Origin of the sequence: Nocardia macrotermitis, assembly GCF_009604405.1 — a bacterium.
GTDB classification, from domain to species: Bacteria; Actinomycetota; Actinomycetes; order Mycobacteriales; family Mycobacteriaceae; genus Nocardia; species Nocardia macrotermitis.
This window is the reverse complement of sequence record NZ_WEGK01000004.1, coordinates 346,029-403,699: the sequence shown is the minus strand read 5'-3', so window position 1 is coordinate 403,699 and position 57,671 is coordinate 346,029. Positions and strand designations below refer to the sequence as shown.

Genomic DNA, 57,671 nt, shown 5'->3' with positions numbered 1-57,671 from the left:
CGCCGCTGGCCTTGGCGGCCTTGTAGGCGTCCATGGCCTGCTGCGGCAGCTGGATGCCGTGCTGTTGCGCCATGGTGATGCCCTTGTCGACGGTCTGGAAGACCTGCTGGCTGCCATCCGCGGACTGCTGCGCGGGAGCCTGCGCCTGGGGCGCGAGGTTCGGCTGAGCCTGGGTGTGCGGCGCGGCCTGGACGTGCGGAGCGGCCTGCTCGGTGGTGTTGGAGGCCGGAGCGGTGCGCTGCGTCGGCGAGCTGTGCAGGCCGAGGTGCGAGGAGCAGGAGGGCCAAGCGCCCCAACCCTGGGTCGCGAGGACCTTCTCGGCGACCGCGATCTGCTGGTCCTTGCTGGCGTGCTCGGGGCTGGAGGCGTACTGCGTGCCGCCGTAGGAGTTCCAGGTGCTGGGGGAGAACTGGAGACCGCCGTGGAATCCGTTACCGGTGTTGATGCCCCAGTTACCGCCGGACTCACACTGCGCCAGCTTGTCCCAGTCGGAGTCGGGAGCCGCAGCGGCGTGACCGGCGAGGGCGACGCCCGCACCACCCATCATCGCGCTCGTGACGGCAACCTTCGCGACGGTACGGCCGGTGTTGGTCGGCTTGCGATGGCGTCCACTCATATCGGGTGTCTTCCTCTCGTACGCGCCTGCGAGGTGAGCTGTCGGGTTCGGACTGAGAGGCCGTCCGGCCCTGGCACACCGGGTGGTGCACCGGGGCTTCACCCCAAGGAATCGGTCGTTTCCGGCCGGTTCCGCTTCCCTGCCTGTAAGGGAACGTGGGTTCCCCGCCCTCGCCCCTGTGTTCCTCGGGGTCCGGTACCCGCGGGGCGAGGTTCGGTGCGGCGGGCCGGTGGTGTCGGGACTGCTCCCGACAGGGATAGACGGTACGACGATCGCCGCGAAAAATCACTATTTGGTAACCGGCGTGTGCGAGCGGGTCACGCACGCGCCCAACGTCTTCGGGATGGCTTCTGCGCAGGTGAGTGCGTTGTCACGTATGCAAGTACGGTCCGTGACCGCGCCGTGATCTCCCCGTGATGTGACGAACGTCACATGTGTAGTCGGGTAACGAACAGGGCATACCTGGTGTCGCCGAACGAGTTCGTCGCACGCGGGGCCGCGCCGGATTCAGCGCGCCCGGCGGCCGGACCACAGCGCGAACCCGATCGCCAGCAGCAGCCCGCCCGGCGTCGCCACCATCGCCACGAGATACAGCCACAGTCCCGGATGCGCGTCGGAGACCATCGGGATGAGGAATATGGCGATCACGGCCAGCACGCCGATCGCGAACAGGCCCACGGCGAGGGGCAGCAGCCGATCCGCGGCGCGGCGCGGGGAACGGTCAGAAGAGGTATCCGGCATTGCTGCACCGTAAAACTGATGTGCTTCGGGAAACGTCACCGGGGTAGACTCGACCACAATCGCGTCCTGCACAGCTGTGGGGCGCGTTCTTTTCGCGAACGCAAGGGCCCCGGACGTATTCCGGTGCCGATGACTGTGTCCGGTCGTCCGGGCATTCGAAGATGAACAGGTGAGCGCAGTGCCGACCGGCAAGGTGAAGTGGTACGACGTCGAAAAGGGCTTCGGTTTCCTTTCCCAGGATGAGGGGGAGGACGTCTATGTTCGGTCGTCTGCGTTGCCCAAGGGTGTCGAGGGGTTGAAGCCCGGGCAACGGGTTGAATTCGGGATGGCCGCCGGGCGTCGCGGGCCGCAGGCGCTGAGCCTCAAACTGCTCGAGCCGCCGCAGTCGGTGCGCGGCGGAGAGCGGCAGGGGCACAAGGAATCCGCGCCGCAGCAGCCCCGCAAGAACCCGGACGACCTGCACGGGATGATCGAGGACATGATCACCCTGCTGGAGGCGACGGTGCAGCCGGATCTGCGCAAGGGCAAGTATCCGGACCGCAAGATGTCCCAGCGCATCGCCGAGGTGGTACGGGGCGTCGCGCGCGAATTGGATCACTGAGCGGATCGTTCTCCGCGGCCCCGGCACATCCGATGTGCCGGGGCCGCGGTGTATTCGGGGTCGGTCGCCGCGAAAGTTGTCGGTGGGTGCGGATATAACTCATCTGTCGATCGGACTCACCTGTCGGCACGGGCATTCGAACCGGATACGGGCATTCGAACCAGAAGGGCGAGCAGCTATGACGACCATCCACGACCACCTGGAGGAGTTCTACGGCCTGCCCGCTCACGATTTCCCGAAAGCTCCGGCCGCGGGCGAGGCGCTACCGGAACTGCCCGCGGCGGATGCGGTCGCGTGGCGGGTGCGCGTGGACTACTACGGCGATGACGACGGGGAGTCCTGGACGGACAGATTCGCCCGGCTCCTGGATTCGGTGGCCGCCGAGCGGGTGCGCGCGTTGATCGTCGGCGACTGGGGAGGGGCCTCGCAAGACACGTCGGAGGAGGTCGTCGGCGCACTGGTCGCCGCGAGCGGTCGGCTGCCGGGGCTGCGCGCGCTGTTCCTGGGTGACATCACCATGGAGGAGGCCGAGATCTCCTGGATTCTGCAGAGTCAGGTGAGTCCGATCCTGGTGGCGTTCCCCGCGCTGGAGGAATTCGCTGTGCGCGGTGGACAGGATCTGGCATTCGCCTCCGTGCGGCACGAGCGGCTGACCCAGTTGACCGTCCAGTCCGGCGGGCTTCCGGCCGAGGTGGTGCGTGGTATCGCGGGGTGTGATCTGCCCGCGCTCACCCATCTGGATCTGTGGCTGGGCACCGAGGAGTACGGCGGCGATTGCGAGCTGTCGGATCTGGAGCCGATCCTGACCGGTACGAAATTCCCGAACCTGCGCGATCTGGCCTTGCGCAACAGCGATATTCAGGACCGGATCTGCGGGGCGCTGGCCACCGCGCCGGTCGTCACGCAGCTTCATGCCCTGGACGTTTCGATGGGGATACTCACCGACGAGGGGGCCGCGGCCCTGGTCACCGGCCAGTCGCTGACCCACCTGACCTCGCTGGACATGCACTACAACTTCATGTCCGACGCGATGCGGGGCGCGGTGCGCGCGCAGCTCGAACCGGCGGGCGTCGAGGTGAATGTGGACCCCGACAGCGCCGACAACTCCGACGAGGACTACCGATTCGTCGCCGTCGGTGAGTGAACGGCCATGTCGGAGAACGATTTACCGGTGAGCCGCGAGGCTCCGCCGCGCTGGGTGGTGGTCGGTAACGGCGCGAATCGGCGGGTGCGGATGTTCGCCGAGGCCGCGCGGGCGGCCGGGCTGCGTCCGCCGCGAGTGGTCGAGTGGCGCGAGGTGTTGAGCGGTGCGGGGCACGATTTCGCCCCGGACGAGCTGGTGCGCCTGGACTCCCCGGGCGAGGATCCGGTGCTGGACGAGATGCTGCGCGGGGTGCGGGAGCCTGCGCGGGTGGAGGGTTCAGCGCGCTGGTATTCCGGCTGGTTGCGGGCGGTGCGGTCGCTGCGGGGCGGGATTCGGCTCGACGATCCGGACGAGTTGGGGGTGCTGTTCGACAAGCGGCTGTGTCATGCGCGATTGGCGGGTAGCGGTGTGCCGGTTCCCGATTCGCCGACTTCGGGTGCGGGGAGTGCGGTGCGGGACTGGTCCGAGGTGCGGGCGCTGATGCGTGCGGGCGGTCTGCCGCGTGTGTTCGTGAAGATCGCGCACGGGTCCTCGGCGTCCGGGGTGCTCGCGGTGGAGACTGCCGGGGGCGGGTGTGTGCAGGCGACCACGTCGGTCGAACTCACCGGCGATGGCAGGCTGTACAACTCGTTGCGGGTGCGTAAGTACACCGATGAACGTGAGATCGCCGCGATCGTTGATCGGCTCGCACCCGATGGGCTGCACATCGAGCGGTGGCTTCCCAAGGCGGCGTTGGGCGGGCGTGTGGCCGATCTGCGGGTCGTGGTGATCGCGGGCCGCGCGACCCATGCCGTCGTGCGCACCGCTCGCGCGCCGATGACGAATCTGCATCTCGGCGGTACCCGTGGTGATCTCGACGAGGTGCGCGGCCGGGCCGGTGAGCACTGGGTGCGGGCGCTGTCGATCTGTGAGGAGGCCGCTGCGTGTTTTCCCGGGACACTCTGTGTCGGAGTCGATCTGCTTCCCGCGATCGGTTGGCGGCGTTTCGCGGTGGGTGAGGTCAATGCCTTCGGTGACCTGCTGCCGGGCTCGACCGGGTTGCCGGAGGGACCGGCCGCCGGGCTGGACACCTACACCGCGCAGATCCTTGCGGCACACCGGAAGTACGGACCGGAGACATCGGGCGATCGCGAACTCGTCTCGGCCGGAAGCCAGCTGTGATGAGTACTGCCCCCGAACTCTCCGACGGTGTCTCTGTGGATGGTGCTCATCTCGCATTGGATCTCGTAAGTGATGGTGTGTGTTCCTCGGGCCATGACGATCGCGTTCCCGACCATGTCGGCCCTCGGTCGGGTCGGAGTGGCTCTGCTCCGAGGTGCGAAGGTCCCGCCGCTGCCCAGGTGGGTCCCGCGTCGGCTGCCGATCTCGATCCCGATATGAACGAGGTCGTCGGTCGGGATGATCTGCTGCTGCTCACCCTGGATACGTTGCGGTACGACGTGGCGGCCGAGTTGGCTGCTGCGGGGGAGTTGCCGACGTTGGCCGCTCATCTGCCGGGTGGGCGGTGGGAGCGTCGGCATGCGCCGGGCAATTTCACCTATGCCTCGCATCAGGCGATATTCGCGGGATTTCTGCCGACGCCCGCTACTCCGGGGCCGCATCCGAGGTTGTTCGCGGCGCAGTTCGCGGGTAGTGAGACCACCGCGGAGCGCACGTTCGTATTCGACGCACCCGATCTGGTGACCGCGCTGGGGGCGGTGGGGTATCACACGGTGTGTATCGGCGGGGTGGGCTTCTTCAACAAGCAGGGGGCGTTGGGGAATGCGTTGCCGGGGCTGTTCGCGGAGAGTCATTGGGAGCGGGAATTCTCGGTGACCTCGCCGACCTCGTTCGAGGCGCAGATCGCGTGTGCGGAGCGGATCGTCGCGGAACTGCCGAGGGAGAGGCGAATTCTGTTGTTCCTCAATGCTTCCGCGCTGCATCAACCGAACTGGTTCCATCTGCCGGGTGCGACTCGTGCGGCCGGTGACACGCGGGAGACGCACGCTGCGGCGTTGCGGTACATCGATCGGCACGTGGGCCGGTTGTTCGACGTGATGCGTTCGAGGCGAAGGTGTTTCGCCATCGTGTGTTCCGATCACGGCACCGCCTACGGGGACGGCGGTTACACCGGGCATCGCCTGGGGCACGAGTCGGTGTGGACCGTTCCGTACGGCCAGTTCTTCCTGGAGCCGTCGTCGTGACCGCCGTTGCCGCATTGCCGCGGCCGTATCAGAACTACGTCTACGCGTATCCGCACAAGACGTCGTACCGGCCGTTGTCGCCGCGTCCGGCGTTGGCGCAGTTGTGGCGGGATGAAGCGCGCCACGCGTTGTCGCTGTACCTGCACATACCGTTCTGTGAGGTGCGGTGCGGGTTCTGCAATCTGTTCACCCGCGTCGGCGCGCCCGACGGGTTGACCGGACGTTATCTCGACGCGCTCGAGCGACAGGCGCACGCGGTGCGCGAGGCGCTGGGCGAGCGGCCCGAACCCAGCTTCGCCACGGCGGCGTTCGGCGGCGGCACGCCGACCTATCTCGAGGCGCGCGAGTTGGAACGGCTGTGCGATATCGCCGAACAGGTGATGGGTGCGGATCTGCGGGCGATTCCGCTGTCGGTCGAGGCGTCACCCGCCACGGCCACCGCCGATCGGCTGGCCGTGCTGGCCGCGCGCGGGACGACGCGGCTGAGCCTGGGTGTGCAGAGCTTCGTCGATGCCGAGGCGCGCGCGGCGGTGCGTCCGCAGCGTCGCGCCGATGTCGAGGCCGCACTGGGATGCGTTCGCGCAGCGGGGATTCCGGTGCTGAACATCGATCTGATCTACGGCATCGATGGTCAGACCGAATCCAGTTGGCGACTGTCCCTGGACGCGGCATTGCAGTGGCAGCCGGAGGAGATCTATCTGTATCCGCTCTACGTGCGTCCGCTGACGGGGTTGGGTCGACACGTCGATCCGGCTGTCTCCGAACGGGATTGGGATGCGCAGCGGCTGAACAGATATCGCGAGGGCCGTGATCACCTGCTCGCGCACGGCTATCGGCAGGTCTCGATGCGGATGTTCCGGCGGGTGGACGCGCCGCCGCAGGGCCCGGACGACTACGCCTGTCAGACCGACGGCATGATCGGGCTGGGTTGTGGTGCGCGGTCGTACACCTCCACGCTGCACTATTCGTTCGATTACGCGGTGTCGTCGCGCGAGGTGCGGTCCATCATCGACACCTACACCGCTACAACGGATTTCACGCGCGCTCTGGTCGGACGCGCGGTCGATGACGGTGAGGCGCGGCGTCGGCATCTGCTGCAATCCCTGCTTCAGGTCGACGGATTGGCCGTTGCCGACTACGAACTGCGTTTCGGTCGCGATCCCCGCGCAGATTTCGCCGCTGAGCTGGGCTTACTCGCCGAACGCGGCTGGCTCGACGACACCGCCGACCGTCTGCGCCTGACCCCGAACGGCCTGGCCTACTCCGACGCCATCGGTCCGGAATTCTTCTCACCCGCGGTCCGATCCGCCATGGCCGATTACGAATTACGGTGACCGGCAATGAATTCGACGGCAATGGATCAGACGCCATGGACCTGACGCTGCTGTATCGCGGCCCGCTGGCCTCCTGCGATTACGACTGTCCGTACTGCCCGTTCGCCAAACGCCGCGATACGCCCGCACAACTGCGCGCCGATCGCGCCGCCCTCGAACGATTCACCTCCTGGGTCCGGGAGCGAACCGACGACCGTCTCTCGATCCTGTTCACGCCCTGGGGCGAGGGCCTGGTGCGATCCTGGTATCGCCGTGCGCTCGTGGAACTTTCGCGGCTGCCGCAGGTCGAGCGCGTCGCGATACAGACCAATCTGAGCTGCCGGACCGACTGGCTCACCGAGGCCGACCTCGACACGCTGGCCCTGTGGTGCACCTACCATCCGGGCCAGACCCCGTACCGCCGTTTCCTGGACAAGGCCGAGCGGCTGACTCGATCCGGTGTGCGTTTCAGCGTCGGAATCGTCGGCCTGCCCGAACATCTCGCCTCGGCCCGGCAACTGCGCGCGGACCTCCCCGACCACGTCTACCTGTGGGTCAACGCCGCCGAGGGCCACACCTACACCGACGAACAAGCCGACACCTGGACCGCGCTGGACCCACTCTTCCCCTACAGCCGCCACCCGCACCGCTCCGCCGGACAACCCTGCCGCACCGGTTCCAGCGTCCTGTCCGTCGACGGCGAGGGCACCGTCCGCCGCTGCCACTTCGTCCCCGAAACCCTAGGCAACCTCTACGACGGCACCTACCGCACCGCCCTCACACCCCGCCCGTGCCCACGCACCGAGTGCGACTGCCACATCGGCTACGTCCACCTCGAAACCCTGCCGCTCTACGACGTCTTCGCAGGCGGCGTCCTCGAACGCATCCCGGCAGCCCCCGCTCACCCCGAATCCGCGATACGCCTGGGCCTCCCCGAATCACGCTCGCCCACAACCATTTCCGTGGGTGTCCCGCCGCAGCCGGGATGTGTTCCACTCAGGCGGTTTTGACCGACCAAGCCTGGTACGGGACGAAGAATTCGTGGCCGAGGGTGTCGCGCGCGGGGAGGACCAGTTGCAGTTCGAGGCCGACCAGGCGCAGGTTGCGGGTGGGCTGCGACGGGACGGTCAGGGCGAGGGTGCCGGGCTCGAAGTCGAGGTAGGTCTTCACATCGCGGACCACGGTGCGATTGTCGGGCAGCACGTACTCGCGCACCATGACCCACGGCGCGTCGGCGATCTTCTTCGGCAGCGAGATCTGCACCGGGTTACCCGCGGGCTGCACCGGCACGGTGATGTCGCTCTGCTGGCACGGGTTCATGTGCACCTGACCGGAATCGGCGATCCCGGCGACCGTGCAGTACTTGTACGGCGGCACGGTGACGGACTTGCCGTGCGCGTACACCGTGAGCGCCGGAACGGGTGTGGTCGCGTTCCGGACCGCCACGGTGACGACGGCGGCCACGGCGACGATCACGACGAGCACGCCCGCCGCGGCCAGCGCGACGATCGTGCGGGTGCTGGGCTTGGTCACGGATTTCCTGTCGCTGGTCGGGTTGCGTTACCGGGCGGAGTGTCCGCGGGGACCTCCTGCTTGGCGTGCTGTGGTCGGTTGCCGCCCAGACCGGGCAGCAGCGAATGCCCACGGTAGCTCACGAAGGTTTGCGCCAATCCCACCGCCAGCACCGCGGCCACCACCGCGAAGCCCTCCCACCAGACCGTGGGCAGCAGCACCCCGCCCGCGCCGCCCACCACCCAGGACAGTTGCAGCACCGTTTCCGAACGGCCGAATCCGGACGCGATCGATTCCGGCGGCAGATCGTCCTGGATCGAGGCGTCCAGCGACACCTTCGCCAGGGCGCTCGCGCACGCGGCGACCAGCGTGGCCAGGGCCGCGCCCAGCAGGTTGTCGGTCAGTGCCGCGACCACCGCGACGATCGTGCACGCGGCCGTGCAGACCAGCACGATCAACGCCGGACGTCCGAGTTTCATGCGCGCGCCGGTCGCATTGCCCGCGAAGTTGCCGATCGCCGCGGCCGCGCCGACCGCACCGAGCATCGCGGCCTGCTGCACCGGACGATGCTCGGTCGATTTCGCGACGAAGGCGACGTAGAAGGTGAGGAATCCGGTGAGTACCCGGATGGCGCTGTTGCCCCACAGCCCGGTCACCACCGAGCGGCCCAGCGGTTGACGACGTTTACTCGGTGTGACGGTGGAGGTTTCGTTCTTGTCGAGGACCTCGCTGTCGCGGTGGTAGCCCAGCGTCGCGGGGACCTCGCCCTCGGTGACCTCGACCCAGGACGGGATGCGCAGGCTCAGATAGGTCCCGGCGCCGGCGATGAGTGCCGCGAAGACCAGTGCGCCGGGCGATCCGGCGATCGCGGCGATCGCCCCGGCCACCCCGCCCGCGCCCAGTGTGCCGCCGACCAGACCGAAGACGGTGAGCCGGGAATTGGTGCGAACAAGATCGATTTCCGGTGGCAGCACGCGCGGGGTCACCGCACTCTTGAGCACCGCGAACGATTTGCTCAGGATCAGCATGATCAGGGCCAGCGGATACAGCGCCCAGCCGTTGAAGTTGAAGATCAGCACGATCGCGACGACCGCGCGCACGGCGAACGATCCGGCCAGCGCGAGTCGGCGGCCGCGTTGCAGCCGGTCCAGCAGGGGGCCGATGAGCGGCGCGATCACCGCGAAGGGGGCGATGGTGATCAGCAGGTACAGCGCCACCTTGCCCTTGGATTCGGCGGTCTGCGCGGCGAAGAACAGGGTGTTGGCCAGGGAGACCGCGATGGCGGCGTCGAGGGCGAAGTTGGCCATCGTCGCGTAGACCAGTGCGCTGAGCCCGGATTCGCCCGCGCCGTCGGCCTCGGCCGCGCGCTGGAAGGTGCGGAAGCCGCGTCCGGTGAGTTCCACGCTGCGCATCGCGACGACCCGGGTGACGGTCAGCTTGCGGGGCTTCTCGGCCGGGGGCTCGGTGTGGTCGGCAGGCGGATCGGCTTCGGGCGAGCCGCTCGGAGTCTCGCGCAACGGCCGGGTCGGCGGCGGCGTGTCTCGCGGTGGTTCGTCCCGCGGCGCGCCGTCCCGCAACGCCCGCGTGCCCGACGACTGCTCCGACGGCATCCGCCGGGTCATGAATTCGGGTACGTCGGGTTCGCCGCCGCGTCGCGGCAACGGTGGCAGCCGATCGTGGGACGCGGTGTGCGGCGGGGGATACCGGTCGTAACCGGGATGTCGCTGGGTGAGCGGGGATTCCTCGCCGTCCCGGCGCCCCGGATCGGTGCCGGAGGGTTCACGGGAGGCAGTCACACCGTCGATTCTCCCGCACTCCCCGAAGATGCGCGGCCGGGGCCGGGTGTGATCCTGCCGTTCGGAAATTCTCCACCCTGGAAGCGCACGTCGCCTCCGGTCGCTCACCTCTCGCCGAGAGTCGATTGCGGCAGGGTGTGAGCCGCCGATCCGTGGCCCGGGATCGGTGATGTCGTATGCCGCTCAGCGCGGGACGAATTGGACCTCGAACATCGTCGGCCAGTTCTTGCCGGTGATCAGGAAGTGGTCGGTGCCGGGGAGGTCGGTGATGCCGTTGAGGACGTCGGCTCCGGCCTGTTGGGTGGGGGTGAGCAGGGTGCCGACGTCGATGTCGCCGAGGACGCGGCCGGAGGTGGGATCGATGTGCAGGATGTGGTTGGTGGGCCAGTCGTTGGCGTAGACGGTGCCGTCGGGGGCGCAGTCGAGTTCGTTGAGGCGGGCTCCGGTGTAGTCGGTCAGGCGGACCGTGCCGGTGGGGGCGAAGGTGGTCGGGTCGCGGAAGGTCAGGGTGCTGGTGCCGTTGCTCATGACCACGCTTTTGCCGCGGGTGCACAAGCCCCAGCCCTCGCCTTCGAAGTGCACTCGGCGGCGTTCGGCGAGGGTGGCCGGGTCGCGGTCGAAGGCGATGCCGTTCTGCCAGGTCAGTTGCCACAGCGTGTCGCCCGCGCGGGTGATGCCCTCGCCGAAGTACTTCGGGTCCAGGTCGATGCGGGCCAGTTGCGTGCCGGTGGTGAGGTTCGTCGCGCGCAGACCGGACTTGCCCTCGAGTCCGGTGCTCTCGTAGAGGACGTCGCCGTCGATCTCGAGGCCCTCGGTGAACGCGGTGCGGTCGTGCGGGCGGGTTGCCAGCACCTTGACGCCCAGGTGCGGGGTGGTGTCGAGCAGGCCACATCCGGTGATCCCGGCCAGTGTCACGGCCACTGCGATCAGCCCTGTCGCGGCCAACGCACGGGGTTTGCGTTCCATGCGGCAAAATGTAGGACGTGAGCGCAGTTTCTGTTTCGGAGCCCGGTGTGCGACCGATCCTGGCGGAGGCGGTCGACGTGGCTCGCCGTGCGCTCCTGGAGTTGCAGCCCGAGGGTGTGGGCGAGCATCTGGGCGTGACCGCCGAGGACGAGTACGCCGCCACCCACCACTTCGCGACGACCCTGTCCGGGTATCGCGGTTGGCAGTGGGCGGTCGTGGTGGCCGCACCGCCGGAGGCCGATCGGGCCACGGTCAGCGAGTCGGCGCTGCTGCCCGGCCCCGACGCCCTGATCGCCCCCGACTTCATCCCGTGGGAGCAGCGGGTGCGTCCCGGTGACCTCGCGCCCGGCGATCTGCTGGCCCCCCTGCCGAACGACCCGCGTCTGGTGCCCGGCTACCTGGTCACCGGCGATCCGGTCGTCGACGACGTCTGCGAGGAGCTCGGCCAGGGCCGCCCGCAGGTGCTGAGCCGCGAGGGCCGCGAGGAGGCCGCCGAACGCTGGTTCACCGAGTACGGCCCCGACACCGAGATGGCGCGAGCCGCCGCCTCGACCTGCCGCCTCTGCGGCTTCTACGTCCCCCTGGCCGGCGCCATGCGCGCCTCCTACGGCGTCTGCGCCAACGCCCTCGGCGCCGACGGCCACGTGGTCCACGCCGAATACGGCTGCGGCGCCCACTCCGACACCGAACTCCCCACCGGCGGCGGCTCCCCCCTCTACCAGGCTTATGACGACGCCGCCGTCGAGTTGATCGCTCCGGAGGAGTTACGCAGACCGTCCGCCGGGACATCGCAGGACGTCACCCCGGCGACCGAGATCCCGCAGGACACCGCGTCGGGTGCGGGTGACCCGGCTGTGGCCGTGCACGAGCACACATCCACCTCGGAGAGCGTCGCGGAATCGGCAAGCACCGTCACGTCAGCTGTTGCCGATCCGGACGTGGCAATCGCCTCGCCGGATGTCGCTGCGCCGGAGACGGCTGCCGTGTCGGCAGATGTAGCTGCGCCGCAGGATGTAGCTGCGGGTGCCCCTGAGGATGCTGTCGCGCAGTCGGCCGCGGGTGCTCGTGAAGATGCTGTCGCGTCGTCGGATGCGGTTGCGCGAGAGGGCGTTTCCGCGTCGGGGAGTGCTGCTGAGCCGGAAAGTCGGGCCGCACCGTCCGCTGCTGAGCCGGATAGTCCGGTCGCGTCGTCCGCTGCTGAGCCGGAGGCGGCAGTCGCATCGGCAGATGTGTTTGTGTCGCAGGATGCTGCCGCGTCGTCGGATGTGGTTGTGCGCGAGGGTGTTTCCACGTCGGGCAGTGCTTCTGATCCGGTGAGCCCGGTCGCGTCGTCCGCTGTTGTGTCGGATGCCGTGGTTGCGTCGGTCGGTGGTGTCGAGCCGGAGGCGGCAGTCGCATCGGCAGATGTGGTTGTGTCGCAGGATGCTGCCGCGTCGTCGGATGTGGTTGTGCGCGAGGATGTTTCCACGTCGGAAAGTGGTGCCGAGTCTGAGAGCGCGGCTGTCCGGGACGCCGTCGCGGCGGATGTGGTCGTTGTGGCTGCCGACGTTGCCGAATCAGAGGCTGCGGCTGCATCGGCGGATGTTGTTGTGCCGCAGGGTGATGTCGCGTCGTCGACTGCGAGTGTGCATGAAGACGCCGTCGTGTCGGAGGACGAGAGTGCCGTCGAGTCGGTCAGTGCGGGTGCTTCGCCGGCCGTTGTCGAGTCGGCTGCGGTAGTCGCGTCGGCCGATGATGTCATGCCGGAGGGCGAGCGCGCGGCCGCGGATTCGGTTGTGCCTGCGTCGGCGGACGACCTCGGACAGGGGACCGGGCGCGCGGTCGGGGATGCTCCTGCTGTGTCGGACAGTGTCGGGAAGTCCGAGGGGCTTGCTGGTGAGGCTGCTTACGGCGGTGCGGTTGCGTCGGAGCGGTCCGCGGGTGAGGTCGATCCGGCGGTGCTCGCTGGGACTGGCTCGCTGGCGGGCGATGGCGAGGACGTCGATGCTTCGGTAGTTGAAGATGTCGCGTCTGCGGCGGACATCGAGTCTGCTGATGTTGCGGCGGAAACGGATTCGGGTGCGGCGGCCCCTGGTGAGGTTGCCGGTGGTGATGCTTCCGTTGCCGTGACGGATGGCGACGTGGATGCTACTGAGATGGCCGGGGCTACTGCGGTTGCCGAAGAGTTCACTTCGGCAGAGGAACAGTTGGGGCAGACGGAAACTGTTGCTGCTGAATCGTTTACGGATTCGACCGGTGTGGTGGCCGAACTGTCCACTGAGGAGGTCTCCGGGGGCGGTGAGTCGGCATCGGTTGCCGAGTCCCTTGCTCCTGCAGCGGAGTATGTGTCGCGCTCTGCGGCTGATTCTGTCGATGTTGCGGGAGATTCGGTGGATGCCGGTGCCCCAGTGGATCACGTTGCCGCTGAGGGGATTTCGGTCAGTGATACCGGTTCGTTCGACGGCTATGGAGCGGCCGATTCCGAGATAGGAATCGCTGCGGATGCTGTGGGCGCGGATGCCGTGGGCGCGGATGGTGCTGCTCGTTCGGCATCAGATGATGGTGATGCTGCGGTTACGCGGTCCGAGGTTGATGGTTCGGTGGATTCCGGTGTGGCCGAGGGGGTTTCCGGGGCTCGGGTGTCGGGTGAATATCACGATGCTTGGGCGGTGTCGGCGGTGCATGTGCGGCCTGGTGCCGGAGGTGCCTCTGGGGCGGCGGAACAGAGCTGAGCGACATCGTGGGGGATCCGTTCGGGTCGGAGAGTTTGCGGGCAGGGGTGCTCGATGCGTGGCGTGGGTCACCGACGCGGCTGCGTGAGGATGCGGCCACCGAGGTCGATCTGGTGCGCGCCGGGTATCGGGATCGGCTGCTGACCGAGTTGGCGCAGAACGCCGCCGACGCCGCCGCGCGTGCGGGTGTGCCGGGGCGGCTGGCGGTGTGGTTCGAGGGACGGTCGCTACATGTGGCCAATACCGGTGTGCCGCTGGATGTTTCGGGCGTGCATTCGCTGACCGCATTGCGGGCCTCGGCGAAGTCGGCCGCGGACGCGGTGGTCGGCCGGTTCGGTGTCGGCTTCACCGCCGTGCTCACCGTCGGTGACGAGATCGAATTCCGTTCGCGCACGGGCGCGCTGCTGTTCTCGCGGGAACGTACGCGAGACGAGTTGCGGCGCAACGAGATCGCGCTGCCGAAGGGGCCGGAGTTCGTCCCGCCCGTGCTGCGCCTGGTCTGGCCGCTCGAGGTGGAGCCGGTGCACGGATTCGACAGCGAGATCGTCATCCGGTTGCGCGCGGACGTCGATGTCGAGACCCTGTCCACGGCCATGCGCACCGAGTCCACCGATCTGCTCCTGGAACTGCCCGCGCTGCGCACGATCAGCATCGGTGACGACGAGATACGCAGCGAGACAACAGAACTCGGCGGCGGCCTGACGCAGCTGACACTGTCCGGTCCGACCTTCGGCGAACGGATCTGGTGGCAGTTCGAGACCACCCACGCCCGCTGGCTGCTGCCGGTCGTCGACGGCCGTCCGGTCCCCACCGGACACGACGTGCTGCGCGCCCCCACCCGCTCGGACGAGGAGCTGTCCCTCCCAGCCCTGCTCATCGCGCGAATCGCCATGCAACCGGACCGCCGCCGCCTCCTCCCCGGCGCCCGAACCACCGAATTGGCCTCCGGCTACGCCGATTTCGCCCGCGCCCTCCCACCCCGGGACCGCCTCATCCTGGTCCCCACCCCCGGATTCGCCCGCAGCGAAACCGACGCCCTCCTCCGCGAAGCCCTCATCACCGACCTCCGTACCCACCCCTGGCTCCCAGTCGTCCCCACCCGCCCGACCGCCACCACCCCTTCCGCGCCCGACACTGCCACCGCCGTGGAATCCGTTGCGTACCAGCACGAAGATATCCTCGTCGCGCGCGATCCGGCCGGGCTTGCCAACCATTCCGCGGATTCGATTGCGCCCGAGGCCGATTCCGTGGACTCGCCTGTTGTCGCCGATGATGTCGGGGCAGTACCCAGCGATCTCGAGTCCGCGAACCACTCCACGGGATCGCCTTCATCTGCTGGATATTCGGCGTATTCGCTTGCTGCTGCGGATGATTCGGTCGATCGAGCGACGGCTGCCCCGTCCGATCGTGAAGATGTCGAGGATGTCTCGGCATTGCCCGGTCTGTATGACACGGCGAGATCGCTTGCTGCTGCGGATGACTCGCTCGATCGAGCGACGGTCATCCCATCCGATCACGATGATGTCTCGGTGTATGACCCGACGAGATCGGTTGTCGTCGTGGATGATTCGGCCGCGCTGATGACGGACTTCCCGGACATGTCCACCGCGGACGCGCACGCGACCGTCCCGGACGAGCGGTACCCCGATGTCGCACTGGCCGTGCCGACCCGGGCGATCGTATTCCCCGATGTGACAACGGAATTGGCGGGTCTGCTCGCCGATGTGCTGGGCCCGCTGGTGATTCCGGAACTCTCCCGGCGTGCTTCCAACGAGGCGTTGACCGTGTTGGACGCGCATCGGATCGGGTTGGCGCGGATCGCGGAGCTGTCCTCGGGGCTGGAACGCCCGCCGCACTGGTGGTATTCGTTCTACGACGCGCTCGAGGAGTTCGTGGCCGATCCGCTGACCGCGGAGGAACTCGGTGCGCTCGCGGTGCCGCTGGCCGACGGTCGGCGGGTGACCGGGCCGCGCACGGTGGTGCTCGGCGATTCGCTCGAGCTCGTCGAGGTCCCCTACGGCCCCTACGGCGATGAGTTCGCCGCCGAGATCGCGCTGCCGGTGCACTGGGCGCGACTGGTGCATCCGGAGGCGGCGCACGAGCTGCTGGGCCGCCTGGGCGCACGGCAGGCCGCGACCGAGGATCTGCTGTCGGATCCCGCGCTGGAAGCCGCGTTGCAGGACGATCCGGCCGACCCGGACACGATCGAGGCGGTGCTGCGCCTGGCCGCGCAGCTGACCGATCCGTCCGCGCTCCCGGAGTGGCTCGGCACGATCGAACTGCCCGGCGAGGACGGCGACCCGATGCCCGCCGACGAACTGTTGCTGCCGGGCGCACCCCTGGCCGAGCTGCTCGTGCCCGATTCCCCGCTCGGCGCCCTCGATGCCTCGATCGTCGAGCGATACGGCGAGCAGGCGTTGCGCGCGATCGGTGTCGGCTGGGGATTCGCGCTGGTCACCGAGCAGGACCCGACCGGCCCGGATCATCATCTGGACGACGAGGACTCCTGGTGGGACACCCTCGAGGAGGATCCGCGCGAACTGGTCGCGGTCCGCGATCTGGATCTGGTCGACGACGAGTCCTGGCCGAATGCGTTGCGGCTCTTGCTGTCCGAGCCGCGCACCCGCCGCTGCCTGACCGACCGCGACGGCTACACCGCCTGGTGGCTGCGGCATCACGCCCGGATCGGCGGTACGCCGCTGGGCCTGTGCCGCGCGCCCGGTGACGAACTGTTCGCCGACCTGCTGCCCACCCCGGCCGAACTCGACCCGGACGAGATCCGCGCCCTGCACGCGGTGCTGGCCGACCCGGAAACCATTACCCCGGAACTCGCCACCGCCCTGCTCGAGGCTCTGGCCGATCCCGCGAAAACCCCTTCCCCGGAAGCGATTTCGCAAACGCACCGCAGACTCGCCGAGGCGCTGGAACTGCTCGACCTGAACGAGCTGGCCCTGCCCGAGCGGGTGCGGGCACTGTCCGGCGCGGTGATCGATCCGGCCGACGCGGTCATCCTCGACGAACCCTGCTACGGCTTCGCGATCCCCCCGGACCGCCTGGTCGCGGGCGACCGCGACACCGCGCGGGCACTGTCCACCCTGCTCGATCTACCGCTGGCCTCCGAGGCGGTCACCGCCGAGGTGCTCGGCGAGGGCCGGGTGAGCACCTGGCGGGACGAACCGCTGGGCGTGGTGCTGCGCATGCAGTTCGGCGAGGTGCCGCCGGACGCGCCGCTGATCCTGCACGAGGAACTGCGGGTGCGGCTGAGCGGTGCGTACGAGGCGACCGTGGAGGTGCCGTGGTGGCGCGAGGGCGAGGTGACTCACGTTCGCGCGCAGGCTATTGCGCGTACGTCGTGATCATCTCGGCGAGCACGTCCAACTGAGTGCGGACCGCCTCGCTGTCGTTGTCGACCAGCCAGCGCAGCACGATGCCGTCGATGACCGCGAGAGTGAATCGGCTCAGCGTGCCGACCGGCACCGACCACCGCGTCCCGGTCGCGTCACGGGCGTGTTCGAGAACATCGCCGACGGTGGAGTCGTTGAATGTGTATTGTTCGCGCGCGATCGCCAGTTTGGCCGGAGTTTGTTCACTTTCGCGCAGTGCGTAGGTGGTGGTTTCGTAGGTGAGCAACTGCCGTTCGGGCGTGGCTTCGATGTTCAGCCACAACAGTTCCAGGCTCGCGCGCACCAGATTTTGAAGCGATTCTTTTCCACTTCCGACGCCCTGCCAGACCGTTTCGTTGGTCTCGACGGAATCGCGCAATTCCATCGATAGTGCCTTGACCAGTTCGGTCATCAGCGCGTCCTTGTTTTCGAAACAGTAATGCACCACACCGAGCGAAACTCCGGCGGCTTGCGCCACGTCACGGGTGGTTACCCCGGCCACGCCCTTTTTTTCGGCCAGGCCGATAGCGGCCTCGATAAGGTGTGCGCGGCGTTCTTCGACGCTCAATCGGGAGGACACCCACGCAGTTAAGCGCCAAGCACGCGAACAGTCAATTCGCGGGCGAAAAAATCGGCCTCAGAGACCTTTCTGCGCACCCTTGTCGCCGCGCCGCGCACCGCGTCGTTGAATCATGAAGATGATGTAACCGAGCAAACCCACAGCGAGCCCCATCAGACAGATCGGTCGCGCCGGCGCCCAGCTGCCATCGACCCAGACCGCGATGGTCGCGATCGCCCACAGCGCGCTGCCGATGGCCAGCACCGGACGCGGATCGGTCAGACGCGGCGGAATTTCGGGCACCTCGGGGGTCACGATGCCAACGATACCGCCGCGATCGAACAGCTCGGGTCCGGCGTGTCACGTATCGTTCAGCTCTGTGACAACGGCTTCCGATATACGAGCCCTCGCCGCCGATCTCTCCCTGGCGGTGGTTCGGCTGACCCGACATCTGCGGGGTCGCCGCGCCGAGGCTCAGATTTCGCTGACCCAGCTGTCGGCCCTGGCGACCCTCAATCGCGACGGTTCCATGACCCCGGGCGCGCTCGCGGCCAAGGAACGGGTGCAACCACCCTCGATGACGCGCGTGATCTCCTCGCTCACGGAAATGGCACTGGTCAAACGCGATCCGCACCCCACCGACGGCCGCCAGGTGATCGTCTCGCTGTCGGACGCGGGCCGGGCCCTGCTCGCCGACGAGGCCGACGCCCGCGAGGAGTGGATGACCGATCAGCTCTCCGGCCTGACAGCCGCGCAGCTCGACGTGCTGCGCGAGGCCGTCGGCATCATGACCCAGATCGTCGGCGAATCGGAGTAGTGGCGGATCCGCCCGTTTCCCCGAAATGCCTCAGCGCCCGAAAACGCTTTCACTCGGCACGATTTCGCGGCCCAGCGGCATCAGCGACACCGGAATGAGCTTCAAGTTGGCCCAGCCGAACGGAATGCCGACGATGGAGACGAACAGCGGAATGCTGGTGAGCAGATGCCCCAGCGCCAGCCACCATCCGGCGAAGATCAGCCAGATCACATTGCCGACCGTCGAGGGCGCACCCGATCCCGGCCGCGCGACCACCTCGCGCCCGAACGGCCACAGCACGTAGTTCGCGATCCGGAACGACGCGACGCCGAACGGAATGGTGACGATCAGCACGCAGCAGATCACCCCCGCGACCAGGTAACCCAGCGCCATCCAGAAACCGGCCAGCACCAGCCAGATCACATTCAGCACGAACCGAATCGCTTCCACCTCCCCAGCATGCCAGTGCGAACCCGGCCGGGCCACCCGGGATGAAAAGCGCTCTCCTGTGGTTCCGGCCCGGCCGTACGGCGCCAGGGTTCCGGCTGTGCATGGGTGGCGAGTGAACGCCGCGCGGGCGCTTCAGCACCGGAATGGATCTCGAAGCTGCCTACCCGCGAAGCCTCCAGGGTGCGGGACACCTCGCCGGGTCGAGTGTCTGGGCATGCACTGGGTGAGCTACGGCTTGGTAGGCGTATTCGGTTGTGTGAGTGCATATCCGGTGTCACTACTGGGTGCCGCGATGGATCTCGAAGCCGCTGCGACCGGCGCGATCTCCATGATCCAGGGGTGGGACACCTCGCTGCCGAGAGTCCGCGCATGCAGGGGTGAGCTGCGGATCGGGAGATGTATTCGGTTGTGTCAGTGTGTGTCTGGTTCTGTTTATGGTGTGCCGAGCAGGATATCTGCGAGAGCGGTTCTACTAGAACGCCCAGCCGAGGACCGGATCGCGGTCGCTCTGGAAGGCGAGGTCCAGTGCCCGCAATACGGCCGGGCCTTTCGCTCGAATGTGGTGTGCCGCAGCCATTCTCCGAATCCGGTGCGCGCCGAGATAGACCGAACCGAGTACGTCGATGCCGAGTTCGACATCGGCGGCGCGGGTGGTCGGTGCGCATTCGGCGTGGCCGTCGCGTACCCGCAGTGCGAAGGTGCCGCCCGCGCCGCGGAACGGATCGTCAACCGCGACAACGATATCCAGATCGGCCTGATACGAGCGGGCGGTCAGGGCCGCGGGGACGTCCATCAGCCGCGTCCACAGTGCGTCGCGCAGGCCCGTGGTCCGGACCAGGCGCGGGTCGGTGAACAGGTGCGGGAGCGGATCGTCCGGCGCGATCACCGCCTCGACCCGGTCGAACAGTTCCAGTGCGCTCAGCGCCCGCCAGAGGGCGGCGTGCGCGTCGGGGGTGACCGCGCGCAGCTCCACCACCTCGATCGCGGAACCCGATCCGCGCCGGTGGTAGCGGTACAGCGCATAGCCGTCGGGGTGGGTGAAGGCGAACAGTTCGGTGCCGCCGCCTCGATAGCGGGGGAGATCGGCGAACACCGCGTCCCAGGCGGGCTCCGGGCGGAGTTGCGCGCCGGGCTGTACTCGCCGCCAGCGGTCGTAGATCGCGGGCACGACACCTCGGGCCGCGGTGGTTGCGGTCAACTCGACCCCGCCCGGATCCGGTGTGCCGGAATGGAATTGCGCGAACCGGCGATCGAATCCGATGTGCTGCTCGGTAATCGACGGACCGTAACCGAACCGGCCGTAGATCCCGCCCTGACTGGCGGTGAAGATGGTCAGCGGCAGCCCGAGTTCCTCGGTGCGGCGATGCTGTTCGGTGTACATCGCGCGCAGAATGCCGCGTCGTCGATGTGTCGGCGCGACAACGACATTCGCGATCGAGGACACCTCGACCGGATGTCCGCCCGGCACGGTCAGCGTCTGCGTGTAGGTGGCGGCGTATCCGACGATCCGATCGCCCTCGTGCGCCACGATGCCGTTCTCCGGCGCGAAAACGCTGTGGGTGCGTTCGGCCTCGGCCCGATCGGTCGCGATCCCGAAACCGATATCGCCCAGCAGCCGGATCACCTCGGCATCGGCCGCGGAACCGGAGCGCAGAGTTATCCCCGACGTCTCTGTCATACCTGCACCATCGCATGTACCGGGACGACTCCGCACTCCGATTTCACCCCCGGCGCGCCCGCGCTCGCGGCAGGTGACCGGGCGAATCCGGTCCGTCCCCCGACGTGACGGGCCGAATCGTGCCAGTGCGGCCGTGACCGGACCGGACTGTCCTCCCCGGTACAGTCCGATCCGGCGATCGCGTGCCGCACCGATACCCGCGCGCCCCGCCATCCCCTCCGGAGCGGGCCGAGTCGGTGATCGGATCGCGAGGTCCGCCGAACCTCACACGAAGACGATCCCGCGCCCGGCTCGACAAGCGCTTAACAAGACCTTGCAGCGCGAATTGCGCTGTGCTACTTGCCTGGACGCCGCCACAGCCGTCGATAGCGGGAGGTGCGTTCGATCCGCGGATCCTCGGCGACCTCGTACCGCCGGACGTATTCGCTCAGGAACGCCTGCACCGTCGCGGTGGCCGGAATCGCCAGCAGCGCCCCGACCGCGCCCAGCAGCGCACCACCCGCCAGCACCGCCAGCAGCGCCACCGCCGCGTTCACGTCGACGGTGCGGGCGGTGATGCGTGGTTGCAGTAGATAGTCCTGGAACCACTGGTAGACGATGGAGAATCCGATCACCCACAGCGCGTCGATGGGCTGAATGGTCAGCGCCACCAGCACAGGCAGGGTGCCCGCGATATAGGTGCCGATGGTCGGGACGAAGGAGGCGACCACGCCGAACCACACACCCAGCGCCAGCGCGTTGGGCAGTCCGAGGATCGCCAGGAACACCGCGTGCGCGAGGGCGGAGATCACCGCCAGCAGCGCGCGGGAGTACAGGTATCCGCCGGTCTTGGTGATGGCCAGATCCCAGGCCCGCAGCACCTCGTCCTGCCGGGGCGGCGGCAGCATCGAGCACACCGTGCGCCGCAGTTTCGGGCCGTCGGCGGTGAGGTAGATGCTGAACAGCGCGATCGTCAGCACCTGGACCAGCCCGCCGACCACCGTGCTGGACAGGCCCCACGCGTTGTTGGCGGCGGTCTGCGCGTAGTTGTTCAGCACATTCGAGTCGTGCAGCAGCCGATCGCGCAGCTGATCCACCGTGAAGTGCTGGTGGAATGTGCGATTGATCCAGTCGACGAGTTCGTTGAGCAGCCCGGGCAATTCGTGCAGCAGATTGCTGACCGTCTCCACCAGCAGCGTGCCCAGCGCCGCGAGAAACCCTGCGACACAGGCGAACAGCAGCACGAACACCACCGCGGTGGCCAGCCCGCGATGGATGCCGCGCGCGGCGAGCATGTTCACCGCGGGTTCGGTCGCCAGCGAGACGAAGAACGCCACCAGCATGATCGTGAACAGGCCCAGCAGCTTGTGCGCCGCCCAGTCGGTGATCTGATACGCGCCCAGCAGTGCGAAGGCCAGCACCAGCGCCCGGGGCAGCCAGGGCGGCATCCGGTGCTCGCCGTGCTCTCCGTTCGAGGCGGGTGCGGGCGGTGCGTCGGTGCCCTGCTCGGCCTGCTCGTCCGGATCGTCGGTCACTTCACCCAGTGTGCCCGCTCGAGACCGGTTTTCCCGGCTGCGACCCGCCTTGCGGCGGACCGTCGGGCCGGGATCGCGGCATCGGGCCGACGCTCACTGGCCGACGACTTTCCGATAGTGGCAAGCGTTCTGGTGATCGCGTTCGACGACGCTGCCCGGTCCGCCCAGTTCCGTACGGGCCGAGGCGCGCAGGAATTCGGTGGCCGCGATGCTGGCGGAGGGATCGGCGTGGCGGATCGCGGTGGTGAGGCGGCTGCCGCGATAGAGCAGGCCGGGATCGCGTTCGGCGGTACACCATTCGGTCGCGTCGTCCTCGATTCGCTGACGCCACAACAGGAATGCGCGATTCTCCCCGATCCAGCCGCGCAGCCGATCCCAGCGCAGCAGGGTGTCGTGTACGAGATCGGCGTGCCGCACCTCCACCACGATCAGCCGCGCCCGGATCAGGCGGTAGACCAGATCGCGCCCCGACCCGGTGCGGGCGGCGATGCGCAGCAGATCGGCCGTGGGCAGCCGACGCCGGGCGTAGCTGCCGTCGCGGTGCACGGTGACCAGGGCCAGCAGCAGCGCACGAGCGTCGACCTGTTCGTCCGGAGTCAGTGCGGCCCAGCACTGTTCGGCGATCCGGGCCATCTCCCCGGCCGGTCCGCCGACCTTCCGGTAGGCGGCGAAATCGATGCGCTCACCGGTGCGCGCCTCCCACAGCGATCGCATGGTGGCGGACAGTACGGCCAACTCGCCGGGCCCGGCCGAGGCCCTGTCCAGACTCGGCCGATCCGGTTCCAGCGCGGTGAGCAGCAGATCGACCACGCCCGGCTCGACCGCCGCGCCGCAGCCGCGCACCGGGCCGACGATGACCGAGGTGAGTTCCGGGCGCAACATCGGATTCAGGCTGAAACTGTTGTGCTGCACCGCATCCGCGAGCCACGGGTACTGCGCGCAGGAGACCAGGTCGTCGGAGCGGATGGAGATCAGCACGGTGCCGATGGTGGACACCTGTTTGAGCCAGATCAGGAAGGCCGCGCGTTCGGTCGGATCGATCTCGGGACGGTAGAGCCGCTCGAACTGATCCACGATCAGCATCGGCCGCGCCTCGCCCGCCCACTGCCGCACCGCCTCCAGATCCGGGCGACCGGCCGCGGGATCCGTTGTGCCGCCGAAGGTTCGGGCAGATCTCGCGAGTGTCTCGGGACCCGCGGTGAGGATCGCGACGGCCCAGCTGCCGCCCTCCGAACGCAGTGCCGGAGCCAGCGCGGCGCGCAGCAGCGCGGTCTTGCCCACGCCCGACGCGCCGGTCAGCACGATCACATCGGCCGGGCGCTGCGGCGTCGCCGACATCCGGACCATGGTCAGCAGCGCGGTGAGCGCTCGCCGCCGCCCGAAGAAGACGGACTCGTGCTGCTCGGTGTACTCGCCGACCGGGTACGGCCGATGGGTGGCGCCGCCGGTGGCCTCGGCCGGACTCGCCCGCGCCGCCTTCCACAGCATCCGCCAGGCCCGGGTGTTGATCGACTCGGCGGTATTGCCGGTGCGGCGCTTGGCCCGCGCGCCCAGCACGTGCAGCACCGGGACCAGCGATTCGAACCGCGCGGGCACATTGCGCCCGCTGAGCCAATCGCTGATGCGCTGTGCCGAGGCCAGCGCGGAGCGGGTGTCCCCGGTCTCCTGCGCGCGCAACTGGGCCAGCATCGCGACGCTGCGTAACGACGGCGCCCCCGCGGCCCGGTGCAGCCCCGAGAGCCGCCGCGCGAACTCGCTGCGCGCCGACCCACCCCGCACCTGCTGACCGTGCTCGATATCTTCGATTGCCATAGTGCCCCCCAACGGACTCCAGGACCCGCTCACCTCGCGACGAGCGGATGGTTCATGCTCTTCGAAAGGTTTAGACGGCGCGGATCCCGATTCAGTTCCGTCCCGACCGGGCATTTTTTCGGAAGTTTCGCGAGTCCCTCGTGACCAGCGGTTTTCCGTCGTCGGCGAGCGGATCGCCCGGTTTCCCGACTGGACGCGACGTCTGTGCGGCGCTCCGACGACGTCCGGATCGGACGCATCCGAGGTATCGGGTTCCGGTGCCACGGCGCGAATTTCGGGTAGCGGGTGCGGACACCGTTGCGGCATACGGAAAAGGCCCGCTTCCGAATCGGAAGCGGGCCTCTCACAACGCTTTTCAGCGGACGAACATCACCGTCCGGCGATCTCGGTGAAATCGCGGGCGCCGTAGCCGGTGTAGATCTGACGCGGGCGGCCGATCTTCATGGGCTCGCCGTGCATCTCGCGCCAGTGCGCGATCCAGCCGGGCAGCCGGCCCATCGCGAACAGCACGGTGAACATGCGGGTCGGGAAGCCCATGGCCCGGTAGATGACGCCGGTGTAGAAGTCGACGTTCGGGTACAGGCGGCGGTCGACGAAGTAGCTGTCGGTCAGGGCCGCCTCTTCCAGCGCCTTGGCAATGTCCAGCAGCGGATCCTGCACGCCCAGCTTGGCCAGGATCTGGTCGGCGGTCTTCTTGACGATCGTCGCGCGCGGGTCGTAGTTGCGGTAGACGCGGTGACCGAAGCCCATCAGCTTCACCCCGTCCTCCTTGTTCTTGACCTTGCGGATGAACTCCTTGACCGCGGCGTCGACGGTGCCGCCGTCGATATTGGCCTTGATGCCGTCCAGCATCTCGAGCACGGCCTGGTTCGCGCCGCCGTGCAGCGGGCCCCACAGCGCGTTGATGCCGCCGGAGACGGAGGTGAACAGGTTCGCGTCCGAGGAGCCGACCAGGCGCACGGTCGAGGTCGAGCAGTTCTGCTCGTGGTCCGCGTGCAGGATCAGCAGCATGTCCAGCGCGGCGGCGACCTCCGGGTCGACCTCGTACGGCTCGGCCGGGAAACCGAAGGTCATCCGCAGGAAGTTCTCCACCAGCGACAGCGAGTTGTCCGGGTAGAGGAACGGCTGGCCGACCGACTTCTTGTACGCGTACGCCGCGATGGTCGGCAGCTTGGCCAGCAGACGGATGGTGGACAGCTCGACCTGTTCCGGATCGCGGGGGTCCAGCGAGTCCTGGTAGTACGCCGACAGGGCGTTCACCGCGCTGGAGAGCACCGGCATCGGGTGCGCGTTGCGGGGGAAGCCGTCGAAGAAGCGCTTGAGGTCCTCGTGCAGCAGGGTGTGCCGGCGGATCCGGTCGGTGAAGTCCTCCAGCTGCGCGGTGCTCGGCAGCTCACCGTAGATCAGCAGGTAGCTGACCTCGATGAAGTTCGAACCCGCCGCGAGCTGCTCGATCGGGTACCCGCGGTAGCGCAGGATACCGGCCTCGCCGTCGATGTAGGTGATCGCCGACTTGGTCGGGGCCGTGTTCATGAAACCGGGGTCGTAGGTGACGTACCCCGTGCTGGCCAGCAGCTTTCCGAGGTCGATCCCGTCGTTTCCCTCGGCGGCCTTGGCGACTGTCATCGGGTAATCGCCACCGGGGTAGGACAGTACCGGCTTGGCGTCGTCGTCGACGTTGATGATGTTCTCAGCGGGCACGGAAGGATCCCTCTCAGGCTAGAACCGGTAGGCACCGGGCACGGTCGGTGTCGGATGCGCTCTGGTCAACGCTAGCCGCTGGCCGTTAGCGGTGGATAGCGAGGGTCATGGTTGACTACCTCACAGTCACTTCCGTTCGAGGTGAGCTCGACGGGGGTCTCGTGGTAGTGGAGCGCGGTGCTCACGCGGCCGGAATTTCGGCATGTGCGCGGGCCACTCGGTACCGTACGAAGGCCGGGAAGGCCACCGCCGCGAGCACCATGCCGATCACCACGAGTACACCGCCACCGGCCGCCGCCACGGCGGTACCCAGGGCCGCGGCCGCAAAACCGTGGGCAACATCACCCAGGCGCGGACCACCCGCGACGACCACCGTGAACACCCCCTGCAACCGGCCGCGCATCTCGTCGGTGGCGACCTGTTGCAGCATGGTGGTGCGCAACGTCGCGGAGAACATGTCGACCGCGCCGCCGAATGCCAAGCAGCCCACCGCGATCCAGAGTCCGACGGTGGTGCTGAGCAGATGTCCGGTGACCCCGACCGCGACGCCGAATCCGACCATCGCCACACCCCACAGCGCGATGCAGATGACCACCGCCAGACCCTGTCGCCGCAGGTGGGAGAGCCAGCCGGAGAAGATGCCGCCCGCCACCGCGCCCGCGGACAACGCCGCGAACAGCAGGCCCAGGGCGGTGCCGCCGGTGATCGGATCGCCGAAGGTGTCGTGCGCGAGTTCGGGGAACAGCGCGCGCGGCATGCCGAACACCATCGCGATGATGTCCACGGCGAACGAGGCGAGCAGGATGCGTTGCGTGGTCAGATAGGCGAATCCGTCTGCGACAGTGCGTAATCCGGCCCTGCGGACGTCGCCGCTGGAGGGCACCTCGGGCAGTTTCCACACTGCCCACAGGGTGGCGAGCAGGGCGATCGAGTCGAGCAGATAGAGCGTCGACAGGCCCACGACCGGGATCAACGTTCCGGCCAGCACCGGCCCGGCGATGGCGCCGAACTGCATGACCGTCGCGTTGAGCGAGTTGGCCGCGGGCAGCAGATGTCCGGGCAGCAGCCGCGGGTAGATCGCGCTGCGGGTGGGCTGATTCACCCCGAACAGGCCCTGCTGCACCGCGAACAACCCGAACACAAGCCAGACGTTGTTCACCCCCGCCAACGCCTGCACCCAGAACAACACCGAGGTCAGCCCGGTTCCGAGGCTCGTGATCAGCAGGAGTTTGCGCCGGTCCATCACATCGGCCAGCGCCCCGCCCCACAGCCCGAACACGATCAGCGGCACCAGCCCGAACAACCCCGACAGCCCGACGTACCCGGAACTGTGCGTGATCTGGAAGATCTGCTGCGGCACCGCGACCACGCTCAGCTGCGCCCCGATGACGGTGACGATATTGGTCGTCCACAGGCGGCGAAAGTCCTGGTTGCGCAGCGGGGTGATATCGGCGAGCAGCTTCACCGACGGAACATTAACGCCTCCGAACGGCCCACGAACCCCGAAATCGAGTGATTCATCCCATGATTACAAGCCTGGTGATCCGCTACGCTTCGCCCCTTCGGGGCTAGGGCTGGAGGCGCTCTATCTTCATGGCCGAGATATCGGGGTTGCCGACTTCCAGGGTGATGCGGATGCGGTTGTGCAGGCGGCTGCGGCGGCCCTGCCAGAATTCGACGGTTTCCGGGGTGAGCAGGTAGCCGCCCCAGTTCGCGGGGACCGGGAGTTGTTCGACGTCCTCGAAACGGGTGGTGACCTTGTCCAGGGCACGGTCCAGGTCGGCGCGGGAGGCGACGGGGCGGGACTGCTGCGAGGCCCAGGCGCCGAGCTGGGAATTGCGCGGGCGCGAGCGCCAGTACACGGCCGTGGTCTCGGGGCCGACCTGTTGTACCGGTCCGCGCACGGTCACCTGTCTGCCCAATGCGGGCCAGGCGAACGTGATCGAGGCATAGGGGATTGCGGCGAGCTGATTTCCCTTGGCCGAATCGTAATTCGTGTAAAAAGTCACACCCGCCTGCGACAGCCCTTTGCACAGCACCGTGCGCGAGGCCGGGCGCGGGCCCGCACCGGTCATCTCCACCGTCGCCAGCACCATGGCGTTCGGCTCGGCGATTCCGGCGCGGGTGGCCTGCTCGATCCAGTTGCGCAGCAACGGTTCCCAGCCGTCCGACAGCCAGGATTCGTCCAGATCCGGATCGCCGCCGTATTCCGCGCGCATGGCGGCGATATCCATTTCCGCGCGCATCGCCGCACCCACATCGGGGTATGTCGGGGTCGAATTTCCAGTGGGAAATCCCACTCGGGCTTCCGCGGAACCGGGTGAATTCTCCTCGTCGCGCATGAAGCAGAGGTTACTCCGCAGTAAGAGAAGGACTAAGGTTCATATCGGTCGACGCGCGTGGCGCAACGTCCGAGTGAACCTCCGGCAACCTCGCGCGTCGTAGTGAAATACCGTGGCCGCGCCTGGATCGTGCGGTCCGAATCGCAAGGAGAGTCACCGCATGAGCGAGCGCAGCGAGCGAACAAAGGGCTCAGCCACCTTGGTGGTCAGGCCGGAGCCGAGCGCTAGCGAGGCTCGGGCATGACCACCAGCGCTGCGGCACCCGCCGGCCCCGCCGTTCCTCCCGATTTCGTCAGTGGACTGGAAGGCGTGGTGGCTTTCACCACCGATATCGCCGAACCCGACAAGGACGGCGGTGCGCTGCGGTACCGCGGCGTGGACATCGAGGATCTGGTCGCCAACCGGGTGACCTTCGGCGATGTGTGGGCGCTGCTCGTGGACGGCGAATTCGGCCACGGCCTGCCCCCGGCCGAGCCCTTCCCGCTGCCCATCCACACCGGCGACGTGCGCGTCGACGTGCAGGCCGGACTGGCCATGCTCGCCCCGATCTGGGGTTATCAGCCGCTGCTGGACATCGACGATCGGACCGCGCGGGACAACCTCGCGCGTGCCTCGGTGATGGCGCTGTCCTACGTCGCGCAGTCCGCGCGCGGCATCTACCAGCCCGCCGTGCCGCAGCAGCAGATCGACGAGTGCACCACGGTCACCGAGCGGTTCATGACCCGCTGGAAGGGTGACCCGGATCCCCGGCACACTCAGGCCATCGACGCCTACTGGGTGTCCGCGGCCGAGCACGGCATGAACGCCTCCACCTTCACCGCCCGCGTCATCGCCTCGACCGGCGCGGATGTGGCGGCCTCGCTCTCGGGTGCGATCGGCGCGATGTCCGGTCCGCTGCACGGCGGCGCGCCCGCGCGGGTGCTGCCGATGATCGAGGAGGTCGAGCGCACCGGCGATGCTCGTGCGCTGGTCAAGGGCATTCTGGATCGCAAGGAGAAGCTGATGGGCTTCGGCCACCGGGTGTACCGGGCCGAGGATCCCCGCGCGCGGGTGCTGCGCGCGACCGCCGAGCGCCTGGGCGCGCCGCGCTACGAGGTGGCCGCCGCGCTGGAGCAGGCCGCGCTGGCCGAACTGCGCGAGCGTCGGCCCGATCGCGCCATCGAGACCAATGTCGAGTTCTGGGCCGCGGTCATCCTGGACTTCGCCGAGGTGCCCGCGCACATGATGCCCGCCATGTTCACCTGTGGCCGGACCGCGGGCTGGTGCGCGCACATCCTGGAGCAGAAGCAACTGGGCAAGCTGGTGCGTCCGGCGGCGATCTACACCGGTCCCGCGCCGCGCAGCCCGGAGTCGGTCACCGGCTGGGATTTGGTCGCCGGAAAGTAGCTGTAACGTAAGACCTTTCGGTCGCCCGCGCGTGTCATGCGCAGCCGCCCGCGCCTGCTGACGCGCGGGCGGCTTTGTGCCGCACCGTAATTCGGATCGGTGCGGCCGAGTGTCGGCGATCGGCCGGTGCTGTCCGTAACCCGCACGTGTGCTACCGGTCACTTCCCGGAATTCCCGAAACCTGCCGGGTGCCAGGACTTCCCGTACGATCCGTGCCGTGTTCGATCGAGTGATCTCCCGGCGCGGGCTGCTGGCAGCGGGAGCGATGGCGGCCGCTGGCCTGGCGAGTGCGGCCTGCGCCGAGGCGTGGGGTTCCTCGCCGACGCCGTCGACATTGTCCGATGCGACGTTGCAGCCCCTGTCCGCCGTCGACGGGCCCGCGGTGATGTCCGCCGTCACCACCGATACGCCCGTCGTTGCGCCCGCGAATCCCCCTGCGGCACAGTCGACTTCGGACGGTCGGCCTGCCGCGGTGGCCGCCGAGCACGCCGGGCAGCGGCCCCGGACCTGGGCGATGGCGATGCCGGGCATCGTCACCACGTTCGTCCCGGCCGGTAAGCAGATGGCGCTGACCTTCGATGCCTGTGGCGGCCCCGGGAACGACGAGATGAATGAAGTTCTGATGAACTTCCTGATCTCCCAACGCATTCCGGCGACATTGTTCCTGAACCAACGGTGGATAGACGCCGATCCCGGCCGCGCGGGAACGCTCGCCGACAATCCATTGTTCGAGATCGGCAATCACGGCACCCGGCACTGCCCGCTGTCGGTGAACGGCCGTTCGGCCTACGGCATCGCCGGAACCGCGTCCGCGCAACAGGCCGTGGACGAAGTCTGGAGCAATCACGAACGACTGATCCGGCTGACCGGCCGCGCACCCCGCTTCTTCCGCACCGGAACCGCCCACTACGACGATATCGCCGTGCGAATCGTGCACGAACTCGGCGAGACCCCGGTGGGATTCAGCATCAACGCCGACGCCGGAGCCACCTTCAGCAGCCCCCAGATCCAACGCGAAATGGCCGCGGTGGTCCCCGGATCCATTTCCATCGCCCACATGCACCGCCCGCGATCCGCCACGGCCCCGGGCATGATCGCGGCCGTCACCCGATTGCGTTCCGCCGGTTATCAATTCGTTCATCTGCCGTAGCGCGCGCGGTCATTCCGGGCAGGAGCTCGCCCAGTCGACGGCGACCGATTCACCGCGGTCGACGGTGAAGAACGCGACCTCCAGATGTTTCCCCAGATCGACCAGTTCGATGGCCGCGAGCGGGACGGGCTGGATGATGCGGACCCACCAGGGTCGCGGTTCGTCCCAGGCCCGCAGTTCCAGATCCAGGCGCAGCACCGGATCGTCGCGGCCGGAGTAGTCGGCGGCGACGGGACTGGCCGCGAGCACCGTCGCATCCGCGCGACGGCCGTTGGCGAGGATCTTGGCGATACCGATCCGGGTGGTCTCCTCGGGACCGGGGACGTAGAGCACCACGCGGTCGCGATCGCCCGGATCGACGCGGCAGCCGACGACGTCGCCGGGCTGCATCGCGGACAGGTCCGTCGCGCCGACCCGCTGCCGGATCCGGGTCTCGTGCGGCGGGTCGTCCTCGATGTGCAGACGTATCCAGAACCGGTGCCCCGGTTCACCCCGCCCACCCGACACCGCGCGACCGCTCGCCGCACCGTCCCGCACCACCGGCGGCCCGGCGAACGGTGGCATCCGGCACGGCCGCACCCCGAGGATCGTCGCGGTACCCGCCACCCCGCGCAGTAGCACCTCGCGCTGCGCCGGTTCGGACAGCGCGCCGTGCCGCATCGCGAATCGACCCGATCCCAGCCGCGCCCACCAGCGATCCAGCAGGCCGGAACGAGTGCTCGAGATCACCGGTGCTAATTGTTCGCCAGCGCGCTCACGCATCGCTCCAAGGTATCCGAAATATCGGCCGCATCATGGCATTTCGGAAATATGTACGGAGTCGGTCCCGATTAGCTCGATGGCTTCGCGCGGACGCCGCACCCACCTGTGTCGCGGGCGGCGGCGGGCCATTAGGCTTGCGGATATGACCGCTGCCTTGCCGAGCATCCCCGCCGAACTCAAACCAGCCGACGGACGTTTCGGCTGCGGACCATCCAAGGTCCGCCCGGAACAGCTCAGTTCCCTGGTCGAGGTCGGTGCTTCGGTGTTCGGCACCAGCCACCGGCAGAAGCCGGTCAAGGATGTCGTCGCGCGGGTGCGGTCGGGGCTGCGCGAGCTGTTCTCGCTGCCCGAGGGCTACGAGGTGGTGCTCGGTAACGGCGGCACCACCGCGTTCTGGGACGCGGCCGCGTTCGGTCTGATCCGGGAGCGCTCGCTGCACCTGACCTACGGCGAGTTCAGCTCGAAGTTCGCCACGGTCGCGAAGAAGAACCCGTTCATCGGCGATCCGATCGTCGTCTCGACCGATCCGGGCACCGCGCCGGAGCCGGTCGCCGACCCGCAGGCCGACCTCATCGCGTGGGCGCACAACGAGACCTCCACCGGTGTCGCGGTGCCCGTGCAGCGCCCGGCCGGTTCGGACAATGCGCTGATCGCCATCGACGCCACCTCGGGCGCGGGCGGGCTGCCGGTGAACGTCGCCGACGCCGACGTCTACTACTTCGCCCCGCAGAAGTGCTTCGCCGCCGACGGTGGCCTGTGGATCGCGCTGATGAGCCCGAAGGCGCTGGAGCGGGTCGCGGAGATCAAGGAGTCGGGCCGGTTCACCCCCGAATTCCTGTCGCTGCCGATCGCGGTGGACAACAGCTCCAAGGATCAGACCTACAACACCCCGGCGCTGGCCACGCTGCTGCTGCTGGCCGATCAGATCGAGTGGATGAACGGCAACGGCGGCCTGGACTGGACCGTCAAGCGCACCCTGGATTCCTCGTCGCGGCTGTACACCTGGGCCGAGTCGAGCGAATTCGCCACCCCGTTCGTGGTCGATCCCGCGCATCGCTCGCAGGTCGTCGGCACCATCGACTTCGCCGATTCGGTGGATGCCGCGCAGGTGGCGAAGATCTTGCGCGCCAACGGAATCGTGGACACCGAGCCGTACCGGAAGCTGGGCCGCAACCAGTTGCGCATCGGGATGTTCCCGGCGATCGATCCCGAGGACATCACGCAGTTGACGCGTAGTATCGACTGGGTTGTCGGGGAGATCGCGAAGTAAGCACATACAGCAGGGGGCGCCGGGATGTTTCGTCAGCGGATTTCGGCCATCGAATGGCGATCCGGCCCGGTCGCGGACATGCTGATCGAAGCGGGCTGAATTGAACACGATAGCGCGCGCGGAAGTCTGCCGAGAGATTTCCGCGCGCGTGTCCTGCCACATGAATCTCAGAAGTGCACTACTGTTCCAGAACGTGGGCGGTGTCGCGAGCCTTGCTGTGATGAACGCGGCGATAAAGGGAGGTAACCGGTGCGTGAGCTTCGAGTGATCGGTTTGACGCCCGATTCCGCGCACATCGTGTGCATCGATCCCGAGTCCGGAACCAAGTATCGGCTCGCCGCCGACGAGAAACTGCGCGCTGCCGCCCGAGGAGACCTCGCCCGATTCGGCCAGATCGAGATCGAAACGGAGGCAACCATGCGTCCTCGCGATATCCAGGCCCGTATCCGTGCCGGCGCCTCCGTCGAGCAGGTGACCGAGGAATCCGGAATGCCGCTGAGCCGCGTCGAGCGGTTCGCCTATCCGGTGCTGTTGGAGCGCGCGCGAGCCGCCGAGTTGGCGCAGAAGGCGCATCCGGTCCGCAAGGACGGTCCGGCCGTGGAAACTCTCATCGATGTGGTTTCGGCCGCCTTCGCCGAGCGCGGCCACAACATCGATATCGCCGAATGGGATGCCTGGAAGGACGAGAAGGGCTACTGGGTCGCCCAATTGCAGTGGCAGGCAGGGCGTTCGGTGATCGCCGCGCACTGGCGTTTCCAGCCCGACGCGCACGGCGGTTCGGTGACGCCGCTGGACGATCCGGCCAACGACCTGGTCGATCCCGATTTCGGCCGGGCGCTGCGCGGCCTGGCGACGATCCTGCCCGAGCCCGCGGCCGAACAGCCCGCACCGGTCGAGCCCGTCACGCCGGTCGCGCCGACGCCGCCGCCGCGCGAGGAGCCCGCCGCGGTCACCGAGCGCGAGGCCGAGGCCGAGGAGTACTTCGAGAAGCGTGCCGTCGGTGGCAGTTCGGTGCCGGTGGCGGCCAAGTCGGCTCCGGCCACCCCGCCCGCACCGGCACGGGAACCGCAGGCGCCAGCCGCCGAGTACGCCGCGCCCGCGCGGGAGCAGCGTGAACAGCCGACTCCGGCCGCGCCGCCGTCGCGGGAGGTGGCCGAGCCCGCACCCGCACCTGCCCCCGAACGCGCGCAGCCCGCGGCCGCGAAGGTGACCAAGCCCGCCGAACCGGCCAAACCCGCCGCTCCGGCCGCGAAGGCTCCGGCCCCCGCCGCCGCGAAGTCGACGCCCGCGCCCGCGGCCAAGTCGACGCCCGCCGCGGCCGCGAAGTCCACCGGCGCGCAGCCCGCCGCGGAGGAGAGCAAGCCGCCCGCCAAGCAGGCCCGGCCCAAGGCCAAGCGGGGCAAGGCGCCCATGCCGTCCTGGGAGGACGTGCTGCTGGGCGTGCGCAGCTCGGGTCACTGATCCAGCGCCACACCGGATTCGAGATCGGATTCCCGGGAGTTTGCCCGATAGCACAAGACCGGATGCGGTTGGCGAAACCCCTCTTGACACGCGCGTACCTGATCCGAAGTGCACCGTTTCGGTGTGCCGGAGAGTAGATTTTTCTGTGAGCCCCTAGTTGTTCGGGGTGGGCACCGGGCAGATCACGAGGTCGGACGTCATGGACACCGTGATTGCTGCGAGGTAGCTATGCTTACCCGTACGAGAATCGGGAGGTGTCGCAAGTGCCGTCCACTGCTTCGTCCCTCTGGTACGTCGATGCATCCGACCCGGTCGCGGTGCTCCGCGATCATCCGGATCCGGATCCGGCCGCCGCGCTGGCCCTGGCCCGCCAACTCAATCCCGACCTGGATGTGGTCCCGGCCGCCTCCGGCAGTATGAAGGTCTGGGCCGGGCCCGATCCCGGTTCGATCTACATCGGCTGCTATCCCGGCGTCACCGTGGTGTGCACGACCCAGGCCGCGGTGGCCCGCCCGACGCGGCTGCCGGAGTTGCTGGTCCGGCCGCTGGCCTCCGAGCACACCTATCTGATCTCCTACGACGTCGCGCACGGCTGGGGTGCGTTCGCGCATTGGGAGCGTGGGGAATTCCGGCGCTCGTTCAGTTCCACCCGGGTCGACATCCTCGAGGACGAGGGGTTGCCGCAGGTGTGGGAGCGCTCGTACTGGGCGGGGGAGCATCCGCTGCGTTTGCTGCCCGGCGAATTCCCGGACCCGCAAACCCTGCCCTTCGATCCGACCGAATTCGCCGATGGGGCCAATGCCGAATGGCTCGGATTCCACTATCGCGGTGGTGATCACGGCGGCCCGCTCGAACCCGCCGACGTGCCGGTCTGCGGATTCAGTCTGTTTCCGAAGGGGCAGGCGCCGGTGGTGATCCGGCCCGAGGAGCCGAAGTTGGAGTCGCACGGCGGCGGGCGCTGGTTCGGTTGGCTGCGTGGCAGATCCGGCGATCGGGTGCGCGCGCAGGCGTGAGTCAGGACGAGAGCGCGACGATCAACAGGGCGATCCAGCCCAGCACGACGCCGACGGCCACGCCCAGCAGGATCCACCGGATCACCGGCGCGGTGCGCCAGCGCCACGCGCTCGGGGCCGCGCCACCGGCCGCGACCAGGTTCACCGCGACGGCCAGCGTCCAATGGACCTGTGCCAGTGCGGCTCCGAACGCGTACACTCCGGCCGTGGCGAGCAGGGCGACCAGTACGGACACCGCGATTCCGGCGGCCCACGGCGTCGGTTCGGAATAGCCGCCGTAGCGGGCGCTCGGAGGTTGGTTCACGAGTTGCGCACCCTTTCGTAGAAGGCCATCGCGGCGGCGGTGGCCACGTTCAGCGAATCGGTGCCCGGCGTCATCGGGATGCGGGCGCGAATGTCGGTGGCGGCCATGGCCGTTTCGGTCAGTCCCGGGCCCTCTGCCCCGAGCAGCAGCGCCACCCGGTCACCGGTCAGCGCGCGAGCCAGTGTGGTCGCGGACGGCTCCGGCGTCAATGCGACGATCTGAAAACCCTTGTCGCGCAATAATTCCAGGCTGTCCGGCCAGGTCGGGAGGCGGGCGAACGGCACCCGCAGCACATGTCCCATCGACACCCGCACCGCGCGCCGGTACAGCGGATCCGCGCAGCGGTCGCCGAACAGCACCGCGTCCGCGCCGAGCCCGGCCGCGTTGCGGAAGATCGAGCCGATGTTCTCGTGATCGTTGACGCCCTCGAGCACCGCGACCGTGCGCGCCGAGGCCAGGATCTCCGCCAGCTCCGGTTCGGCGGGCCGCCGCGCCGCGGCCAGCACCCCGCGATTGAGATGGAATCCGACGATCTCGGCCATCACCTCGGCGCTCGCCCGGTAGTACGGCACATCCCGGCCGTCGAGATCCCCGGCCAACTCCTCGTACCGCCGCCCGACCCCCAGCAAACCGAACGGCGCGAACCGCGACCCCAGCATCCGCTGCACCACCACGACCCCCTCGGCGATCACATACCCCTGCCGTCCGGGCAGATCCGGCCGCCGGTCCGCGGATTTGAGGTCGCGAAACGCCGCGACCCGCGGGTCTGCGGGGTCTTCGATATCGATCACGTCGGCCACGGTGCCCAATCCTGCCACTGACATGGACAACGCCGACCCCTGTGGTCATCCAGTTCCGCCAACTCCGGATAACGCCGACTGCAAGGGTCGGGGCCCGGCTCGATTCTGGACTGACGGAGCGGGGGAGCGAAGCGGAGGAGCGGAGGAGGGAAGAATCGAGCCTTCGGGGGCCCCGACCCGCCGGAGCGGAGCGGAGGCAGAAGACACAGCGGAGGAGCGGAGGAGGGAAGAATCGAGCCTTAGGGGGCCCCGACCCGCCGGAGCGGAGCGGAGGCCAAAGGCGCTGTCCCCGCCGGAGCGAAGCGGAGGCCGAAGACACAGCGGGCGAGGGAAGAGTCGAGCCTTCGGGAGGTTTCCGGCCCGCTGGGGCCGAGCGGAGGCCGGTGACACAGCCCGCACCAAGTTTCGGGTTTCGTGAGCAACGATATGGTGAACAGTTAATTGGCCGTTTCGCCGATCTGTCGGCGTCGGCCAACCCAACGAGCGGAAGAGGACGCATGACCAAGCCCGAAGTCGAATTCCAGGACGGCCCGGCGCCGAGCACTCTGGTGGTCAAGGACCTTGTCGAGGGTGAGGGCGCCCAGGCGGCTCCCGGCGGCACCGTCGAGGTGCACTACGTGGGCGTGGAATACGACACCGGCGAGGAATTCGACTCCTCGTGGGGCCGTGGCGAATCCATCACCTTCCCGCTGCGTGGCCTGATCCAGGGCTGGCAGGAGGGCATTCCGGGGATGAAGGTCGGCGGTCGCCGACAGCTCACCATTCCGCCGGAGCAGGCGTACGGTCCGGCCGGGGCGGGGCATCCGCTCTCGGGCAAGACGCTGGTCTTCGTCATCGACCTGCTGAACGTCGTCAACTAGACGTTCGGAACCACTCGGCCCGGACCCGCGCGGGTGATCACCGGTCCGGGAATTCCAGCACCAGCCGCACACCACCCAGGGTGCTGTCCTCGAAATAGGCTCGCCCGCCGTGCAACTGGGCCTGCTGGGCGACCAGTGCCAGGCCCAGACCGGAACCGCCCTTGGTGGCCCGGCTGCCCCGGATGAAGCGCTGGAAGACCGCGTCGCGTTCGTCGGCGGGGATGCCGGAGCCGTCGTCGTCGACCGAGATCACCACGCCGGCGGGGGTGCGGTGCGCGGCGACCAGCGCCCGGGTCGCGCCGCCGTGCCGGGCCGAATTGGTGAGCGCGTTGTCGATCGCCAGGCGCAGTCCGGTGGGCAGGCCGCAGATGATCAGTTCCGGATCGGTATCGATGGTCACGGTCAGTTCCGGGAAGTGCCGCATGGCGTCGTGCGCGGACTGATCGATCAGATCGCCGACATCGGTTTCCACGTGATCGCGCTCGTTGGTGAGTTCACCGGCGGCGAGGCGCTCGAGGGCGGCCAGGGTCGCCTCCACGCGGGTTTCACTGCGTTGCAGGTCGGCGAGGATTTCGGCGCGTTGCTCCGCGTCCAGGTCCAGGGTGCGCAGCACCTCGAGATCGGTGCGCATCGCCGTGAGCGGGGTGCGCAGTTCGTGGGCGGAGACCGCGGCGAAATCGCGGGCGGTCTCCAGGGCCGCGGCCGTTTCCGCCTGTGCGGCGCGCACCCGTTCCAACAGCGAATTCACCGCGTCGGCAAGCTGTTCGGCCTCACGCACGCCCGAGCCGTTCACCGGGGCGCGGCTCTCACCGGTCCCGCTGTGCTCGCCGACCTGCCGGGTCAGATCCACGATCGGCCGCACCGCCCGGCCGCCGAACATCCAGCCCAGCGCCGCCGCGGCGACCATCGCCAGGCCGGCCGCGGACAACACCCAGCGACGTTGCTGACCGGTCGCGTGATAGGCGTCGTTCAGCGGAATACCCATCGAGACCACGCGGCCGGGCTGCTGATTCTCGGTCGTGGTCATGATCCGGTACGGGGTGTCGTCGATGGTGACGGTGTGCGAACCCGGATCCAGTTTCGGCAGCCGCATCAGGGTCGAGGCCGCGACCTCGCCGTTGTCGCGGACGGTCACCACCAGATCCCGGCTCGGGGTGACCACCGACAGCACACCCGCCGCGATCACCGGCTGCATCAACACGATCCGCGAGGCCACATTCAATTCCTGATCGGCCTGGGTGATCGCGTTGCGCTGGATGGCCACGATGGACAGCCAGCCCAGCAGCGCGGTGAGGATGATCGCGCCCAGGGCGGCCGCGGCCGCGACGCGGGTGCGCAGAGAATAGGAGCGGCGTTGCCGGCGGGGCCGCGGCGCGTCGTTCACTTCGGCGCTCGCAGCACGAAACCGACGCCGCGGATGGTGTGCAGTAGTCGCGGCGTGCCGTCGGCCTCGAGTTTGCGACGCAGATAGCCGACGAAGACGTCGACCACATTGGTATCGGCCGCGAAGTCGTAACCCCACACCAATTCGAGCAGCCGCTCCCGGCTCAACACCACTCCGGCATTGCGGGCCAGGGTCGACAGCAGTTCGAATTCCCTTTTGGTGAGCTCGATTTCGCGACCGTCGAGCAGGGCGCGATAACCGGCCTCATCGATCTCGAGCGGTCCCACGGTGATCGCGCCCGGGGCCAGCGGCACGGCGGTGTCGGTGCGGCGCAGCAGCGCCCGGATCCGGGCCACCAGTTCGGCCAGCACGAAGGGCTTGACCAGATAGTCGTCGGCGCCGGACTCCAGTCCGGCGATCCGGTCGTCCACCGAATTGCGCGCGGACAGCACGCAGATCGGCACCTCGTTGCCCATCGCCCGCAGCGCCGTGACCACCCCCGCGCCGTCCAGGACCGGCATGTTCATGTCCAGGACGAGCGCGTCGGGGGCCTGCTCGGTGACGCTGCGCAGCGCCTGTGCGCCGTCACGGGCGATGATCACCCGGAACCCGGACAGCCGCAGGCCGCGCTCGACCGAGGCCAATAGATCCTCGTCGTCGTCGACCAGCAGAACCGTCGGAGTGTCGTGGCTCGTCACCAGTCCCATTCTGCACGGGCGGGCGGGCCGGGCCCGGGAACAACGATCGTCAGTAGTTGTGGCAGCTGTCCGCGACGGCCTGGATGGTCTTGCTCAGGCCGGAGGCCCGCGGATCGTTCTGCGCCTGCTGTTGCATCTCGGGGTGCTGGGCCAGATACTGCTGCGCCTCCGCGTGACGCTGCTGGATCGGCTCGTTGAACTTCGCCCGCAGCTGCGCCTTCTGACTGGGATTCTGGTCCAGGATCGAGGCCAGCTGCGGATTCTTCGCGTGCAGCGCGCGATCCACCTGATCGAAGGTGCAGGTCGAATCGAGAAGGGGCGCAACCATATCCATCGGCGCGGCCGCGGCGAGGCCGGGGGAGAGCAGGGCGGCGACGGTGGCCAGGCCGCCGATCGCGAGGACGGTTCCGGTGCGGCGGCGGTTACGCGAGTTGATCATGTGCATTCCTTCGGCTCGGGGAAACAGTCGAAACCTTAGGAACACGCTATGGGACAGCTGTGAACCGATCCTGAGAAGACTATGAGGACCGGACGGGGGAGTCGTTGCTCGCGTCGGCGGGACCCTCGGGCCGATCGCCCGCGATGATCTGATCCTCCAGCGCGATCAGCACCGCCGGATCCTCGATGGTGGCGGGCATCTCCCACTCCTCACCGGCGACGATCTGCCGCATGGTCTTGCGCAGGATCTTGCCGGAGCGGGTCTTGGGCAGCGCCTGCACCACGATGACGTCGTACAGCGTCGCGATGGCGCCGATCTGCTCGCGCACCCGGGCGGTCAGCTCCGCGCGCAGCACCTCCGGATCGATCTCGACGGTCTGTCCGGCCCCGTCGGATTTGAGCACCACGTACGCGATCGGGCGCTGGCCCTTGAGTTCGTCGGGGATGCCGATGACGGCGCATTCGGCGACGGCGGGATGTCCGGCGACCGCGGCCTCGATCCCCCCGGCCGAGAGGCGGTGCCCGGCCATGTTGATGACGTCGTCGCTGCGGCCCAGGACGTAGAGGTACCCGTCCTCGTCGAAGTAGCCCGAATCGCCGGTCAGGTAGTGGCCGGGGAAGGCGGACAGGTACGAGCGGACGAATCTGTCGTCGTCACCCCACAGGCCGGTGAGTGTGCCCGGGGGTAGCGGTAGGCCGATCACGATATTGCCCTCGGTGCCCGCGGCGACCGCGTCGCCCTCGTAGTCCAGCACCCGTAGCCGGTAACCGGGCACCGGCAACGAGGCCGAACCGGATTTGATCGGAAGTTCTTGCAGGCCAAGGGGATCCGCGCAGATCGGCCAGCCCGTCTCGGTCTGCCACCAGTGGTCCACCACCGGGCAGTCCGGGTGATCGGCCAGCACCACGTCGCGGGTCCATTCCAAGGTGGCCGGATCCAGCCGCTCACCGGCGCAGAACAGGGCGCGCAGACCGGACAGATCGTAGCGGCGGGCCGCGGTCGCGTCCGGATCGGCGCGGCGGATGGCGCGCAGCGCGGTCGGCGCGGTGAACATCACGTGCACGTTGTGCTGCTCGACCATCCGCCAGTACGCGCCCGGATCCGGGGTGCCGACGGGTTTGCCCTCGTAGAGCACGGTCGTCGCGCCGATCAGCAGCGGCGCGTAGACGATGTAGGAGTGCCCGACCACCCAGCCGATATCGGAGGTGGTGAGCATGACCCGGCCCGGGGCCAGGTCGTAGATGTAGCGCATCGACCAGATCAGCGCGACCGCGTGACCGCCGTTGTCGCGCACCACGCCCTTGGGTTTTCCGGTGGTGCCGGAGGTGTAGAGGATATAGAGCGGATCGGTGGCCGCGACCGGAACCGGATCGGCCGGTTCGGCGTCGGCGATCATGTCCTCCCAGTCCAGCCATTGCGCGGCAACACTTTCCGCGGAACCCGGGAGATTTTCGGTGGCGGGCTGCGGCGCCGCGAAACGCAGGGCCGGGAAACCCGGACGTTGTTTGACCACCACGTGCCGGGGCGCGACGGTGCGCACCAGATCCAGCGCCTGCAACACGATCGGCGGGTACTCCAGGCGCTTGCCCGGCTCCAGGCCGCCGGAGGCGGTGATGATCAACACCGGTTCGGCGTCATCGATGCGGGCGGCCAGTTCGTGCGCGGCGAATCCGCCGAACACCACCGAATGCACCGCCCCGATCCGCGCGCAGGCCAGCATCGCGACGACGGCCTCGGGGATCATCGGCATATAGATGACCACGCGGTCGCCGGTGCGCACACCCAGTCGCAGCATCGCCCCGGCGAACTGCGCCACCTCGGCGAGTAGTTCGGCATAGGTGTAGACGACTGTGGCGCCCGTCATAGCGGAGTCGTATATCAGGGCGGGCTGATCGGCGCGGCCACCGGTCGGTTCGAAGTCCGCGGCGAGATCGGCGGGGGCTCGATCGGAGGTCGATCCGGTATCGAAGTGATCACGACTCGGTTCGGCCGCTGTCGAGGGCTCTAACGGTGTGATATCGCGCACATGACGATCGAGTGCGTTGTAGGAGGTGTTCAGGCGGGCGTCCGGAAACCAGCGCGCGGTCGGGCGCGCGGCGGGTTCGATGATCTGTGTGGGGGGAACATCCCAGCTGACAGCGGCCGCGGCCGCGCCCCAGAAGTCCGACGGGTCGACCAGGCTCGTCTGGTAGGTGGGCCGGTACTCCTGACGTGCGTTCAACCGTGTGACTCCCTGCCTCGCCTCGATGCCCGCCTCGATAGATCAGCCTGATTGTGGCAGACTTCACGCGGCGTCCGGGCGGACGCCGCGACCTTTGATTTTGTCCAGAACAAGCTGGTCAATGCGCGGAGGTTGGCAACAGGTCACACAAGAAGTTATTGATCCGTTAGAATCGCATGTCACATATTTCGGCCGTCAAGGACGCAATTTCACGGCCTGCCGCAGATCTCGGCCCGCTGTGCCAATCGAGTCCAGCCATGCGATCGTGGAGGCTCGCTGATGGCGCATGGCTGGGGCCAGTTTGGAAAGTGAGTGAAGATGCGCGAGGCCGCTAGGTCCGGCAACAAGCGTTGGGCGCTTAGCAACTGGGACCTGCGTTGGAAGGTTACGGCGGTCCTCGCCGTCCCCCTTCTCGTTGCGGTGGTGCTCGGCGCGTCCAGGATCGCGGCGCAGTTCGGCGACTCGAGCCGGCAGGATTCCGCGGTGACCCACGTCGGGGCGATCCCGGCGGTGACCGGCCTCAGTGGCGCGGAAGCCACGGTGGCCAGTGAGCAGATGGCGCAGATCGGTCCGGGCCAGTCGCTGGTCCAGGACGCCGATCTGACCGCGTTGGACAACGCCATCGCCTCGGCCCAGAAGAACGCACCGCGCCTGGACGGCGTGCCCGGTGGGCGGGCCGCGCTCGACCAGATGATCGCGGGTGCGCAGGAAGTCCGGAAGAACGGCCACACGCCCTCGCCCTCGGTGCCCGACGCGGTCAACCACGAGGAGAGCATCCGGCAGAACAGCGTCCGGACCACCGAGCAGATCACCTCGACGGTCTCCGACCCGCAGGTCGAGCAGGCCAAACTGCGCTTGGTCGACACCCTGAACACGCGTGCGGTCGAGGTCTCCGAGGTCGCGGCCATCTCCGAGGCGCTGCGCGGCGACTCCAAGAACGCGCTGCGCGACTTCCAGATCGCCGCGAACACCGAGCGGCAGATGCTCTCGACGCTGGCGCACCGCTTCCCGGACGGCGACAAGACGATCGACGCGCTGACCAAACTGGTCAACAAGCGCATCGAACTGGCCAACGGCCCGGCCGCCGCGGCCGGACAGATCCCGGTGGCGGACCTCAAACAGTCCCTCCAGGACAGCCTGACCTACTACCAGCGCATCGTCGACAGCTCGACCGGCGACATCACCCAGCGCGTGAACCAGCTGGCCGACGACGCCCGCATCGGCGCGATCCGGTACGCGGTCATCGTCATCCTGACGATCATGGCGGCCTTGCTGCTCGCGGTGCTGATCGCGCGGTCGATGATCGTGCCGCTGCGCAAGCTGCGTCTGGCCGCGCTGCGCGTGGCCGAGCACGACCTCGGTCACGAGGTCTCCCGGCTGCGTGACGGCGCGTCACCCGAGGACGTCCCGCTCGAACCGATGCCGGTGCACACCGATGAAGAGGTCGGTCAGCTCGCCCGCGCCGTCGACGACATCCACGGTCAGGCGTTGCGCCTGGCGGCGGATCAGGCGTCCATGCGTACCCAGGTCAACGACATGTTCGAGACCCTGGCCCGACGCTCGAAATCCCTTGTCGACCATCAGCTCTCGCTCATCGAGGCGATGGAGTACGACGAGAAGGACCCGCGCCTGCTGGAGAACCTGTTCCGGCTGGACCACCTCGCCGCCCGTATGCGACGCAACGGCGACAACCTGCTGATTCTGGCCGGTACCCGGCAGCGTCGCGGTAAGTCCGCGCCGGTCGAGATCGCCGACGTGCTGCGTGCGGCCATCTCCGAGGTCGAGGACTACGAGCGCGTGAAGCTGGGCGCCACCCCGCGCGGCGCCATCACCGAACCGGCCGCCTCCGACCTCGCGCACCTGTTCGCCGAGCTGCTGGACAACGCGCTGCGCGCCTCGCCGCCGGAGACCGACGTCAAGTTCACCTTCGCGCAGGCGCACGATCAGGGGCTGCTGGTCGAGGTCGCCGACCGCGGTATCGGTATGCCCCCCGCCGAGATGGCCGACATCAACCGCCGGTTGGAGACCGTCGCCGAGGTCGGGCCGGACACCGCGCGGCACATGGGTCTGTTCGTGGTCGGCCGGCTCGCCGAGCGGCACGGACTGACCGTGCGGCTGCGGCCGACGTTCGACACCGCGCGGGATCCGGGCGTCACCGTCACGGTGCATCTGCCCAAGCCGATCATCGTCGCGCCGGTGGGTGGCACGATCTCGGTGCCGACGCAGGCTTCACCGCAGGTCGCGACTCCGTCGCAGCCGATTCCGGTGCAGCCGAACCCGGCCACCATGCAGACGCGCGCGGTCACCCGCACGCCGAGCGGCAACATGATGGTTACTGTGGATCCCGGTGTGCCCGGGGCGGTTTCGGCCGACGCCGAGGATGCCGAGGACGGTATCTCGGCGGAGGGCGTCATCGGGGCGACGCCGCCCGCCGCGACGGCGGTCGCGCCGAGTATCGGACTCCCGCAACGTCAGCCGGGGAGCGCGACGCCGGGGGCCACCCCCGGTGGGTTGCCGCAGCGTCAGCCGGGGAGTGCGACACCGGGTGGGCTGCCGCAGCGTCAGCCGGGGACCGATGGTCCGACCGTGCGGCGCACCACCGTCGAGGGTGCTCCGGGGCTGCCGCAGCGTGAGCCCGGCGCCAACGGTCCGCAGCAGCCGAGCGCGCAGCCCGGCGCGAATCTGTCGCAGCGGCCGAACACCGGTGGCGGACTCGTACAACCGCAGGCCAACCTGGCCGCGAACATGCTCAAGCGACAGCCGGGGGCCGCGGGTCAGCCGCGTCCCGGCGGGTTGCCGCAGCGTCAGCGTGGCGGGAACGGCGCACCGGCCGGTCCGGGTGGCGTGCCGCCGCAGGGCGGGCCGGGTGCGCTGCCGCCGCGCGGGCCGGGCGCCGGTGGGCTGCCGCGTCGCGGTGGTCCGGCCGGACCGGATCTGCCGGGTGGGCCGACGCCGCCGCCGGGACCGCAGGATCGTCCGGCTGCGAACCGCCAGCCCGGACCCGGTGGTCTGCCGCAGCGTGAGCCCGGCGCCAACGGGATGCCCAAGCGTGGGCCCGGTGGTCTGCCGCAGCGCGGTGGCGACGGTCTGCCGCAGCGAGATGCCGCGGGTAACGGTCTGCCGCAACGGGATTCGTCCGGGAACGGGCTGCCGCAGCGTGGTCCGGGTGGCCTGCCGCAGCGTGACGCCGCGAGTGACGGTCCGCCCCAGCGCGATTCCGCTCTGCCGCAGCGGGATTCGGCTGCGCCGCAGCGGGATACGCCGGGTGTCGGCCTGCCGAAGCGGGATCCGCTGACCGGTGATCTCCCGCAGCGTGACGCCGCGAACAACGCCCCGCCGCCGCGTGATGGTGGTCTGCCGCAACGTGATTCGTCCGCCGGTGGGTTGCCGCCGCGCGAGGGTGGTCTGCCGCAGCGGGAGCCCGGCGCCAACGGTCTGCCGCGACGTCAGCCGGGTGCGAACGGGTTGCCGCAGCGTGGCCCGGGTGGTCTGCCGCAGCGGGATGCCGCGGGTGACGGTCTGCCGCAACGCGGCCCGGCCGGGAACGGCCTGCCCGAACGCGAGGGCAACGGTCTGCCGCCGCGCGAAGGTGGTCTGCCGCAACGCGAGAACGGTCTGCCGCAGCGCGGGAACACCGGCAGCGGTCTGCCGCTGCGGGACGGTAACGGCCTGCCGAAGCGGGATCCGCTCACCGGCGATCTGCCCAAGCGCGACCCGCTGACCGGGGATCTGCCCCAGTCGCTCGCCGGTGACCTGCCCAAGCGCGATGCCCTGTCCGGCGAGCTGCCCAAGCGGGACGCCCTGTCCGGCGACCTGCCCAAGCGGGATCCGTTGACAGGTGATCTGCCGCAACGTGATTCGATCGGTAACGGTCTGCCCCGGCGCGGTCCGGCCGCGCCCGGCCTGCCGCAGCGGGATTCGGCGGAAAAGGAGCCCTCGCAGCGGGATTCGGGTATAACCGGTCTGCCGCGGCGCAAGCCCGGCGCCGAACTGCCGCCCCGGCCGCTGCCCACACCCGGCCTGAGCCTGCCGCCCGCGGATCGTTCGGCCGAGCACACAGACAAGGGGGAGGACCTGGGCGAGGGCCGCGAACGCGGTCGCCACAGCTTCAAGTCCAACCCGCAGAAGACGGCCGCGTTCTTCCAGACGCGGTTGCAGCCCACCGAGGACACCCAGTCGTCGATGGCGGACAGTCCGATCTTCGCGGAGATGATGTCGGCCTGGCTGGCGGATCCGAATTCGGATCGGTCCGAGGTGGCTGCCGCCTTCGAGTCGCCGGGCGACGAGGGCTGGGAGGCCGCCCGCCGGGCGGTCGAAGCACCCTCGGAGAAGCGCACCGCATCCGGACTGCCGCAACGCGATCCGGGTAACCGGCTCGTTCCCGGTGGTGTCGGTGGCAAGGCCGAGCGGGTACAGAGTAACCGTGACCCCGAGTCCATCAGGTCAAGTCTGAGTCGTCACCAGCAGGGCGTCCGGGATGGCCGCGCAATGAAGGCAATGAACCTTACCGGAGATAAAGGAGACCGATGAACCCCGATCTAGGTGGTACGAACCGTCAGCTGGACTGGCTGGTTTCGAACTTCGCCAACGAGGTTCCTGGCGTCGCTCATGCCGTGCTGGTTTCGGCGGACGGTCTGTTGATGGCCGCGAGCGCCCAGTTGCCCGTCGACCGTGCCGAGCAGCTATCCGCGGTGACCGCGGGGCTGGCCAGCCTCTCGGTCGGTGTGTCGAACCTGTTCGAGGGCGGCACAGTTCTGCAGTCGGTGGTCGAGATGGAACACGGCTACCTATTGCTGATGGCCGTCGGCGACGGGTCGTACCTGGCCGTGCTGACCAACACGTCGTGCGACATCGGCCAGGTCGGCTACGAGATGGCGCTGTTGGTCGAGCGGGTGGGCCAGACGGTTCAGGCGACGCCTCGCGTCACGATGGGTTCCTGATGGTGGGATGGACATAGACAACCAGCGCGTGGGGAGCGCCGAGCCGAGCCTCGTACGCCCGTACTCACTGACCGCCGGCCGCACGCGGCCGACGGTCGAGTTGGCGTTGGAGGCCCTCGTCGCAGCGCAAGCGGTCGCCTTCGAGCGGCAGTTCGAACTCACCAATATCGAGACGTCAATCGTGGAGTTGTGCAGGGAGTCGCCATCGGTTGCCGAATTGGCTGCCCGGCTGGGTATCCCGATCGGGGTGGCACGTGTTCTCGTTGCCGATCTCATCGAGGCCGGACATGTACGAGTCTCGGCGACATTGAAGGACGACTCCAGCGACGATGAACGTCGCGAGCTGATCGAAAGGGTTCTTAGTGGACTCCGGCGTATTTGATTCGACGGCCCAGGTCGATACCCGCACCAGCAAACCTACCTCGGCGAAGATCGTGGTCGCGGGCGGTTTCGGTGTGGGCAAGACGACCCTGGTCGGTGCGGTTTCGGAGATCGTTCCGTTGCGCACCGAGGCATTGGTGACCAATGCCAGTGTCGGGGTCGACAGCCTGGCCGCCGTGCCGACCAAGAACACCACCACGGTGGCCATGGACTTCGGCAGGATCAGCCTCGCCGACGACCTGGTGCTCTACCTGTTCGGTACTCCGGGCCAGTACCGCTTCTGGTTCATGTGGGACGACCTGATCCGCGGCGCCATCGGCGCCGTGGTGTTGGTCGACACCCGCCGGCTGGAGGACAGCTTCGCCGCCGTCGATTATTTCGAGGCGCGCAGCCTGCCGTTCCTGGTGGCCATCAACGAGTTCGACGATGCGCCCAGGTATCCGACCGAGGACATCCGGCAGGCGCTGGCCGTCCCGGCGGACGTGCCGATCATGTCGATCGACGCGCGCCGGCGGGAGCCGGTGAAGCAGGCGCTGGTCTCGGTCACCGAGTACGCGCTGCGCAAGGTCGTGCAGGGTTACTGAGCACGTCGGGGCGGGGCCGGTCAGCCCTGCCGGGTGGAGTGCTGTCGGTACTCCGCGGCGTGTTCCGGCGTCACGGGGTGCTCTATCGGTCGCACCCTTGCCGAGGTTGCGCACGGTTCGATCCGAGTGGGTGGGCGGATCGGATACGTCGCGTATCCCGGGCGAGGGTGCGGCCGTTCGTGTCTCGGTGGGTGGTGCGATCGTGGCATCGGTGCGTTCCATTAGCTCGCGGCGTCGCGAACGCCGTGTAGCGGGTTGCTCACACCTCCGCGAACATATGCTTAACGCGACAACCTGACTTCAACGCGACAGCTCGATCAGGTCACCCGGTTCCGTCAGCCATCGATAACGCCGACCCCGAGGTCAGCCAGTTCCGCCAGCTCCGGATAACGCCGACTGCAAGGGTCGGGGCCCGGCTCGATTCTGGACTGACGGAGCGGGGGAGCGAAGCGGAGGAGCGGAGGAGGGAAGAATCGAGCCTTCGCCGGGCCCCGACCCCGCCGGAGCGGAGCGGAGGCAGAAGACACAGCGGAGGAGCGGAGGAGGGAAGAATCGAGCCTTCGCCGGGCCCCGACCCCGCCGGAGCGAAGCGGAGGCCAAAAATACAGCGGAGTGGAGGCAGAAAATACAGTGACTTCTGCGCGAGAACTGTTGGGGGAGTTGGTTGATCCGGGTTCGTTCGTGAGTTGGGATCGGATGCCGGTCGAGGTTGCGGCGGGGCCGGAGTATCGCGAGGAGTTGCGGGTGGCCGCGGGGCGGTCGGGGGTGGACGAGTCGGTGGTGACCGGGGAGGGGCGGTTGCGGGGGCGGCGGGTGGCCGTGATCGCTTGTGAATTCGGGTTTCTCGCGGGATCGATCGGGGTGGCGGCGGCGGAACGGATCGTGCTGGCGGTGGAGCGGGCGACCGAACTCGGGTTGCCGCTGGTGGCCTCGCCGACCTCGGGTGGGACCCGGATGCAGGAGGGCACGGTGGCTTTCGTGCAGATGGTCAAGATCGCCGGGGCCGTCACGATGCACAAGGCGGCCGGATTTCCGTATCTGGTGTATCTGCGGGATCCCACCATGGGCGGGGTGTTCGCGTCGTGGGGTTCGTTGGGGCACATGACTTTTGCTGAACCGGGTGCGTTGATCGGATTCCTGGGGCCGCGGGTGTATCGGGCGCTGTACGGGCGGCCGTTTCCCGAAGGTGTGCAGACGGCCGAGAATCTTTATCGCAGTGGGGTTATCGACGGTGTGGTGCCGGTGAGGGTGTTCCGGCGGATCGTGCATCGGGTGTTGAATGTTGTGAACAGTGTTCCGGTGCAGTCGATTTCGGATACGGATCCGTCCGGGCGGGTCGAAGTTGCCGAACCTGCCGGATCGGGTCGTTCGGAAAACTCTGTGGGACAATATGATTCTGGTGTAGACCGGCGAGTTGAGGATAGGGCTCCGCGTCGGTCGGATTGGTCTGCGGACCTGCCGCCGGTGGATCGGGTTGCCGGACAGTCTGATTCGGATGCAAAGGCGAGTGCCTGGGATTCGGTCCTGATCTCCCGCCGCCCGGATCGGCCGGGGATTCGCGAGCTGCTGCGTCATGTGACGGACCGAGTTCCGTTGAGCGGCACCGGACAAGGCGAGTCGGACCGGACCGTCGTACTGGCCCTGGCCCGGCTGCGTGGACAACCGTGTGTGCTGTTCGGGCACGATCGCGCGGGGCAGACCGGCGAGAACACCATGGGCCCGGCCGCATTACGGGAGGCGCGCCGCAGTATGCAGCTGGCCGCCGAACTACGGTTGCCGCTGGTGCTGGTGATCGATACCGCCGGTGCGGCCCTCTCGCGCGAGGCCGAGGAACGCGGGCTCGCGCCCGAAATCGCCCGCTGCCTGGCCGATCTCATCACCCTCGAGACGCCGACCGTCTCGGTACTGCTGGGGCAGGGCAGCGGTGGTGGCGCGCTGGCGCTGCTCCCGGCCGATCGGGTGCTGGCCGCGACGCACGCCTGGCTCGCGCCGCTGCCGCCGGAAGGGGCCAGCGCCATAGTCTTTCGCGATACCGAGCACGCGCCCGCCCTCGCCGCCGCGCAACGCATCCGCGCGGCCGAACTGCTGGCCGACGGCGTGGTGGATCGCCTCGTGCCCGAACGTCCGGACGCCGCGGACGAACCGATCGAATTCGCCCGCCGCATGGTGCGCGCGATCGCCACCGAACTGGCCGGGCTGGGCGACCGCTCCCCGGACGAACTCGTCCTCGCCCGGCAACGTCGGTACCGCCGCCTGGGCCTGCGCTGAGTGACACGCTCCGGGTGCTCGTTGACGGCTGGACGAACCGCTTCTACGGTCGAATTGTGACCTATCGCAGCGAGGCCAGCGCCGTCCCCTCGATCGTCCTGAACGACGGGTCCGTGATACCGAGGCTCGGCTTCGGCGTTTTCCAGGTTCCCTCGGACGAGGCGTCCGCGGCGGTCAGCACGGCTCTCGAGGCCGGATACCGCAGCATCGACACCGCCGCCGTGTACGCAAACGAGGCCGGAGTGGGCGAGGCGGTGCGCAAATCCGGCCTGGACCGCGACGAGGTCTACCTCACCAGCAAGCTGTGGAATTCCGAGCAGGGCTACGACTCCACGCTGCGCGCCTTCGACACCACGATGGCCGAGCTGGGCATGGATTATCTGGATCTGTACCTCATCCACTGGCCGGTGGCCGCGGCCGATCGGTACGTGGACACCTTCCGGGCGATGCGGGAGATCAAGGCGCAGGGCCGGGTCGGCTCGATCGGTGTGTCCAACTTCACCCGCGAACATCTGGAGCGGCTGATCGCCGAGACGGGTGAGACGCCGGTGCTGAATCAGGTCGAGCTGCATCCCAGTCTCGCGCAGCCGGAACTGCGCGCTTTCCACGCCGAACACGGCATCGCGACCGAGGCGTGGGCCCCGCTCGGGCAGGGTTCGGAACTGAAGGATCCGACGATCGCCGCGATCGCCACCGAACTCGGCCGCACTCCCGCACAGGTCATCATCCGCTGGCATCTGCAACTGGGCAATGTGGTGATTCCCAAGTCGGTGACGCCGTCCCGGATCGCGGAGAACTTCGACGTGTTCTCCTTCGAGCTGAATTCCGATCAGATGCAACTCGTTTCGGCCCTGGACATCGGCAGCCGACTCGGTCCGGATCCGGCGACTTTCAGCGTCGGCCTGGAAGCCTGAGCACTGGCCGCGCGATCAGACGCGGCGCAGGCCGAGATGCTCGGTGAGTTCGACCGCAGCGGCGCGGCCCGCGCGATTCGCGCCGATGGTGCTGGCGGACGGCCCGTAGCCGAGCAGGTGGATGCGCGGGTCGGCGGCGACCTGGGTGGCGAGCCGACCGGTCATGGTGATGCCGCCGCCGGGTCCGCGCAGCCGCAGTGGCGCGAGATGATCGAGCGCACTGCGGAATCCGGTGGCCCACAGGATCACGTCGGCGGGTTGCGGAGTGCCGTCGGCCCAGCGCACGCCGTCGGGTTCGATCCGGCTGAACATCGGATGCCAATCCATGACGCCGCGGGCGCGGGCGGCCCGGATCCGGTCGGTGACCGGCAGCCCCGTCACCGACACCACCGAGCGCGGCGGCAGCCCGCGCCGCACCCGATCCTCGACCATCGCCACCGCGCGCCGACCGGCGTCGCGGCTGAATTCGTCGGTGCGCCAACGGGGTTCGGTCCGTGAGGTCCAGGTCGTCGTGGTCACGCGCGATATCTCGTCGAGCAGCTGCACCGCCGAGATTCCGGCCCCCACGACCACCACATGCCGACCCGCGAACTCCTCGGCATTCCGGTAGTCGTGCGCGTGCAACTGTCGTCCGGCGAACGTCCCCGCGTCCGGGTAGTACGGAACGAACGGCTTCTCCCAGGTCCCGGTCGCATTGATCAGGCCCCGCACCCGCAATGTCGCCGGGGGATCGAAAATGGTTGCGCTATCGGATAATTCGAGAACTCGATGTTCGGTGCTGGCCATCGTCGCGTGCCGCGCTCGAGTCGCATCGGAATCGTCTGTCGCCGTGTCGTATTCGGCCGGGCGGCCGGGTGTGCGATGCGTCTGTTCTGCTGAATTATCGGAATATCCAGCGGTGCTTACCGATTCGGCTGCGCCGGACGCCGCGCCGGGGACGTCGATTCGGCCGGTGAGGCGTTTGCCCGATGAATCATCGGAATATCCAGTGGTGCTTACCGATTCGGCTGCGCCGGACGCCGCGCCGGGGACGTCGATTCGGCCGGTGCGGCGTTCGCCCGATCCATTCGTCGTCGCGCTGCCTGAGCTGCCGGGTGTGCCCGGAACGGTTTCGGCGTGCAGGAGGCCGTCGACGGATTCGGTGGGGCAGGTGGTGGGGGTGGCGCGGTCGCAGACGACGCGGACCGTGGTGGGGCGGTGGACGCGCAGGTCGAAGCGTTGTTCGTAGCGGGCGTAGTACTCGGGGACGGCGGTGGCGGCGGGGGCCTGGTCGGAGCCGGGGCGCAGCACCTCGGTAAATGCCATTCCCGGGAGGTCGTGCACGCCGTTCACGGTGGTGAGGGTGAGCGAGGGCCAGCGGAACTGCCAGGCGCCGCCGGGACCCGGGGCATGGTCGACGATGAGAAAGTCCTGTTCGGGGCGCAATCCGAGGCGTTGCAGGTGATATCCGGCGGACAGTCCGGCCTGTCCGGCGCCGATCACCAGGATGTCGACATCGGGTGCGGTCACAGCCGCCACAGTACCGCGACGGTTCCCGGGGCTACCGCGGAGTGCGTCGGGTGCGGCCGGGTGATCGCGCGACGCATACAGTGAAGGTTGTCCGAGGAGCGACGACGCGCGTCCAGCCCAGTACCGCACGAATCGGGGAGGCCCCCTTTGCTCGCAGTGAGTCGCGATGGTGACGTCGTCACCATCGAATTACAGCGTCCCGAGCGCCGCAACGCGCTCAACGAGGAATTGGTGGGGCGGTTGCGCGAGGCCGTGGTCACCGCCGCGGCGGACGCCCGGGTGATCATCCTCACGGGGCAGGGCACGGTGTTCAGTGCCGGCGCCGATCTGAACGGCGTGTACTCGGAAAGCTTCCTGGACGGGCTGATGGGCATGCTGTCCGCGATCGAGTCGGTGCCGGTGCCGGTGATCGCCGCGCTCAACGGTCCCGCGCTCGGCGGCGGTGTGCAGCTGGCGCTGGCCGCGGATCTGCGGGTCATGGCCGCCGACGCCTACATCGGCATTCCGGCCGCGAAAATCGGTGTCTCCGTTGACCGTTGGACCGTGCGCCGGTTGGCCTCGATCATCGGCGGCGGTCCGGCGCGCAGCATCCTGCTCGGCCTGGACACCGTATCCGCCACGGACGCATACACTTTCGGCTTCGCGAACCGGATCGGCACGCTGTCCGACGCGCAGGGCTGGGCCAAGTCGATCGCCGAACTGGCCCCGCTGTCGCTGCGTCACCTCAAGCTCGCGCTCAACGACGACGGCACCCGCGACCCGCAGTCCCCGGCCCAGCGTGACGCCCTCGAGGCGGCCTGGACCAGCAACGATGCCCAGGAGGCCCGATTGGCTCGGCAGGAAAAGCGACCGGCGAAATTCGAGGGGCACTGATGAGTACCTTCACCACCATCCTGCGCCGCACCACCCTCGGGGTGGCGGGCGCGGTCGGGCTGAGCTGGGTCGCGCGCGCGGTGTGGGAGATGCCCGCGGCGATGGGCGCGTCGGTGTCGGCGATCGCGCCGGTGGCCGCGCGGTCGGCACGATACCGCAACCGGCAGTTCTACAACACCGAGCCCAGCGCCCAGCTGGCGCCGGGATCCGGTGTGTCGCTGATGTTCTCGGCGCTGACCCGGCGCGGGGTGGGGCGTCCGGCGGGCCGGATCCCGTTGGCCACACCGGATGTGCCCGAGCGGGCCGGTGCGCTGGCGCTCACCTGGTACGGGCACGCCTCGACGCTGCTCGAGGTCGACGGGTACCGGATTCTCACCGATCCCGTATGGAGCGAACGGGTTTCGCCGTCGGCGATCGTGGGGCCGACCCGGTTGCATCCGGTGCCGGCGCCGCTGTCGGAGCTGCCGCCGGTGGACGCGATCGTCATCTCGCACGATCACTACGACCATCTCGATCGCGATACGGTGACCGCGTTGGTGGCGGGTCAGGACGCGCCGTTCGTGGTGCCGATCGGGATCGGCGCGCATCTGCGCATGTGGGATGTGCCCGAGGCGCGGATCGTCGAATTGGATTGGGGCGCTTCGTTTTCCCTGTCCGAACCGGTCGGCGGCGGGCAGCCGGGTGAACTGGTCGTGACGTGCACCGAGGCGCGACACTTCTCCGGGCGCGGGCTGGTGCGCAATACGACGCTGTGGGCGTCGTGGGCCATCGCCGGGCCGACGCGGCGCGTCTACTTCGGCGGAGATACCGGTTATACCAAGGCATTCGCGGAGATCGGCGAGACGCTGGGCCCGTTCGATCTGACGCTGCTGCCGATCGGCGCGTACGACGTGCACTGGCCCGATGTGCACATGAATCCCGAGGAGGCAGTGCGCGCACACGCCGATGTGTGTCGCGGAGATTCCGGCCACGGCCTGATCGTCCCGATTCACTGGGCCACCTTCAATCTGGCCTTCCACGGCTGGTCGGAGCCGGTACGTCGGCTGGTCGCCTCCGCGCGCGCGGCCGGCACGCAGGTATCGGTTCCGTTGCCGGGGCAACGTATCGATGCCAATGCGCTATCGCCGCAGGTGCACTGGTGGGAAGATGTGGGCTGACCAGCGATAAATCCGATGACAAGGAGCGGGGCGCATGAGTCTGATGGACACTCTGAAGGGCTTGATCGGCAAGGGGAGGGATGTTGCTGCCGAGAACGCCGACAAGATTCACGAAGCCGTGGACAAGGCCGGCGGTTTCATCGACGAGAAGACCGGCGGCAAGTACTCCGACCAAATCGGTAAGGGCGCAGCGGCTTTGAAGAACGCCATCCCGGAGCAACCGGGGGCGGAGGGGGCTGCTCCCGAGGCGGAAGCCGCGCCGGAGGCCGCTCCCGAGGCAGAGGCCGCGCCCGAAGCCGCGCCAGAAGCGGAGGCTGCGCCCGCTGCGGAACCGGAGGTCGCTGCCGAGTCGTCGGCCGAGACCGAGGCCGAACCGGAATCGGCTACCGAGACCGTGTCGACAGACGAAACGGCGTCGGCTGATGAGACCGCATCGACGGATGAGACCGCGTCTGCTGACGGGGCCGCGTCGACGGATGAGGCCAAGCCCGACAGCGAATCCTAGCCCGGTCAGGCTTGGGTTCAGTTGGGCCAGGACTGATTTCGGTCGGGCTGAATTCGGCTGGGGCTGAGTCAGGTCGGGGCTGATTTCGGTCGGACTGATTTCGGTCGGGACTGACTTCGGGCGGGGCCGACTTCGGTCGGGACTGAGTTTGGGTCGGGACTGATTCCGGCCGGGCTGAATTCGGCTGGGACTGACTTCGGCAGGGCTGAGTTCGGTCGGGGCTGAGTGGGGTCGGGACTGACTTCGGCTGAACCGACTGAGCTCGGGGCTGAGTCCGGGCAGGGCTGAGCTGCTGATTCTGTACTGATCAACTGTTGTCGGACGGGCTGCGCTGTGGCGGATATCCAGCGGCCCGTCCGTCTGCGGAACCCGTGTGTGCGGGGCCGGTCCGCGGCCGACGGACCGTAGACTTCGATCATGGCCACCCGCCGGGATTTCGGGGGTATCGAGGTTGAGTTGAGCAACCTCGATAAGGTGTTGTATCCGGCTACCGGGACCACCAAAGGGCAGGTCATCGAGTATTTCACGGCGATTGCGCCCGCTCTGCTGCCGCATATCGCGGGTCGCGCGGTGACTCGTAAACGCTGGCCCAACGGGGTTACCGAATCCGCGTTCTTCGAGAAGAATCTCGCCGCGCACGCGCCGAAGTGGCTGGATCGTCGTGCGCAGCAGCATTCGGATCGCCGGGTGGTTTATCCGCTGATCGACTCGGTCGCCGGAATGGCCTGGCTCGGGCAGCAGGCCGCGCTGGAAATCCATGTGCCGCAATGGATTTTCGACGGCGAGGAGCGCGGGCCGATCACTCGGCTGGTCTTCGATCTGGATCCCGGTCCGGGGGCGGGGCTGGCCGAGTGCGCGCGGGTCGCGGTGTGGATTCGCGATACGGTGCGCGATGCCGGGCTGGACGCCTACCCGGTGTCCAGCGGTAGTAAGGGGATGCACGTCTATGTGCCGCTGACGCGCGCGCTCGATTCGTCGGGGGCGTCCACGGTCGCCAAGCAGGTCGCGGTGGGTCTGGAGAAGTTGTATCCGGATCTGGTGACCGCGACCATGGCCAAGGCGGCCCGGCCGGGCAAGGTGTTCCTGGATTGGAGTCAGAACAATCCGTCCAAGACCACCATCGCGCCGTACTCACTGCGCGGACGTACCTCGCCGATGGTCGCCGCACCACGTTCCTGGGACGAGCTGGAAGACCGGGAAAGCTTGCGGCACTTGACCTTCGAGGAAGTACTGACCCGCTGGCACGAGCACGGCGATCTGCTGGCGGGACTGGATTCATTCGATCGGGCGCCGGACCCGCTGTCCGTCTACCGCTCGATGCGCGATCCCGCGCGCACCCCGGAACCCGTTCCGGCGCAACCGCCTACGCCCGGTGCGGACAATCGTTTCGTCGTCCAGGAACATCACGCCCGCCGCCTGCACTGGGATGTGCGCCTCGAGCGCGACGGCGTACTGGCGTCCTGGGCGGTGCCGAAAGGACCGCCGACCTCCACCACGCAGAACCGGCTCGCGGTGCGGACCGAGGATCATCCGTTGGAATACCTGGACTTTCACGGTTCGATCCCGCGTGGACAGTACGGCGCGGGCGAGATGACGATCTGGGATTCGGGCACTTACGAGACCGAGAAGTGGCGCGAGGACGAGGTGATCGTGCGGCTGCGCGGCACTCGTCTGGACGGCCGCTACGCGTTGATCCGGACCAAGGGCGATCAGTGGCTGATGCATCTGATGAAGCCGGAACCAGGTGGTGCACAAATAAATTCGAGCAGCAGCAAGCGCCGCGAGGCGGAGATGCCACGCGATCTGAGCCCGATGCTGGCCACTCCCGGTGACGTCGCCACCCTGGACTCGGCGGAATGGGCCTTCGAAACCAAATGGGACGGCTTCCGGCTGATCGTGGAGCTCGCGGACGGCACCGTCACCGCACGCAGCCGAGCCGGAAACGTTGTGACGGAACGTTATCCACGCCTGGCCGCACTCGCCGAAGAACTCGCCGACCACCGCGCGGTACTCGACGGCGAGGCGGTCGTCTTCGATGCCGACGGCCGCGTGAATCTCGCCCTGCTCCAATCGGATTCGGTCCGCGCCGAATTCGTCGCCTTCGACGTGCTCTATCTGGACGGCACATCCCTTGTCCGCAAACGCTATTCGGACCGCCGCCGGGTCCTCGAGGCACTGGCCGCCCGCGCACCCGCACTCCTGGTACCGCCGCGACTGGAAGGCTCCGGTGCCCGGGCGCTGGACTTCAGCCGCGAACAGGGCCTGGAAGGCGTGGTCGCCAAACGACTGGACTCGATCTACCTCCCGGGACGACGCGGCCAGTCCTGGATCAAGACCCGCAACTGGCGCACTCAACAGGTGGTGATCGGCGGCTGGCGACGCAGCACCGCGCGGGAGTTCGCCTCCCTACTGGTCGGGGTGCGGGACGGGGACACACTGATCTATGCCGGACGGGTCGGCACCGGATTCGACGAACGCGAGATGGCCGACCTGGCCGCCCGTCTACGCCCGCTGTACCGCAAGACCAGCCCGTTCGACAACGACCTCACCCCCGCCGAACGCGAGGACGCCGTCTGGGTCACCCCGAAACTCACCGGCACCGTGCGCTACATGAACTGGACCGAATCCGGCCGCCTCTGGCATCCGGCCTGGCTCGGATCGACCGGCTGATCAGGCCTTTCCGTTCAGCAGCGGGAGGATGGCGTCGACCTCGGTGACGATCGCGTTGCCCTGGAACGCGAAATCCGCCCGCGCCCGGTCCATCGCCGCCTCGTCCCGCCCGCCGCACGCGTCACCGATGACGACCGGGATGAAACCCAGATCGGTGGAGTGCGTGACGGTCGGCGCGATACCGATCTCGAGTGCCACCCCCGCGATGGCGTAGGAGACGATGCCCAGGTCACGCAGGGTCGCGGCGAGCGGGGTGCCCTCGAAGGCGGACATGGTCGTCTTGTCGAAGACGATCTCGTCCGGA

At 68.3% G+C, this 57,671-nt stretch carries 47 protein-coding genes, 2 pseudogenes and 1 riboswitch (2 of these 50 cut by a window edge); of the genes and pseudogenes, 25 read left to right on the top strand and 24 right to left on the bottom strand.

From position 1 onward, the window contains the following. Positions 1 to 616 carry the 5' portion of a resuscitation-promoting factor Rpf1 domain-containing protein gene (locus NRB20_RS11795; protein WP_153410087.1) on the bottom strand. The gene continues 62 nt to the left of window position 1, outside the view, so 616 of the gene's 678 nt are visible here — the first part of the coding sequence; it begins with the start codon at positions 614 to 616; its stop codon lies beyond the left edge, outside the window. Positions 617 to 624: 8 nt separating this feature from the next. Continuing rightward, a riboswitch (cyclic di-AMP (ydaO/yuaA leader) is annotated at positions 625 to 817 on the bottom strand. 306 nt (positions 818 to 1,123) lie between these two features. Continuing rightward, positions 1,124 to 1,357, bottom strand: coding sequence for a hypothetical protein (locus tag NRB20_RS11790; RefSeq protein ID WP_153410086.1), 234 nt, complete (start codon positions 1,355 to 1,357; stop codon positions 1,124 to 1,126). Positions 1,358 to 1,535: 178 nt separating this feature from the next. Here NRB20_RS11790 and NRB20_RS11785 point away from each other — a divergent pair, with 178 nt between their 5' ends. From NRB20_RS11785 to NRB20_RS11760, 6 genes are all read left to right on the top strand, one after another. After that, positions 1,536 to 1,958 (top strand): cold-shock protein, encoded by a 423-nt coding sequence (locus tag NRB20_RS11785; protein ID WP_319944834.1) that lies wholly within the window; start codon positions 1,536 to 1,538, stop codon positions 1,956 to 1,958. A 178-nt stretch (positions 1,959 to 2,136) separates the two neighbouring features. Then, the gene (locus NRB20_RS11780) at positions 2,137 to 3,102 is read left to right on the top strand and encodes an STM4015 family protein (RefSeq protein ID WP_153410084.1); all 966 of its coding nucleotides are present in this window, start codon (positions 2,137 to 2,139) and stop codon (positions 3,100 to 3,102) included. Between the two features lie 27 nt (positions 3,103 to 3,129). Next, positions 3,130 to 4,263, top strand: a complete 1,134-nt coding sequence (locus tag NRB20_RS11775; protein WP_319944783.1) for an STM4014 family protein — start codon at positions 3,130 to 3,132, stop codon at positions 4,261 to 4,263. Positions 4,264 to 4,478: 215 nt separating this feature from the next. Beyond that, the gene (locus NRB20_RS11770; RefSeq protein WP_153410083.1) at positions 4,479 to 5,285 is read left to right on the top strand and encodes an STM4013/SEN3800 family hydrolase; all 807 of its coding nucleotides are present in this window, start codon (positions 4,479 to 4,481) and stop codon (positions 5,283 to 5,285) included. Further along, a complete protein-coding gene (locus NRB20_RS11765; RefSeq protein ID WP_319944782.1) occupies positions 5,282 to 6,619 on the top strand; it encodes an STM4012 family radical SAM protein in 1,338 nt (445 codons plus the stop codon). Before NRB20_RS11770 ends, NRB20_RS11765 begins: the two co-directional genes overlap by 4 nt. Then, complete coding sequence (locus tag NRB20_RS11760) at positions 6,616 to 7,608, top strand: STM4011 family radical SAM protein (protein WP_319944781.1); 993 nt, start codon at positions 6,616 to 6,618, stop codon at positions 7,606 to 7,608. Before NRB20_RS11765 ends, NRB20_RS11760 begins: the two co-directional genes overlap by 4 nt. Here NRB20_RS11760 and NRB20_RS11755 read toward each other — a convergent pair. From NRB20_RS11755 to NRB20_RS11745, 3 genes are all read right to left on the bottom strand, one after another. Then, a complete protein-coding gene (locus tag NRB20_RS11755) occupies positions 7,595 to 8,131 on the bottom strand; it encodes a DUF2771 family protein (RefSeq protein WP_319944780.1) in 537 nt (178 codons plus the stop codon). The genes NRB20_RS11760 and NRB20_RS11755 overlap by 14 nt on opposite strands. Then, entirely contained in the window at positions 8,128 to 9,906 is a 1,779-nt protein-coding gene (locus NRB20_RS11750; protein ID WP_319944779.1) for an MFS transporter, read from the bottom strand. The genes NRB20_RS11755 and NRB20_RS11750 overlap by 4 nt, the downstream gene beginning before the upstream one ends. A gap of 183 nt (positions 9,907 to 10,089) precedes the next feature. Next, the gene (locus NRB20_RS11745) at positions 10,090 to 10,872 is read right to left on the bottom strand and encodes a glutaminyl-peptide cyclotransferase (protein WP_153410082.1); all 783 of its coding nucleotides are present in this window, start codon (positions 10,870 to 10,872) and stop codon (positions 10,090 to 10,092) included. 17 nt (positions 10,873 to 10,889) lie between these two features. On the opposite strand from NRB20_RS11745, the gene NRB20_RS39260 reads away from it, so the two are divergent. Continuing rightward, positions 10,890 to 13,583 carry a DUF3027 domain-containing protein gene (locus tag NRB20_RS39260; protein ID WP_319944778.1) on the top strand — a complete coding sequence of 898 codons (2,694 nt, stop codon included), beginning with the start codon at positions 10,890 to 10,892 and terminating at the stop codon, positions 13,581 to 13,583. An 8-nt stretch (positions 13,584 to 13,591) separates the two neighbouring features. Next, positions 13,592 to 16,939 carry a sacsin N-terminal ATP-binding-like domain-containing protein gene (locus NRB20_RS37520; protein WP_194289809.1) on the top strand — a complete coding sequence of 1,116 codons (3,348 nt, stop codon included), beginning with the start codon at positions 13,592 to 13,594 and terminating at the stop codon, positions 16,937 to 16,939. Here NRB20_RS37520 and NRB20_RS11730 read toward each other — a convergent pair. Both NRB20_RS11730 and NRB20_RS11725 read right to left on the bottom strand, forming a co-directional pair. Beyond that, entirely contained in the window at positions 16,920 to 17,546 is a 627-nt protein-coding gene (locus tag NRB20_RS11730) for a TetR/AcrR family transcriptional regulator (RefSeq protein WP_319944777.1), read from the bottom strand. The two genes, NRB20_RS37520 and NRB20_RS11730, sit on opposite strands and share 20 nt — an antisense overlap. Positions 17,547 to 17,603: 57 nt before the next feature. Further along, positions 17,604 to 17,840, bottom strand: coding sequence for a DUF2530 domain-containing protein (locus NRB20_RS11725; protein ID WP_319944776.1), 237 nt, complete (start codon positions 17,838 to 17,840; stop codon positions 17,604 to 17,606). A 64-nt stretch (positions 17,841 to 17,904) separates the two neighbouring features. Here NRB20_RS11725 and NRB20_RS11720 point away from each other — a divergent pair, with 64 nt between their 5' ends. Then, positions 17,905 to 18,342, top strand: a complete 438-nt coding sequence (locus tag NRB20_RS11720) for a MarR family winged helix-turn-helix transcriptional regulator (protein ID WP_319944775.1) — start codon at positions 17,905 to 17,907, stop codon at positions 18,340 to 18,342. A 30-nt stretch (positions 18,343 to 18,372) separates the two neighbouring features. Here the strand turns inward: NRB20_RS11720 and NRB20_RS11715 are convergent, their stop codons facing one another. From NRB20_RS11715 to pdxH, 7 genes are all read right to left on the bottom strand, one after another. Next, positions 18,373 to 18,762: a YccF domain-containing protein gene (locus NRB20_RS11715; RefSeq protein ID WP_319944833.1), complete on the bottom strand. Its 390-nt coding sequence runs from the start codon at positions 18,760 to 18,762 to the stop codon at positions 18,373 to 18,375. Between the two features lie 481 nt (positions 18,763 to 19,243). Continuing rightward, on the bottom strand, positions 19,244 to 20,449 hold the full coding sequence (locus tag NRB20_RS11710; protein WP_153410079.1) for a GNAT family N-acetyltransferase: 1,206 nt from the start codon (positions 20,447 to 20,449) through the stop codon (positions 19,244 to 19,246). Positions 20,450 to 20,784: 335 nt separating this feature from the next. Continuing rightward, entirely contained in the window at positions 20,785 to 21,963 is a 1,179-nt protein-coding gene (locus tag NRB20_RS11705; protein ID WP_319944774.1) for an AI-2E family transporter, read from the bottom strand. Positions 21,964 to 22,056: 93 nt separating this feature from the next. Further along, the gene (locus NRB20_RS11700; protein ID WP_194289808.1) at positions 22,057 to 23,775 is read right to left on the bottom strand and encodes an nSTAND1 domain-containing NTPase; all 1,719 of its coding nucleotides are present in this window, start codon (positions 23,773 to 23,775) and stop codon (positions 22,057 to 22,059) included. Between the two features lie 369 nt (positions 23,776 to 24,144). After that, positions 24,145 to 25,476: a citrate synthase gene (locus NRB20_RS11695; RefSeq protein ID WP_319944773.1), complete on the bottom strand. Its 1,332-nt coding sequence runs from the start codon at positions 25,474 to 25,476 to the stop codon at positions 24,145 to 24,147. A gap of 181 nt (positions 25,477 to 25,657) precedes the next feature. Further along, positions 25,658 to 26,941, bottom strand: coding sequence for an MFS transporter (locus NRB20_RS11690; RefSeq protein WP_319944772.1), 1,284 nt, complete (start codon positions 26,939 to 26,941; stop codon positions 25,658 to 25,660). A 103-nt stretch (positions 26,942 to 27,044) separates the two neighbouring features. Further along, the gene (gene pdxH, locus NRB20_RS11685) at positions 27,045 to 27,695 is read right to left on the bottom strand and encodes a pyridoxamine 5'-phosphate oxidase (RefSeq protein ID WP_153410316.1); all 651 of its coding nucleotides are present in this window, start codon (positions 27,693 to 27,695) and stop codon (positions 27,045 to 27,047) included. Positions 27,696 to 28,058: 363 nt separating this feature from the next. Between pdxH and NRB20_RS11680 the strand changes: the two genes are divergently transcribed. Both NRB20_RS11680 and NRB20_RS11675 read left to right on the top strand, forming a co-directional pair. After that, entirely contained in the window at positions 28,059 to 29,204 is a 1,146-nt protein-coding gene (locus NRB20_RS11680; RefSeq protein ID WP_153410077.1) for a citrate synthase 2, read from the top strand. A 217-nt stretch (positions 29,205 to 29,421) separates the two neighbouring features. Continuing rightward, positions 29,422 to 30,354, top strand: a complete 933-nt coding sequence (locus NRB20_RS11675; RefSeq protein WP_319944771.1) for a polysaccharide deacetylase family protein — start codon at positions 29,422 to 29,424, stop codon at positions 30,352 to 30,354. Between the two features lie 9 nt (positions 30,355 to 30,363). Here NRB20_RS11675 and NRB20_RS11670 read toward each other — a convergent pair whose 3' ends face one another. Continuing rightward, entirely contained in the window at positions 30,364 to 31,116 is a 753-nt protein-coding gene (locus NRB20_RS11670) for a hypothetical protein (protein ID WP_227833420.1), read from the bottom strand. Between the two features lie 142 nt (positions 31,117 to 31,258). Between NRB20_RS11670 and serC the strand changes: the two genes are divergently transcribed. The 3 genes from serC (at position 31,259) to NRB20_RS11655 (ending at position 34,860) form a co-directional block, all read left to right on the top strand. Further along, on the top strand, positions 31,259 to 32,386 hold the full coding sequence (gene serC / locus NRB20_RS11665) for a phosphoserine transaminase (RefSeq protein WP_153410076.1): 1,128 nt from the start codon (positions 31,259 to 31,261) through the stop codon (positions 32,384 to 32,386). A 249-nt stretch (positions 32,387 to 32,635) separates the two neighbouring features. Beyond that, positions 32,636 to 33,847: a septation protein SepH gene (gene sepH / locus NRB20_RS11660; protein ID WP_319944770.1), complete on the top strand. Its 1,212-nt coding sequence runs from the start codon at positions 32,636 to 32,638 to the stop codon at positions 33,845 to 33,847. Between the two features lie 263 nt (positions 33,848 to 34,110). After that, positions 34,111 to 34,860, top strand: a complete 750-nt coding sequence (locus NRB20_RS11655) for a DUF6928 family protein (protein ID WP_319944769.1) — start codon at positions 34,111 to 34,113, stop codon at positions 34,858 to 34,860. A gap of 1 nt (position 34,861) precedes the next feature. On the opposite strand, the gene NRB20_RS11650 is transcribed toward NRB20_RS11655, so the two are convergent. Together NRB20_RS11650 and NRB20_RS11645 are read right to left on the bottom strand one after the other, a co-directional pair. Continuing rightward, the gene (locus NRB20_RS11650; protein ID WP_319944768.1) at positions 34,862 to 35,164 is read right to left on the bottom strand and encodes a DUF2537 domain-containing protein; all 303 of its coding nucleotides are present in this window, start codon (positions 35,162 to 35,164) and stop codon (positions 34,862 to 34,864) included. Next, positions 35,161 to 35,964 (bottom strand): TrmH family RNA methyltransferase, encoded by an 804-nt coding sequence (locus NRB20_RS11645; RefSeq protein ID WP_319944767.1) that lies wholly within the window; start codon positions 35,962 to 35,964, stop codon positions 35,161 to 35,163. Before NRB20_RS11645 ends, NRB20_RS11650 begins: the two co-directional genes overlap by 4 nt. 497 nt (positions 35,965 to 36,461) lie before the next feature. Here NRB20_RS11645 and NRB20_RS11640 point away from each other — a divergent pair, with 497 nt between their 5' ends. Continuing rightward, complete coding sequence (locus tag NRB20_RS11640) at positions 36,462 to 36,824, top strand: FKBP-type peptidyl-prolyl cis-trans isomerase (protein WP_153410074.1); 363 nt, start codon at positions 36,462 to 36,464, stop codon at positions 36,822 to 36,824. Between the two features lie 37 nt (positions 36,825 to 36,861). Here NRB20_RS11640 and NRB20_RS11635 read toward each other — a convergent pair whose 3' ends face one another. The 4 genes from NRB20_RS11635 to NRB20_RS11620 all read right to left on the bottom strand — a co-directional run bounded on the left by NRB20_RS11635 (position 36,862) and on the right by NRB20_RS11620 (position 41,566). Continuing rightward, positions 36,862 to 38,208: a sensor histidine kinase gene (locus NRB20_RS11635; RefSeq protein ID WP_319944766.1), complete on the bottom strand. Its 1,347-nt coding sequence runs from the start codon at positions 38,206 to 38,208 to the stop codon at positions 36,862 to 36,864. Further along, the gene (locus tag NRB20_RS11630; RefSeq protein ID WP_153410073.1) at positions 38,205 to 38,915 is read right to left on the bottom strand and encodes a response regulator transcription factor; all 711 of its coding nucleotides are present in this window, start codon (positions 38,913 to 38,915) and stop codon (positions 38,205 to 38,207) included. Before NRB20_RS11630 ends, NRB20_RS11635 begins: the two co-directional genes overlap by 4 nt. Before the next feature lie 40 nt (positions 38,916 to 38,955). After that, positions 38,956 to 39,345 carry a hemophore-related protein gene (locus NRB20_RS11625; protein ID WP_153410072.1) on the bottom strand — a complete coding sequence of 130 codons (390 nt, stop codon included), beginning with the start codon at positions 39,343 to 39,345 and terminating at the stop codon, positions 38,956 to 38,958. A 79-nt stretch (positions 39,346 to 39,424) separates the two neighbouring features. Further along, a complete protein-coding gene (locus NRB20_RS11620) occupies positions 39,425 to 41,566 on the bottom strand; it encodes an AMP-binding protein (protein ID WP_153410071.1) in 2,142 nt (713 codons plus the stop codon). Positions 41,567 to 41,884: 318 nt separating this feature from the next. On the opposite strand from NRB20_RS11620, the gene NRB20_RS11615 reads away from it, so the two are divergent. From NRB20_RS11615 to NRB20_RS11590, 6 genes are all read left to right on the top strand, one after another. Further along, positions 41,885 to 46,096, top strand: coding sequence for a sensor histidine kinase (locus NRB20_RS11615; RefSeq protein ID WP_153410070.1), 4,212 nt, complete (start codon positions 41,885 to 41,887; stop codon positions 46,094 to 46,096). Then, positions 46,093 to 46,506: a roadblock/LC7 domain-containing protein gene (locus NRB20_RS11610; RefSeq protein WP_011207200.1), complete on the top strand. Its 414-nt coding sequence runs from the start codon at positions 46,093 to 46,095 to the stop codon at positions 46,504 to 46,506. Before NRB20_RS11615 ends, NRB20_RS11610 begins: the two co-directional genes overlap by 4 nt. A 7-nt stretch (positions 46,507 to 46,513) precedes the next feature. Then, positions 46,514 to 46,888: a DUF742 domain-containing protein gene (locus NRB20_RS11605; RefSeq protein WP_040818858.1), complete on the top strand. Its 375-nt coding sequence runs from the start codon at positions 46,514 to 46,516 to the stop codon at positions 46,886 to 46,888. Then, entirely contained in the window at positions 46,869 to 47,471 is a 603-nt protein-coding gene (locus NRB20_RS11600; RefSeq protein WP_174435003.1) for a GTP-binding protein, read from the top strand. The genes NRB20_RS11605 and NRB20_RS11600 overlap by 20 nt, the downstream gene beginning before the upstream one ends. A gap of 630 nt (positions 47,472 to 48,101) precedes the next feature. Then, a complete protein-coding gene (locus tag NRB20_RS11595; RefSeq protein ID WP_319944765.1) occupies positions 48,102 to 49,739 on the top strand; it encodes a carboxyl transferase domain-containing protein in 1,638 nt (545 codons plus the stop codon). A gap of 56 nt (positions 49,740 to 49,795) precedes the next feature. Next, a complete protein-coding gene (locus NRB20_RS11590; protein WP_319944764.1) occupies positions 49,796 to 50,653 on the top strand; it encodes an aldo/keto reductase in 858 nt (285 codons plus the stop codon). 15 nt (positions 50,654 to 50,668) lie between these two features. Here the strand turns inward: NRB20_RS11590 and NRB20_RS39560 are convergent. Together NRB20_RS39560 and NRB20_RS39555 are read right to left on the bottom strand one after the other, a co-directional pair. Further along, positions 50,669 to 51,361: pseudogene (locus NRB20_RS39560) on the bottom strand (pyridine nucleotide-disulfide oxidoreductase); the annotation flags it as partial. A gap of 666 nt (positions 51,362 to 52,027) precedes the next feature. After that, positions 52,028 to 52,135: pseudogene (locus NRB20_RS39555) on the bottom strand (NAD(P)-binding protein); the annotation flags it as partial. A 174-nt stretch (positions 52,136 to 52,309) separates the two neighbouring features. On the opposite strand from NRB20_RS39555, the gene NRB20_RS11575 reads away from it, so the two are divergent. The 4 genes from NRB20_RS11575 to NRB20_RS11560 all read left to right on the top strand — a co-directional run bounded on the left by NRB20_RS11575 (position 52,310) and on the right by NRB20_RS11560 (position 57,367). Then, positions 52,310 to 53,035: an enoyl-CoA hydratase gene (locus NRB20_RS11575; protein ID WP_153410069.1), complete on the top strand. Its 726-nt coding sequence runs from the start codon at positions 52,310 to 52,312 to the stop codon at positions 53,033 to 53,035. Continuing rightward, entirely contained in the window at positions 53,035 to 54,192 is a 1,158-nt protein-coding gene (locus NRB20_RS11570; protein ID WP_153410068.1) for an MBL fold metallo-hydrolase, read from the top strand. Before NRB20_RS11575 ends, NRB20_RS11570 begins: the two co-directional genes overlap by 1 nt. 34 nt (positions 54,193 to 54,226) lie before the next feature. Continuing rightward, complete coding sequence (locus NRB20_RS39550) at positions 54,227 to 54,697, top strand: antitoxin (protein WP_153410067.1); 471 nt, start codon at positions 54,227 to 54,229, stop codon at positions 54,695 to 54,697. A 417-nt stretch (positions 54,698 to 55,114) separates the two neighbouring features. Then, positions 55,115 to 57,367, top strand: a complete 2,253-nt coding sequence (locus NRB20_RS11560) for an ATP-dependent DNA ligase (RefSeq protein WP_153410066.1) — start codon at positions 55,115 to 55,117, stop codon at positions 57,365 to 57,367. On the opposite strand, the gene NRB20_RS11555 is transcribed toward NRB20_RS11560, so the two are convergent. Further along, a protein-coding gene (locus NRB20_RS11555) for a cysteine hydrolase family protein (protein WP_319944763.1) crosses the window boundary here: on the bottom strand, positions 57,368 to 57,671 show its final stretch. It continues 341 nt past the right edge of the window; only the last 304 of its 645 coding nucleotides appear in the window; the start codon falls outside the window, past its right edge — the gene reads right to left on this strand; its stop codon occupies positions 57,368 to 57,370. It lies immediately after the preceding gene.

Excerpts from the sequence above, each read along its gene's own strand:
- NRB20_RS11790 (WP_153410086.1), bottom strand. The coding sequence starts at position 1,357 with ATGCCGGATACCTCTTCTGACCGTTCCCCGCGCCGCGCCGCGGATCGG.
- NRB20_RS11625 (WP_153410072.1), bottom strand. The coding sequence starts at position 39,345 with ATGATCAACTCGCGTAACCGCCGCCGCACCGGAACCGTCCTCGCGATC.
- NRB20_RS11560 (WP_153410066.1), top strand. The coding sequence starts at position 55,115 with ATGGCCACCCGCCGGGATTTCGGGGGTATCGAGGTTGAGTTGAGCAAC.
- NRB20_RS11700 (WP_194289808.1), bottom strand. The coding sequence starts at position 23,775 with ATGGCAATCGAAGATATCGAGCACGGTCAGCAGGTGCGGGGTGGGTCG.
- NRB20_RS11610 (WP_011207200.1), top strand. The coding sequence starts at position 46,093 with ATGAACCCCGATCTAGGTGGTACGAACCGTCAGCTGGACTGGCTGGTT.
- NRB20_RS11780 (WP_153410084.1), top strand. The coding sequence starts at position 2,137 with ATGACGACCATCCACGACCACCTGGAGGAGTTCTACGGCCTGCCCGCT.
- NRB20_RS11630 (WP_153410073.1), bottom strand. The coding sequence starts at position 38,915 with ATGGGACTGGTGACGAGCCACGACACTCCGACGGTTCTGCTGGTCGAC.
- pdxH (WP_153410316.1), bottom strand. The coding sequence starts at position 27,695 with ATGCGCGCGGAATACGGCGGCGATCCGGATCTGGACGAATCCTGGCTG.
- NRB20_RS11640 (WP_153410074.1), top strand. The coding sequence starts at position 36,462 with ATGACCAAGCCCGAAGTCGAATTCCAGGACGGCCCGGCGCCGAGCACT.
- serC (WP_153410076.1), top strand. The coding sequence starts at position 31,259 with ATGACCGCTGCCTTGCCGAGCATCCCCGCCGAACTCAAACCAGCCGAC.
- NRB20_RS11770 (WP_153410083.1), top strand. The coding sequence starts at position 4,479 with ATGAACGAGGTCGTCGGTCGGGATGATCTGCTGCTGCTCACCCTGGAT.
- NRB20_RS11570 (WP_153410068.1), top strand. The coding sequence starts at position 53,035 with ATGAGTACCTTCACCACCATCCTGCGCCGCACCACCCTCGGGGTGGCG.
- NRB20_RS11605 (WP_040818858.1), top strand. The coding sequence starts at position 46,514 with ATGGACATAGACAACCAGCGCGTGGGGAGCGCCGAGCCGAGCCTCGTA.
- NRB20_RS11615 (WP_153410070.1), top strand. The coding sequence starts at position 41,885 with ATGCGCGAGGCCGCTAGGTCCGGCAACAAGCGTTGGGCGCTTAGCAAC.
- NRB20_RS11680 (WP_153410077.1), top strand. The coding sequence starts at position 28,059 with ATGACCACCAGCGCTGCGGCACCCGCCGGCCCCGCCGTTCCTCCCGAT.
- NRB20_RS11745 (WP_153410082.1), bottom strand. The coding sequence starts at position 10,872 with ATGGAACGCAAACCCCGTGCGTTGGCCGCGACAGGGCTGATCGCAGTG.
- NRB20_RS39550 (WP_153410067.1), top strand. The coding sequence starts at position 54,227 with ATGAGTCTGATGGACACTCTGAAGGGCTTGATCGGCAAGGGGAGGGAT.
- NRB20_RS11710 (WP_153410079.1), bottom strand. The coding sequence starts at position 20,449 with ATGACAGAGACGTCGGGGATAACTCTGCGCTCCGGTTCCGCGGCCGAT.
- NRB20_RS11670 (WP_227833420.1), bottom strand. The coding sequence starts at position 31,116 with ATGCGTGAGCGCGCTGGCGAACAATTAGCACCGGTGATCTCGAGCACT.